The sequence below is a fragment of the Rhizocola hellebori genome, from assembly GCF_016862955.1.
Classification (GTDB): Bacteria; Actinomycetota; Actinomycetes; order Mycobacteriales; family Micromonosporaceae; genus Rhizocola; species Rhizocola hellebori.
In genome coordinates this window covers 49,863-95,243 of record NZ_BONY01000036.1, presented here as the reverse complement: position 1 = coordinate 95,243, position 45,381 = coordinate 49,863, and the positions used below count along the sequence as shown (strand labels likewise).

Annotated in this window: 58 protein-coding genes and 1 pseudogene (1 of these 59 cut by a window edge); 18 read left to right on the top strand and 41 right to left on the bottom strand. The window is 65.7% G+C overall.

All coding sequences use genetic code 11. The features are described 5' to 3' along the window. Positions 1-39 precede the first annotated feature (39 nt). A complete protein-coding gene (locus Rhe02_RS27380; RefSeq protein ID WP_203911249.1) occupies positions 40-714 on the bottom strand; it encodes a hypothetical protein in 675 nt (224 codons plus the stop codon). A gap of 250 nt (positions 715-964) precedes the next feature. Between Rhe02_RS27380 and tatA the strand changes: the two genes are divergently transcribed. The 4 genes from tatA to Rhe02_RS27360 are packed head-to-tail and all read left to right on the top strand — an operon-like array spanning position 965 to position 3,699. Then, entirely contained in the window at positions 965-1,231 is a 267-nt protein-coding gene (tatA, locus tag Rhe02_RS27375) for a Sec-independent protein translocase subunit TatA (RefSeq protein ID WP_203911248.1), read from the top strand. 21 nt (positions 1,232-1,252) lie between these two features. Beyond that, positions 1,253-2,176: a twin-arginine translocase subunit TatC gene (tatC, locus tag Rhe02_RS27370; protein ID WP_239124075.1), complete on the top strand. Its 924-nt coding sequence runs from the start codon at positions 1,253-1,255 to the stop codon at positions 2,174-2,176. Between the two features lie 11 nt (positions 2,177-2,187). Continuing rightward, positions 2,188-2,799, top strand: a complete 612-nt coding sequence (locus Rhe02_RS27365; RefSeq protein ID WP_203911247.1) for a class I SAM-dependent methyltransferase — start codon at positions 2,188-2,190, stop codon at positions 2,797-2,799. Positions 2,800-2,811: 12 nt separating this feature from the next. Next, positions 2,812-3,699 carry a diacylglycerol kinase gene (locus Rhe02_RS27360; protein WP_203911246.1) on the top strand — a complete coding sequence of 296 codons (888 nt, stop codon included), beginning with the start codon at positions 2,812-2,814 and terminating at the stop codon, positions 3,697-3,699. A gap of 14 nt (positions 3,700-3,713) precedes the next feature. Here the strand turns inward: Rhe02_RS27360 and Rhe02_RS27355 are convergent, their stop codons facing one another. Beyond that, positions 3,714-4,448, bottom strand: coding sequence for an HAD family hydrolase (locus Rhe02_RS27355; RefSeq protein ID WP_203911245.1), 735 nt, complete (start codon positions 4,446-4,448; stop codon positions 3,714-3,716). Between the two features lie 54 nt (positions 4,449-4,502). Between Rhe02_RS27355 and Rhe02_RS27350 the strand changes: the two genes are divergently transcribed. Then, on the top strand, positions 4,503-7,181 hold the full coding sequence (locus Rhe02_RS27350; RefSeq protein WP_203911244.1) for a DEAD/DEAH box helicase: 2,679 nt from the start codon (positions 4,503-4,505) through the stop codon (positions 7,179-7,181). Positions 7,182-7,230: 49 nt separating this feature from the next. After that, positions 7,231-7,917 (top strand): annotated as a pseudogene (locus tag Rhe02_RS50040) (MHYT domain-containing protein); the annotation flags it as partial. Between the two features lie 92 nt (positions 7,918-8,009). On the opposite strand, the gene Rhe02_RS50035 reads toward Rhe02_RS50040, so the two are convergent. Continuing rightward, a complete protein-coding gene (locus Rhe02_RS50035; protein ID WP_239124076.1) occupies positions 8,010-8,906 on the bottom strand; it encodes a 5'-3' exonuclease in 897 nt (298 codons plus the stop codon). A gap of 196 nt (positions 8,907-9,102) precedes the next feature. Here Rhe02_RS50035 and Rhe02_RS27340 point away from each other — a divergent pair, with 196 nt between their 5' ends. After that, positions 9,103-9,915, top strand: a complete 813-nt coding sequence (locus Rhe02_RS27340) for a tyrosine-type recombinase/integrase (RefSeq protein ID WP_203911242.1) — start codon at positions 9,103-9,105, stop codon at positions 9,913-9,915. Positions 9,916-10,607: 692 nt separating this feature from the next. Here the strand turns inward: Rhe02_RS27340 and Rhe02_RS27335 are convergent. Both Rhe02_RS27335 and Rhe02_RS27330 read right to left on the bottom strand, forming a co-directional pair. Next, positions 10,608-10,823, bottom strand: a complete 216-nt coding sequence (locus Rhe02_RS27335) for a winged helix-turn-helix domain-containing protein (protein ID WP_203911241.1) — start codon at positions 10,821-10,823, stop codon at positions 10,608-10,610. A 142-nt stretch (positions 10,824-10,965) separates the two neighbouring features. Continuing rightward, the gene (locus Rhe02_RS27330) at positions 10,966-11,199 is read right to left on the bottom strand and encodes a winged helix-turn-helix domain-containing protein (RefSeq protein ID WP_203911240.1); all 234 of its coding nucleotides are present in this window, start codon (positions 11,197-11,199) and stop codon (positions 10,966-10,968) included. A 224-nt stretch (positions 11,200-11,423) separates the two neighbouring features. On the opposite strand from Rhe02_RS27330, the gene Rhe02_RS27325 reads away from it, so the two are divergent. After that, complete coding sequence (locus Rhe02_RS27325; RefSeq protein ID WP_203911239.1) at positions 11,424-11,609, top strand: hypothetical protein; 186 nt, start codon at positions 11,424-11,426, stop codon at positions 11,607-11,609. Between the two features lie 733 nt (positions 11,610-12,342). On the opposite strand, the gene Rhe02_RS27320 is transcribed toward Rhe02_RS27325, so the two are convergent. Beyond that, on the bottom strand, positions 12,343-12,543 hold the full coding sequence (locus tag Rhe02_RS27320) for a hypothetical protein (RefSeq protein ID WP_203911238.1): 201 nt from the start codon (positions 12,541-12,543) through the stop codon (positions 12,343-12,345). Positions 12,544-12,638: 95 nt separating this feature from the next. Between Rhe02_RS27320 and Rhe02_RS27315 the strand changes: the two genes are divergently transcribed. From Rhe02_RS27315 to Rhe02_RS27280, 8 genes are all read left to right on the top strand, one after another. Next, on the top strand, positions 12,639-12,806 hold the full coding sequence (locus Rhe02_RS27315) for a hypothetical protein (RefSeq protein WP_203911237.1): 168 nt from the start codon (positions 12,639-12,641) through the stop codon (positions 12,804-12,806). Between the two features lie 69 nt (positions 12,807-12,875). Then, positions 12,876-13,151 carry a hypothetical protein gene (locus tag Rhe02_RS27310; protein ID WP_203911236.1) on the top strand — a complete coding sequence of 92 codons (276 nt, stop codon included), beginning with the start codon at positions 12,876-12,878 and terminating at the stop codon, positions 13,149-13,151. Between the two features lie 116 nt (positions 13,152-13,267). Continuing rightward, the gene (locus Rhe02_RS27305; RefSeq protein ID WP_203911235.1) at positions 13,268-13,408 is read left to right on the top strand and encodes a hypothetical protein; all 141 of its coding nucleotides are present in this window, start codon (positions 13,268-13,270) and stop codon (positions 13,406-13,408) included. Then, positions 13,405-13,677 (top strand): hypothetical protein, encoded by a 273-nt coding sequence (locus Rhe02_RS27300; RefSeq protein ID WP_203911234.1) that lies wholly within the window; start codon positions 13,405-13,407, stop codon positions 13,675-13,677. Before Rhe02_RS27305 ends, Rhe02_RS27300 begins: the two co-directional genes overlap by 4 nt. Before the next feature lie 84 nt (positions 13,678-13,761). Then, positions 13,762-13,983, top strand: coding sequence for a hypothetical protein (locus Rhe02_RS27295; RefSeq protein WP_203911233.1), 222 nt, complete (start codon positions 13,762-13,764; stop codon positions 13,981-13,983). After that, entirely contained in the window at positions 13,976-14,212 is a 237-nt protein-coding gene (locus tag Rhe02_RS27290) for a hypothetical protein (RefSeq protein ID WP_203911232.1), read from the top strand. Before Rhe02_RS27295 ends, Rhe02_RS27290 begins: the two co-directional genes overlap by 8 nt. Then, complete coding sequence (locus tag Rhe02_RS27285; protein WP_203911231.1) at positions 14,205-14,672, top strand: DUF6221 family protein; 468 nt, start codon at positions 14,205-14,207, stop codon at positions 14,670-14,672. The genes Rhe02_RS27290 and Rhe02_RS27285 overlap by 8 nt, the downstream gene beginning before the upstream one ends. Continuing rightward, positions 14,662-15,048, top strand: a complete 387-nt coding sequence (locus Rhe02_RS27280; protein WP_203911230.1) for a hypothetical protein — start codon at positions 14,662-14,664, stop codon at positions 15,046-15,048. Before Rhe02_RS27285 ends, Rhe02_RS27280 begins: the two co-directional genes overlap by 11 nt. 121 nt (positions 15,049-15,169) lie before the next feature. Here Rhe02_RS27280 and Rhe02_RS27275 read toward each other — a convergent pair whose 3' ends face one another. Together Rhe02_RS27275 and Rhe02_RS27270 are read right to left on the bottom strand one after the other, a co-directional pair. Continuing rightward, the gene (locus tag Rhe02_RS27275) at positions 15,170-15,388 is read right to left on the bottom strand and encodes a hypothetical protein (RefSeq protein WP_203911229.1); all 219 of its coding nucleotides are present in this window, start codon (positions 15,386-15,388) and stop codon (positions 15,170-15,172) included. A 98-nt stretch (positions 15,389-15,486) separates the two neighbouring features. Further along, entirely contained in the window at positions 15,487-15,681 is a 195-nt protein-coding gene (locus tag Rhe02_RS27270) for a hypothetical protein (RefSeq protein ID WP_203911228.1), read from the bottom strand. Positions 15,682-15,727: 46 nt separating this feature from the next. On the opposite strand from Rhe02_RS27270, the gene Rhe02_RS27265 reads away from it, so the two are divergent. Beyond that, positions 15,728-16,051, top strand: coding sequence for a hypothetical protein (locus tag Rhe02_RS27265; RefSeq protein WP_203911227.1), 324 nt, complete (start codon positions 15,728-15,730; stop codon positions 16,049-16,051). Here the strand turns inward: Rhe02_RS27265 and Rhe02_RS27260 are convergent. Genes Rhe02_RS27260 through Rhe02_RS27230 form a run of 7 tightly spaced genes read right to left on the bottom strand, consistent with a single transcriptional unit; the run spans position 16,042 to position 22,868 of the window. Continuing rightward, positions 16,042-16,338: a putative phage holin gene (locus Rhe02_RS27260; protein ID WP_203911226.1), complete on the bottom strand. Its 297-nt coding sequence runs from the start codon at positions 16,336-16,338 to the stop codon at positions 16,042-16,044. The genes Rhe02_RS27265 and Rhe02_RS27260 overlap by 10 nt on opposite strands. Then, positions 16,335-16,523 (bottom strand): DUF7620 family protein, encoded by a 189-nt coding sequence (locus Rhe02_RS27255; RefSeq protein WP_203911225.1) that lies wholly within the window; start codon positions 16,521-16,523, stop codon positions 16,335-16,337. Before Rhe02_RS27255 ends, Rhe02_RS27260 begins: the two co-directional genes overlap by 4 nt. Further along, positions 16,520-16,780: a hypothetical protein gene (locus Rhe02_RS27250; RefSeq protein WP_203911224.1), complete on the bottom strand. Its 261-nt coding sequence runs from the start codon at positions 16,778-16,780 to the stop codon at positions 16,520-16,522. The genes Rhe02_RS27255 and Rhe02_RS27250 overlap by 4 nt, the downstream gene beginning before the upstream one ends. Before the next feature lie 3 nt (positions 16,781-16,783). Beyond that, positions 16,784-17,623, bottom strand: coding sequence for a hypothetical protein (locus Rhe02_RS27245; protein ID WP_203911223.1), 840 nt, complete (start codon positions 17,621-17,623; stop codon positions 16,784-16,786). Positions 17,624-17,634: 11 nt separating this feature from the next. After that, a complete protein-coding gene (locus Rhe02_RS27240; protein WP_203911222.1) occupies positions 17,635-18,075 on the bottom strand; it encodes a hypothetical protein in 441 nt (146 codons plus the stop codon). Positions 18,076-18,084: 9 nt separating this feature from the next. Further along, positions 18,085-20,904, bottom strand: coding sequence for a hypothetical protein (locus tag Rhe02_RS27235; protein ID WP_203911221.1), 2,820 nt, complete (start codon positions 20,902-20,904; stop codon positions 18,085-18,087). Next, complete coding sequence (locus Rhe02_RS27230; protein WP_203911220.1) at positions 20,904-22,868, bottom strand: hypothetical protein; 1,965 nt, start codon at positions 22,866-22,868, stop codon at positions 20,904-20,906. Before Rhe02_RS27230 ends, Rhe02_RS27235 begins: the two co-directional genes overlap by 1 nt. A 64-nt stretch (positions 22,869-22,932) precedes the next feature. On the opposite strand from Rhe02_RS27230, the gene Rhe02_RS27225 reads away from it, so the two are divergent. Continuing rightward, a complete protein-coding gene (locus tag Rhe02_RS27225; RefSeq protein WP_203911219.1) occupies positions 22,933-23,640 on the top strand; it encodes a hypothetical protein in 708 nt (235 codons plus the stop codon). 55 nt (positions 23,641-23,695) lie between these two features. Here Rhe02_RS27225 and Rhe02_RS27220 read toward each other — a convergent pair whose 3' ends face one another. The 26 genes from Rhe02_RS27220 to Rhe02_RS27095 form a co-directional block, all read right to left on the bottom strand. Further along, entirely contained in the window at positions 23,696-24,148 is a 453-nt protein-coding gene (locus Rhe02_RS27220) for a hypothetical protein (protein WP_203911218.1), read from the bottom strand. Positions 24,149-24,219: 71 nt separating this feature from the next. Then, positions 24,220-24,747 (bottom strand): hypothetical protein, encoded by a 528-nt coding sequence (locus tag Rhe02_RS27215; protein WP_203911217.1) that lies wholly within the window; start codon positions 24,745-24,747, stop codon positions 24,220-24,222. A gap of 2 nt (positions 24,748-24,749) precedes the next feature. Further along, positions 24,750-25,163 (bottom strand): radical SAM protein, encoded by a 414-nt coding sequence (locus Rhe02_RS27210; RefSeq protein ID WP_203911216.1) that lies wholly within the window; start codon positions 25,161-25,163, stop codon positions 24,750-24,752. 1 nt (position 25,164) lies between these two features. Continuing rightward, positions 25,165-25,524, bottom strand: coding sequence for a hypothetical protein (locus Rhe02_RS27205; protein WP_203911215.1), 360 nt, complete (start codon positions 25,522-25,524; stop codon positions 25,165-25,167). Continuing rightward, on the bottom strand, positions 25,521-26,276 hold the full coding sequence (locus Rhe02_RS27200) for a hypothetical protein (RefSeq protein ID WP_203911214.1): 756 nt from the start codon (positions 26,274-26,276) through the stop codon (positions 25,521-25,523). Before Rhe02_RS27200 ends, Rhe02_RS27205 begins: the two co-directional genes overlap by 4 nt. Position 26,277: 1 nt before the next feature. Next, on the bottom strand, positions 26,278-26,538 hold the full coding sequence (locus tag Rhe02_RS27195; RefSeq protein ID WP_203911213.1) for a hypothetical protein: 261 nt from the start codon (positions 26,536-26,538) through the stop codon (positions 26,278-26,280). 37 nt (positions 26,539-26,575) lie between these two features. Then, positions 26,576-26,995 (bottom strand): hypothetical protein, encoded by a 420-nt coding sequence (locus tag Rhe02_RS27190; RefSeq protein WP_203911212.1) that lies wholly within the window; start codon positions 26,993-26,995, stop codon positions 26,576-26,578. Between the two features lies 1 nt (position 26,996). Continuing rightward, the gene (locus Rhe02_RS27185; protein WP_203911211.1) at positions 26,997-27,614 is read right to left on the bottom strand and encodes a hypothetical protein; all 618 of its coding nucleotides are present in this window, start codon (positions 27,612-27,614) and stop codon (positions 26,997-26,999) included. A gap of 3 nt (positions 27,615-27,617) precedes the next feature. After that, positions 27,618-27,935: a hypothetical protein gene (locus Rhe02_RS27180; protein ID WP_203911210.1), complete on the bottom strand. Its 318-nt coding sequence runs from the start codon at positions 27,933-27,935 to the stop codon at positions 27,618-27,620. Beyond that, positions 27,936-28,829 (bottom strand): DUF4082 domain-containing protein, encoded by an 894-nt coding sequence (locus Rhe02_RS27175; RefSeq protein WP_203911209.1) that lies wholly within the window; start codon positions 28,827-28,829, stop codon positions 27,936-27,938. A gap of 63 nt (positions 28,830-28,892) precedes the next feature. Continuing rightward, a complete protein-coding gene (locus Rhe02_RS27170) occupies positions 28,893-29,618 on the bottom strand; it encodes a hypothetical protein (RefSeq protein ID WP_203911208.1) in 726 nt (241 codons plus the stop codon). A gap of 24 nt (positions 29,619-29,642) precedes the next feature. Next, positions 29,643-30,035 (bottom strand): hypothetical protein, encoded by a 393-nt coding sequence (locus tag Rhe02_RS27165; RefSeq protein ID WP_203911207.1) that lies wholly within the window; start codon positions 30,033-30,035, stop codon positions 29,643-29,645. A gap of 2 nt (positions 30,036-30,037) precedes the next feature. Continuing rightward, complete coding sequence (locus Rhe02_RS27160; RefSeq protein ID WP_203911206.1) at positions 30,038-30,349, bottom strand: hypothetical protein; 312 nt, start codon at positions 30,347-30,349, stop codon at positions 30,038-30,040. 38 nt (positions 30,350-30,387) lie between these two features. Then, the gene (locus tag Rhe02_RS27155; RefSeq protein ID WP_203911205.1) at positions 30,388-31,326 is read right to left on the bottom strand and encodes a hypothetical protein; all 939 of its coding nucleotides are present in this window, start codon (positions 31,324-31,326) and stop codon (positions 30,388-30,390) included. Between the two features lie 99 nt (positions 31,327-31,425). Continuing rightward, complete coding sequence (locus Rhe02_RS27150) at positions 31,426-31,836, bottom strand: hypothetical protein (RefSeq protein ID WP_203911204.1); 411 nt, start codon at positions 31,834-31,836, stop codon at positions 31,426-31,428. Positions 31,837-31,929: 93 nt separating this feature from the next. Next, positions 31,930-33,168 (bottom strand): phage major capsid protein, encoded by a 1,239-nt coding sequence (locus tag Rhe02_RS27145; protein WP_203911203.1) that lies wholly within the window; start codon positions 33,166-33,168, stop codon positions 31,930-31,932. 17 nt (positions 33,169-33,185) lie between these two features. After that, entirely contained in the window at positions 33,186-36,605 is a 3,420-nt protein-coding gene (locus tag Rhe02_RS27140; RefSeq protein WP_203911202.1) for a hypothetical protein, read from the bottom strand. Next, positions 36,602-38,947 carry a hypothetical protein gene (locus tag Rhe02_RS27135; RefSeq protein WP_203911201.1) on the bottom strand — a complete coding sequence of 782 codons (2,346 nt, stop codon included), beginning with the start codon at positions 38,945-38,947 and terminating at the stop codon, positions 36,602-36,604. Before Rhe02_RS27135 ends, Rhe02_RS27140 begins: the two co-directional genes overlap by 4 nt. A gap of 150 nt (positions 38,948-39,097) precedes the next feature. Further along, positions 39,098-40,552 (bottom strand): phage portal protein, encoded by a 1,455-nt coding sequence (locus Rhe02_RS27130; protein ID WP_203911200.1) that lies wholly within the window; start codon positions 40,550-40,552, stop codon positions 39,098-39,100. 2 nt (positions 40,553-40,554) lie between these two features. After that, positions 40,555-40,821, bottom strand: a complete 267-nt coding sequence (locus Rhe02_RS27125; RefSeq protein WP_203911199.1) for a hypothetical protein — start codon at positions 40,819-40,821, stop codon at positions 40,555-40,557. Between the two features lie 18 nt (positions 40,822-40,839). Beyond that, positions 40,840-42,258: a terminase large subunit domain-containing protein gene (locus Rhe02_RS27120; protein ID WP_203911198.1), complete on the bottom strand. Its 1,419-nt coding sequence runs from the start codon at positions 42,256-42,258 to the stop codon at positions 40,840-40,842. Positions 42,259-42,382: 124 nt separating this feature from the next. Further along, positions 42,383-42,814, bottom strand: a complete 432-nt coding sequence (locus Rhe02_RS27115) for a P27 family phage terminase small subunit (RefSeq protein WP_203911197.1) — start codon at positions 42,812-42,814, stop codon at positions 42,383-42,385. Positions 42,815-43,714: 900 nt separating this feature from the next. Continuing rightward, positions 43,715-43,933 carry a helix-turn-helix domain-containing protein gene (locus Rhe02_RS27110; protein WP_203911196.1) on the bottom strand — a complete coding sequence of 73 codons (219 nt, stop codon included), beginning with the start codon at positions 43,931-43,933 and terminating at the stop codon, positions 43,715-43,717. Positions 43,934-44,079: 146 nt separating this feature from the next. Further along, positions 44,080-45,057 (bottom strand): hypothetical protein, encoded by a 978-nt coding sequence (locus Rhe02_RS27105; protein WP_203911195.1) that lies wholly within the window; start codon positions 45,055-45,057, stop codon positions 44,080-44,082. Further along, positions 45,054-45,296 (bottom strand): hypothetical protein, encoded by a 243-nt coding sequence (locus Rhe02_RS27100; RefSeq protein ID WP_203911194.1) that lies wholly within the window; start codon positions 45,294-45,296, stop codon positions 45,054-45,056. Before Rhe02_RS27100 ends, Rhe02_RS27105 begins: the two co-directional genes overlap by 4 nt. After that, on the bottom strand, positions 45,293-45,381 hold the 3' end of the coding sequence (locus Rhe02_RS27095; protein WP_203911193.1) for a hypothetical protein. 115 nt of this gene lie beyond the right edge of the window; 89 of the gene's 204 nt are visible here — the last part of the coding sequence; its start codon lies beyond the right edge, outside the window — the gene reads right to left on this strand; it ends in the stop codon at positions 45,293-45,295. Before Rhe02_RS27095 ends, Rhe02_RS27100 begins: the two co-directional genes overlap by 4 nt.

Here is a 45,381-nt window from a genome sequence, read left to right as displayed (position 1 = left end):
GACGCCGGCGCGGCGCTGCGATTTCGGGGGAACGCGTGACTAGACCGAGGCGGTCACCTTCTGCGAGTCGATCCACTTCTGCAGGTCGTCGCCGCTTTCGAAGCTGACGATCAGCGCGTAACGCGGCTGGTCGCCCTTGTGGTAGACCGCGTGCCACAGGCGCTGGGTGTCCACGACGAACTGGGCGCCCTTGCGCAGCGGGATGTGCTTCTCCGAGGCGGCGTCTTCCTTGCCTTCGCGGACAATCATGAAGCTTTCGGTGTCATCGGTGAGGTTGAGCCACGCGCGCACGACCCAGGGCTCTTCTTCCGGGTTGAGCCGGTTGTTGTCGTCCTGGTGCATGCAGCTGACCGCGTACTCGTAGGACTTGCTCGGCTCCAGCTTGATGACCCGGACCCGTCCGTAGCGGCCGCCGATGGCCTCGGTCCACTGGACGAGGGTGGGGCAGATCTCCGCATTCTGCGTCCAGATCCCGTCCTTGTCGGACTTGCCGTGGTCCCAGAAACCGGCACACTCCATGTCGCCGAGCGCCGAGGCGATCGGGGCGAAGTTGGTGTCGCCACCGCTCTTCCAGTCGACGTACTCCATCGACTCCCACTCCGCAGGGTTCAGCTCGCCCTCGTAGTCGCGCAGCTGAATGAAGCCGGTCTCATCAAGATCCGACAGCCGGCGGTGGTTGGTTTTGTTGCTGTTGGGCGCTGCCTGCTCCATCATGCGAGGCGTGTTCCTTTCCGGTAGGGGCAGGCCGCCGGCAGAAGGTCACGTCAAGGCATACCGCGGGGTGCGCGCCAGGCGGCCTGGGAAAGCATTGCCCTCACTCTGCGTGTTTGTCAAGGGAAGGGTGCCCTAACTTACAGGGGCCCGTGCAGGAAACTGCACGCTCAGCCCGGTAACGTTGACCGAGGTGGGGTGAGCGGTAACACTCGATGTCAGAGCACCCCCTGCGAAGCATCTGGGAGAAATCATGTTTTCCGGCGCCCTTAAGCCATGGCACCTCTTCATCGTGGTGGGAATTCTCGTCCTGCTGTTCGGCGCGAAGAAGCTGCCCGACGCGGCGCGTTCCCTCGGCCGCTCGATGCGCATCCTCAAGGCCGAGACCAAGGGCCTGACCGAGGATGGCAAGGACACCAACCTCGACGGCAAGGCCGAGGCTCAGGTCACCTCGCAGCAGCCGATCGCTGACAACCAGCCCTCGCCTGCGCCCAAGGTCGACCCGATCAAGCACTCCTGATCCGGCCGCGCGGACGTTGCCATGAAGAACCCCCTGGCACGTCGACGCGGGCCCACCGAATTCCAGCGGGCAGCGGATGGCTCGATGACCCTCATCGAGCACATCCGCGAGCTGCGTGACCGCCTGTTCAAGGCCTCGCTGGCAGTCGCGGCTGGGCTCGTGCTCGGCTGGATCATGTCGAGGTGGGCTTTCGAACAGCTGGAAGTCCCCTACTGCGAGTTGATGACCAAAGAACATCTGCTGATCAACGACAGGTGTCAGTTCCTGCAGATGGGCGCGGCCGACGGTCTGATGCTGCGGATGAAGCTGGCGCTTTGGCTCGCTTTGATCGTGGCTGCACCGGTCTGGCTGTACCAGCTGTGGGCATTCATCGCACCCGGCCTGCACCGGCACGAGCGCAAGTGGGCCTACACCTTCACCGCGATCGCGGCGCCGCTTTTCGGCCTGGGCGTGACGCTCGGGTTCATCATGGCCAGCAACGGCCTGGAAGTCCTGATGGACCTCGGCGTGCTCGGCGCGACGATGCTGGAGGTGACGAAATACGTCTCCTTCATGACCGGCATGATGCTGCTGTTCGGCGTCTCGTTCGAATTCCCGCTGCTGCTGCTGATGCTCAACTTCGCGGGCGTGGTCAGCGGCAAGAAGATGCTCGGCTGGTGGCGCGTCGCGGTGTTCATCTCGTTCGCGTTCGCCGCGGTGACCACGCCCGACCCGGGCCCGTTCGGCATGACGGTTTTCGCCCTGTGCCTGAGCCTGCTCTACTTCATCGCCGTCGGTGTCGCGCTGCTCAACGACAAGCGCAAGGGCCGCGGCAAGGAGATCTACGCGGGTCTTGACGACGATGAGACCTCGTCGATCGATGACTACCAGCCGGAGCCGGTCGAGGCCGGTGCTCGGGTGGAGCCCATCGCACCTCTCGAACGCCGCTACGACGACATGACATAGGGTATGTGACCATGGCAGATCAGGCTGACGCGCCCACCAAGAAAGCCGAATACGCTGAGCGTTTGCAGCGCATCGGTGATGTGTGGTGGAAGAGGGCGCTCAATGTTCAGGCGCCCTACCGCGCGCACCTCCGCCGTTTGAACCTGGGCTACGTGCTCGACGTCGGCTGCGGCATCGGCCGCAACCTGCTGCACCTTGACGGAAACGGCGTCGGCGTTGACCACAACGCCGACGCCGTGCAGCGGGTTCGCGCGCTGGGCTTCACCGCCTACACGTCGGAGGAGTTCCACCGCAGCGAGCACGGCAAGCCCGCCGCGTTCGACTCCCTGCTCATCGCTCACGTGCTGGAGCACGTGCCGGCCGATGTCGCGGTGGAGCTGGTCAACGAATATCTGCCCTATGTGAAGCCGGGCGGCAAGGTCGTGTTCATCACGCCGCAGGAGCGCGGCTACGCCAGCGATGCCACCCACGTGTGGTTCGTCGGGCACCCGCAGACCACCGAGCTCGCCGGCAAGGTGGGGTTGCAGGTGGAAAAGCAGTACTCTTTCCCGCTGCCACGCGTGGCCGGAAAGGTATTCACCTACAACGAGTTCGTGATGGTGGGGCGCGTCCCGAGTCGGTAGCCTCTACTGGCTATGGAGATCGCGGTTCTGCTCAACCCCTCGGCCGGACGCGGGCGGCATGCGGGCGCGGCCAAGGCGGCGCTGGCCCGTCTTGAGGCGGCGGCTTCGATCCGGGTGCTTTCTGCCGGTACCCGCGAAGAAGCAGAAAAAGCGGGCAAAGCCGCAGTCGCCGACGGTGTCGGGGCACTGGTGGCCCTGGGCGGAGACGGCACGGTTCACCTGGCGTTGCAGGCGGTGGCCGGCACCAGCACCCCGCTGGGCATAGTGCCGGTCGGCACGGGCAATGACATGGCGACCTGTTTCGGGCTGCCCACCGATCCGGTGGCGGCCGCGGGCGTGCTCGCCGAAGCGCTGAAAGCCAACCGGCACAAGACTTTCGACCTCGCCCGGCTGACCACCGCGCAGGGCGAGACCCGGTGGTTCGGCGCTGTGCTCGCCGCAGGCTTCGACGCCATCGTCAACGAGCGCGGCAACAGCATGCGCTGGCCGAAAGGGCCGCGCCGCTACGACATCGCCATCGTGGTGGAGCTGGCCCGGCTGCGCCCGCGCGCTTACACGGCCGTGGTCGACGGCAAGCGGCTCGGCTTCGAGGCGGTGCTGCTAGCCATCGGCAACTGCACTTCCTACGGCGGAGGCATGAAGATCTGCCCCGACGCCGACCCCCACGACGGCCTGCTCGACGTGGTCTGGGCCGAGCCCATCTCCCGCGCCACATTGATGCGCATCAAGCCGCGGGTCTACGCCGGCACCCACATCGACCATCCCAAGGTGCGCCAGCTCCGCGTCGAATCGATCGAGCTCGACGCCGAAGGCATCGTCTGCTACGCCGACGGCGAGCGCATCGCCCCCTTACCCATCACCGTCACCGCAGCCAGAGACGCCCTGCGCCTCTTGGCTTAACATTCGCAGCGGCTTCAAGGCGGCGCTGCCTGCGCGTTGCCTGCACGCGCCAGCAATAGAGCCCGGTGGAGGCCGTTGGCTTTGCCGCAGGGGGCTGAGGGCACGATGAGGGCGGCGCAGCCGACGGCGGCGGCTCCGGCGTCGGCGGGGGTGTCGCCCACCATCAGCGTGCGCTCGGGCTCCACGCCCAGCTGGGCGCAGGCTCGCAGAAAGATTTTCTGGTCGGGTTTGACGCAGCCCACCTCGTAGGACAGGACGATGGCGTCGCAAAGGCCGATCAGGCCCCAGGCGGCCAGCAACGGCCGGATATCGAAGCCGATGTTGCTGACCACGGCGATCTTGACCCCGGCGGCGTAGAGGGCGCTCATGGTGGGCAGCGCGTCCGGGTAGGGCTGCCAGCCCTGCGGGGTTTCCACCCGGGCGTAGATCGCTTCGGCCAGACCGGAGATTTCGCAGGGTACGGTCGCGGCGAGGCCGATGAAGGCCTCCCGATGGCTTTGCTCGTAGAGGTCCCGGTTGGCCCACGCCTCGGCCAGCTGAGGCGGGATCCGGCTCGGTTTGGCCACACCGGGCAGCCCGCCCGCGGTGGCTATCCGGTCGGCGAGGACGGTGGCCCGGCCACGGTCGAGCGATACCCCGCAATCGGCTGCTGCGGCGGTCACCCACGCGATCGGGTCGACCGTCATGGCCAGCGTGCCATGAAAGTCGAACAAAACAGCGTCTAGCGCCCGTGGCTTTGGGTCTTGCACCCGAGCAGGATACCGACCTGCGGTCGCTGGCCAAGGTCGCCTAGCCTAGGTGTCATGACGAGCCCGCTTCTGACTGAGTTCGCCGGAGGGCTCGGCTTCGAGCTTGACCCGTTCCAGCGGACTGCCTGCCGCGCCCTTGAGGAGGGCCGTGGCGTGCTGGTCTGCGCGCCGACCGGGGCGGGCAAGACGGTGGTGGGCGAGTTCGCGGTGCACCTCGCGCTGCAGCGGGGGCTCAAGTGTTTCTACACCACGCCGATCAAAGCCTTGTCCAACCAGAAATTTCACGACCTGATCCAGCGCTACGGCGCGGACAGGGTCGGCTTGCTGACCGGCGACAATTCGATCAATGGCGATGCCCCCGTGGTGGTGATGACCACCGAGGTGCTGCGCAACATGCTTTACGCGGGTTCATCGACGCTGACCGGTCTGTCGTACGTGGTGATGGATGAGGTTCACTACCTGGCCGACCGGTTCCGCGGCGCGGTGTGGGAAGAGGTGATCATCCATCTGCCCGAGTCGGTGACGCTGGTGTCGTTGTCGGCCACGGTTTCCAACGCGGAGGAGTTCGCCGACTGGCTTGTCACCGTGCGCGGCGAGACCGAGGTGGTGGTCAGCGAGCACCGGCCCGTGCCGCTGTGGCAGCACATGCTGGTGGGCAAGCGGATGTTCGACCTGTTCCACTCGGCCGACGCGGCGCGGGCCCACGACGTACACCCGGAGCTGCTGCGCTATACCCGTGAGATCGCCCGGCGGGCCGAAATGGGCGCCGTCAAACGCGGTGCGGGGCGGCGGCGCAACACCGGTCCGGCGCGTCCGGACATTGTGGATCGGCTCGACTCCGAAGGGCTGCTTCCCGCGATCCTGTTCATTTTCAGCCGGGCCGCCTGTGACGCGGCGGTGCAGCAGTGCATGCAGGCTGGGCTGCGGCTCACCTCGCCCGACGAGCGGGTCGAGATCCGTCAGGTGGTGGAGCGGCGCATCGGCAACATCCCCAGCGAGGATTTGCATGCTTTGGGGTACTGGGAGTGGCTGGACGGGCTGGAGCGTGGCCTGGCTGCCCACCATGCGGGAATGTTGCCCGCCTTCAAAGAGGTCGTCGAGGATCTGTTTGTACGCGGCTTGGTCAAGGCCGTCTTCGCCACCGAAACCCTTGCCCTGGGCATCAACATGCCCGCACGGTGCGTGGTGCTGGAGAAGCTGGTCAAGTTCAACGGTGAGGCGCACGTCGACCTGACCCCCGGCGAGTACACCCAGCTGACTGGCCGCGCCGGGCGGCGCGGCATCGACGTCGAGGGCCATGCCGTGGTGGTCTTCACCCCCGAGGTCGACCCGCGGCATGTGGCCGGCCTCGCTTCGACGCGCACCTATCCGTTGCGGTCCAGCTTCCGTCCCTCGTACAACATGGCGGTCAATCTGGTCGGCTCGGTCGGCGCGGCCGCTTCCCGGGAGCTGCTGGAGTCGTCGTTCGCGCAGTTCCAGGCGGACCGCTCGGTGGTCGGCCTGGCCCGTCAGGTGCAGCGAAACAACGAGACTCTGTCCATCTACGACACTGAGATGGGTTGCGAGCACGGGGATTTCGCCGAATACTTCGCGATCCGGGTCAAGATTGCCGAGCGGGAGAAGGAGCTGTCGCGGATCAGCCAGCAGGCGCGCCGGGCCGAGGTCAACAACTCGCTGGAGCAGCTGAAGGTCGGCGACGTGATCCGGATCCCGGGTGGGCGCCGCGCCGGGCTGGCCGTCATCCTCGACCCGGGGGTGGGCCCGTTCGGTGAGCCGCGCCCGGTGGTGCTCACCGAGGACAGGTGGGCCGGGCGGATTTCGGCGGGGGAGTTCTCCTCGCCGGTCACCGCGCTCGGCCGGGTCCGGGTGCCGCGCCACTTCAACCACCGCGCGCCCGCTGAGCGTCGCGATCTGGCGTCGTCGCTGCGCAACCTGGACCTGACCCAGGAGCGCGGCAGCCGCCGCCGAGGCTCGGGTGCGGGTGAGGACAAGCAGCTTGCCGCGCTGCGCAAGGCATTGCGAGCGCATCCGTGCCACGCCTGCCCCGAGCGGGAGGACCATGCCCGGTGGGCCGAGCGTGGGCATCGGCTGGGCAAGGACACCGAGGCGTTGCGGGCCAAGGTGGCCAACCGGACGAACTCGCTGTCGCGTACCTTCGACAAAATCTGCGATTTGCTGACCGAGCGCGCTTATCTGGGGCCGGACGGTGAGGTCACCGATTCGGGAAGGATGCTTGGCCGGTTGTGGACAGAGGCCGACCTCCTGGTGGCCGAGTGCCTGCGCAGCGGGATCTGGGAGGAGCTGCAGCCGCATGAGCTGGCCGCAGCCGCATCGGTGGTGCTCTATGAGGCCCGGCGTGAGGTCGATGAGCAGGCGTCCATTCCGCGCGGCGCGGTGGCGTCGGCGGTCGACTCGACGTGGCGCATCTACCAGGAGCTGGCGGCCGATGAGCGTCGCCACGGGCTGGCCCAGACCCGGGAGCCCGATGTGGGGTTCGTGTGGCCGATCTACCGGTGGGCCAAGGGCGAGCCGCTGGCGAAGGTGCTGGCCAGCGGGCACCAGCTGGACGGGGACATGCCCGCCGGCGACTTCGTTCGGTGGGCGCGGCAGGTGATCGATTTGCTGAGCCAGATCGCGGACGCTCCTGGCGCCTCAGCGACATTGCGGCAAAATGCTCGTTCGGCGATGGACGCCATCAATAGGGGTGTTCTTGCGTACAGTTCTGTGGCCTAAACGTTCATCCAACTTGCCGCTTGGTTGTTGAATCCGCCATCATGCCTCTGTGGCCGATGTGCATCACTTCTCATATGGACTCCTGACGCCTGCCGTGGCGTACGTCCTGTCCATCCTCGGATCGTTGCTGAGCTTGATCATCACCGCGCGTGCGCGGGATGCTCGCACGAATTCGCAACGATCTTGGTGGCTGGTTGCGGCGGCGATCGCCCTCGGCGGCACCGGAATCTGGTCGATGCACTTCATGGCGATGCTCGGCTTTACCGTCTCCGGAGCGCGGATCCGCTACGACGTGCTCATCACGATCGCCAGCGCCGTGCTTGCCGTCGTCGTGGTCGGCATCGGCCTGTTCATCGCCGGGTTCGGCCGCCGGGGCGCCCCCCGGATCATCACCGGTGGCATCCTGGCCGGGGTCGGCGTCGCCATCATGCACTACACCGGCATGGGTGCCATGCGCCTGGACGGAAAAATCAACTACGACCCGAGCCTGGTCGCCGCCTCGGTGGTGATCGCCGTGGTCGCGGCCACGGTCGCGCTCTGGTTCACGGTGATCCTGCGCCGCAAGCTCCTGATCTTCGGGGCAGCCCTGATCATGGGTGTCGCCGTGTGCGGCATGCACTACACGGGCATGGCCGCGATGTCGGTCGAGCTGACCAAGCCCACCATCGCGATCGACGGCGCCACCGCGGGCAGCCTTCTGGTCCCGATCGGCATGCTCGTCCTGGTGGTCATCGGCGCCCTCATCTTCATCATCGGCGCGGCCCCCTCCGACGAGGACTTCGACGGCCGGGCCTACCTGGAGGCCCGGCAGAAGCAGCGGGAAGCCGCTCAGGCCGCCTCGACCAACGCGTCGACCAGGCGCCGGCAGGGCCCCGCCACGTTCCAGCGCTCGGCCAGCTCGAGCAACACGCCGGGGTCGTTCGGCTCGCCCGGCAACACCGGGTCGAACTCGGGCAACGGCACGTCTAGCGCCACCCGGACCACCTCCGGGGCGACCTTCAAGTAGTCGGCCGCGTCGGCGAGCTTGCCGCGCAGACCCGGGGCGAAGTCGGCCTTCGGGTCGGCGACGGCCGCGACGATGGCGTCCAGCGAGCCGTAGCGGGCGATCAGGCGGGCTGCCGTCTTCTCGCCGACCCCGGGCACGCCGGGAAGGCCGTCGCTGGGATCGCCGCGCAGCGCGGCGAAGTCGGCGTAGGAAGACGCGGGCACCCCGTACTTGGCGAGGACCGCCGGTTCGTCGCAGGCCTCCAGTTTGGCCACGCCACGTCCGCAGTAGAGCAGCGTGGTGGTCTTGTTGACGAGCTGGAAAAGGTCACGGTCGCCGGAGGCGATCTCGACCGGGGCCGGTCCCTGGAAGGCCAGGGTGCCCAGCACGTCGTCGGCCTCGTAGTCGTCGACGCCGAAGGCGGGTATCCCGATGGCGTGCAGGAAATCCAGGATGATGAGCACCTGGGGGACCAGCGCGTCGGGGACCTCTTCGCCGCCACCGGGGGCCAGCCGGTGACGCTTGTAGGACGGGATCAGCTTGACCCGCCAAGCCGGCCTCCAGTCGTAGTCGAGGGCGCAAACAACGCGGCCAGGCCGCCGGGTGCGGATCAGGGTGGCCATCATGTCCAGGAAACCGCGCACGGCATTGACCGGCTCACCGGCGTCTGTGCGGGCGGCTTTCTCGGGAATGCCATGGAAGGCACGGAAATACAGGCTCGGCGCGTCGACTAGGAGCATTGGTTTCACTCAAACAGGCTAGTTGCCCTAACGTTCGTAAGGCGACCGTGACCGGCCGTACCCGGCCAACCGGTGGACCCCTGAACCAAATTCCCAGGCAGGCAACCCGCCGACCGGCTCGCCTTCCGCTGGCCCTGACCGGATCGTGACCACAACAACCGATGCAGCATCGCGGACTGTGGTGCGAGCGTGACTTATGGCTATCGACGACCTGCTGGCACCCTTCGCCGCGCACCTGCGCCAGGAAAGCCGCTCACCCCGCACCATCCGCGACTACCAGCGATGCGTAGTTGCCCTCGACCGAGATCTGCCGTTCGGCGCCGATATCGCGTGCGAGGAAGAACTCCGCGACTGGTTGTGGAGAGACGGCCTGGCCGCGTCGAGCCGGGCCGTCTACCACGCCGCCATCCGCTGCTTCTACGGCTGGGCCCACGGTCGCGGCATCATCGACTTCGACCCAAGCGCCGGCATCCCGCGTCCCGTGGTGAAGGTCGGCCTGCCGCGCGTGGCCACCGACGCGCAGGTGCGGACCATCCTCACCGAGGCGCGGGAGCCGTACCTGCTGTGGGCCAAGCTGGCCTGCTACGGGGGGCTGCGGTGCATCGAGATCTGGCGGCTGCACCGCGAGCACGTCACCGAGAAGGCCACCAGCGTCCACCGAGGCAAGGGGGAGAAGGCGCGCATACTGCCGACCCATCCGGTCGTCTGGGACGCCGTGAAGGACCTTCCGTCCGGCCCGTTGGCCCGAGTCGCCGACGAGCATCAGTTGTCGACGAACTTCTTGCTTCACTGTCAGGAAGTCCTCGGTCTGTACGGCGTCTCGATGCACCGGCTGCGCGGGTGGATGGCCACGACTAGCTATGCGAAGACGAAGGATGTCCGAGCGCTGCAAAGGGCGCTCGGACATGCCAACCTGGCAACGACTGCCCGCTACATTGCGGTGGCGGACGAACAGTTGCAGGCAATCATCGATTCACTACCGACGTTCGGCGAGGGCGATGCCGCATAGGCAAATTGGTCGGGGTGTCGCCCTCTTCGACGACAATCTCCAGCCTGGGAAGGCGGTCTGCAGGCAGGTGCTCCCGGCGACCCGCGACGACGACAGCTGAATGCAGGCGGGCTAGGCGGATGGCGTCGGCCCACGCCGAGACGACGGCAATGACCTGGTAGCCGTGCCTGGCGGTGTATTGGGCGCATGTGTCCATCCATGCGCAGTTGCCGCTCGGGACGAAGAGGATCGCGAGGATGGTCACCACGACCTCCACTCCGGCTGGCGCGGCCCGAGTATCTCTTCTTCGACCGAGCGAAGCCACGCGCGCAGCCTTGCCTTGCAAAGTGCAATTTGCCTGAGGTAGTTCTCCCAGATTTTGAGCATGATTGACTCGCCTCCGAGCGGCATGAGTTGATCCGGCTGGTGGGCTGCCCCGTAAGTGATGGCAGGTCAGGAAGTCCGCACCCTAAGTCCTGAGAGGTCTCAGGCTTCTCCCAGCTCAGAGCTTCGCCAATAGTCTTTCGGTCTAGTTGGAGTTTGATTTCCACATGTGAATTGGCCGCCAAGATTGTCGACCATGGCCCTAAAAGCCCATACGCGCCAGCTCACACCAGGTGTCAAGGTCGTCACGCACGGTACCTACTGTGCGCATGGTTGACTCACCCGTTAGTGACTTACCTGGATAAGTTGAATAAGTTCCAGGTCAGAGGCTAGTCGGCGACGAAAACTCCCAGCGGCGCTATCCCGTACACCAGGCCACGATCGCGCAGGATCGCGATTGCTTTCGCCACCGTTGTGTAGCCCACCTGGTATTCGGCGCACAGCTCGTAGTGGGTGGGCAGCTTGTCGCCTGCCTTGAACTCCCCTTTGTGGATGCGTGCTTCAAGACTTTCGGCGATGTCGGTGTACCGGCTTGGCCTGGGCAACGTGGTCTCTTCTCTTTGCGGCCAGAGAAGTCGATCACGGTCCGTATGATGCGGACAATGCGTATAATGCACATAGTTGCCATGGCGTGAACGTCTGCAAGCGTCTACCTGGGTGTTGTCGCTAGAGGACGGCTGGAGCCAGCTAGGAAGGCAGCTCGTCGGCCACGAAGATGCCTTTCGGCGGGCGGCTCGTAACCAGGCCGCGTTCCCGCAGGATCATCACGGCCTTGGAGATGGTGGTCAGCCCGAGTCCGAACTCGTCGGCCATCTCTTCCTGGGTGGGCAGTTTGTCGCCGAGTGGGTAGACGCCGGCGCGGATACGCGCCTCGATGATCTCGGCGAGGTCCCGGAAGGTGTGGGCTTTCGGCTCGGGCATGTGCTCTGAACTCTCCGTTCGTGGTCCCGAAGAGTTGATCACACCGCGCATGCTTCACACCATGCGCATGATGCGCGTAGTGTCGGGTGCGGCAGTCCCGTGCCATCGAAGTCAGTTCGCTGAGCTCTCGCTTGGCGCAGCGGCGGGACTGCCACCTGTTCGGCCCACCCCGCGGGAGCGCAGTGCTAGCGCGGGGTGGCGCTCTCCAGCTGCGGGAGGCGACGATGACACAGGCAATCCGGCACTACGCCGACGAGGACAACTACTACAACGGGTCCACTGGCCGGTGGACGATCTGCGGCCTGAAATGGTTCAGACAGCCGGCCGGGGTGGTCGCTGACTGCCCCGACTGTGTGAAGCTGCGCCAGGAGCGCATCGACCGGGCCAAAGCTGAGTGGTGTGGGCGATGACTCCAACGTTGTTGCGTCACGATCTGGCGTGGTCGCGGACGGTGATGCGCCTGCATCGGCGCGACTGGTGCGGGTTGTGCCGCCGGTTGTGTGGGCCGTGGCCGTGTGAAACGTATCGGCGGGCGAGGCGTGCGCATCGCAGGACGTTGGCGAAGGCGTCGCGGCTGTGAGCCTGCGTTAAGCGCGGGGTTGGGAGAGCGGGCGGTGCCCAGACAGGAGTTGGTCCCTGGGCACCGCTCACGCCCACCCGCTTGAGGCTCCCATCCCGGGATGGGTAGGGGCGGTGTCCACGACTCCTTCGCACCGACTCCTGGACACCGCTCACCCGGGGGATCATGCGTGAAACCTCGGTTAGCTGACCAGCCGCGCAGTAACCGGAACGCGTTTCACGGGAGCAAATCGGGCGCGTCAGGTACCCGCGATGGTTTCACGGACAAGGTATGAATCGGACAGCGCCGTGACAGGTTGAAGCTGTTATCCCCTCATGCACGAAGCCCTCGCGCTAGGCGAGGGCCGGTGTCAAAGTCTTGAGCACTAAGTCTTACGCGTGGTGGCGTGGCAGCTCCGGGTGGCAGCAGCACATGTCGAGCTTGTCCCACATCGGATCGCGCGGCTGATGACCTATGGCTTCAGCGTCGAAGTTGAGCTGGACCACGTTGGCGGTACGGTCCAGTCGATGTCGGGGTGTTCGGCTTGGTAGGCGCGGACAGCGGCGATCTGGCGCTGGGCGAGGTCACTCATCGTTGCCGCCTTTCAAGCAGACGCGTCGGACCTGCTCGCGTGTCCAGACGTGGTCGGTGGCTTTGAGGATGTCGACCTGGCGCATGCCTGCGGCGTCGGCGGCGCGTATGGCGTCGCCGAGCTTTTGGCGGGCGTCCAGGAAGCGGCGGTAGTCGGCCGCAGCCTGCGCCAATGCCTCCTCGTGGTCGGTCACGCCTACAAGTATGGCATACACCGTTGGCCTACGCTATTGCCATGCCTACGCATGTGGCCTACACTGTAGGCATACCAAATCCTAGGGAGGCCCAGATGCCCACCACCCGCGACGAAGAGATCGCATCCCGCTACGTCACCCAGCACGCACTAACCCTCGGCCGGCAGAAAGCAGTCGCCCTGGGCAGGGCAGCTGCCCGGCTGCACCGTGAGACCGACGGGCAGCGTTTGCAGCTGCTCACCCGCATCTACCCCGCACGCTGACAGGACCGCTCGCCCACAGACTTCCCCGCTGTGGGCGAGACGGATCGGCCAGACGAAGGAGGAAAGCAAGTGGACCTGCAAGAACGCATCGACGCAGCGCTGCACATCGCCGACATGTACGGCCAGGCAGACGGCGAGCACCACAAGACGTGGGCGATCGACCAGATGGTGCGCGCGCTCACCGACTGTCCAGAGGTGGAGAAGGAAGACTTCGACTACCTGGGCGAGGCCTACACCTACACGGCGTACGGCGAGTCGGGCGAGTACCAGCGCTTCGTAGCCGCCCACAACGACGGCCAGGACGGTCCCGACACCTACTCGTGGGACGTCGGTATCGCCCCGTAGCACCCAGCCTGCAGTCACCTCGGAGCGGAGCTGCAGGCACGAGACCCACCGGCCGATTGCCGTCTGAAGGAAGCGTCGGCCGGTGGCAGTCAACCTACCCAACCCAAGGAGGAGCTATGAGGATTACCCGTGCCGGTTTCGGCCGGCTCAACTACCAGCCCAGCCGCATCTGCTGGCTGTGCACCACCGCACTGGGCAGTGCGATCGTGGGCGCCGTTTTGGCCAGCATCCACGACAGCTACAGGTGGGTGTCGTGACCGCCGAGGTGGGCACCGATACAGCCCACACCATGCCGACGTTGGTCGACGCGATGGTCGGAGTCCGCTGCGAAGACATGGCAGACGACGCCAAACTCCATGCGGCGATCATCGCCCGGCGCAACTATCTGCGTGAGGAAGCCCGCCTGTTGACTGGGTGGGCACGTGTGGTGCGCCAGCGCCGGGCTGCGGACACGTCGCAGCGTCAGGCGGCAGACGAGCTGGGTGTGTCACGTACCGCGGTACGCGCAGGTAAGGCGAAGCAGTGATCGGAAAGGTAAGCGAAGATGGGCGAGACGGAACCAGGACTAGTGGCTCCGTCTCGCCCCGCCATATTAAGGAGAGAGGAACCTATGCCCACACCCGACCAGACGGCAGCAGCGGACCAGTTCGCGGCGATCGTCGACAGCGAAATTGACCAGCAGGTGGAGGCGCTGAAAGGCGACCTCGCGCTGAACGACCGCGCGCACACAATGGTCGCGCTGAAGCAGATGCTTGAGAGCCAGCCGCGCGGAGTCGTCGAGATGTGGCTTGCCGCCGCACTGATCCGTCTCGCGGAGGCCGACCGTGGATGAGGACGAGGCCCTGGCGATGGTCGACGAATGGACGAGCGACCCGCTCAACCGGGTCCTCGACGGCCTGTTCAACCACGGCATGGGCAGCCAGGCTGAAGACTTCGTCCACCCGGAAACGGGCGAGGTTGGCCGGATCGACGAGGACACGTACATCAGGTACAAGACGCGGGTGATTCGGCAGGCGCGCGAGGAGATTGAACAGCTGATGGGCGGTGCTGACTGTGGCTGACACGCTGATAGACAAGCTCAAGGCGGCGCTGGACGAGGACGAGCGGATCGCGCTCCGGGCGGCAGGCTTCAGCCCGACCTGGAGTTACGACCGCGAGACCTTCACCATCGACAGCGCCGAAGGCTCGGTTGCCGCGCGGAAGGCTGGCGGGTCGCCTATCAATGACGTGGACGGGGAGCACATCGCGCGCCACGATCCGGCGCGCGCGTTGCGGCAGGTAGCAGCACACCGGAAGCTCCTGGAATTGCACCCGATCTACAGCAAGCCGAAGCTTGGCTTCATTGCAGCGCCGGACCGCAAAGACCCAGCGGTGATGTACGAGCAGGTCGGAGTCGAGTACATGTGCGGCAAGTGTGACCAGTGGCGACACGAGGAGTTCTATCACCCAGAGCCTTGGTGCGACACCCTGCTCGCGCTCGCCGAGGTCTACGGCATCGAGGTGCCCGCCGATGTGCGTTGACTGCTGGAACGAGGCGGGCCAACCTGCCAACTGGACGCCCGAGATTGCCGAAGCGCTCGCACTGGTCCGCGAGCTGTACGCCATCCACCCAACAGGCGGACCGCTGCACACCACTCTCGACGACTGGAACATCGACGGCGACCGGATCACACCCTGGTACGCGTCGTGGGACGACACCGAACTCGACGCGCTTTACTACGACGGATGGCTGATCGCCGACCTGGACCCGCAAGCGCCAGCTGTGACTGAGGGGCTTGGGCGTAGTACCCGGCAGATCTGTGACGAGATCGCAGCGAAGATGGGACCGATGACCGAGGCGGACCGAATGTCGGTGCTGGCCTACCACGGCAAGCTCGCGACACCACCCGAGGCCTAATTATTAGGACATCCAGACAACAAAAAGCGCGCTGCCTCCCGAAGGAAGCAGCGCGCTCTGTCGTTTCGCTCGGGGCGGAGGATGCCCGCGATTAGCATACGCGGGAGCCGTCCCGTGTTGGTTACTCCTCGACGGGAGGCGGCACGTCCGAACCGTCAGCGTCGCCCACGGTCGCGTCGAGCGCCGACACCGCGTCGGTGATCTCGGCCAGGGTCGCGGCGGCATCCTCGGGCATCTCGCCCAGCTGCTCGGTCAGCTGCGCCAGCTTGGCCAGCACGTCGGAGGTGGTGTCGGCGAGCTGAGCCTTGAGGGCCACCAGTGCGTCGTTCGCTGCGGTCATGAGCTGCTCCATTCGGTCAAGCTGGGCGGTGTGGTCCACCAGCCCAGGGATATCCAGGTGAACGTGGAAATGGGTTTCGGATGGGCGGGCGGCGGTCATCAGTTCAGGTGCCGCGCCGACTCGGGCAGCGGCTTGCTGTTGGGAACCGCGTAGGTGATGCCCAGCGCGGACAGACCGGCAATGAGGACGCTGATCCATTCCATGCGGGTGACGACGTCGTCGTCGAGGCCGGTCAGGAGCACGCTGGCTCCGGCGATGAGCGCCGCGACGATGGCCTTTGCATACTTGCCCATGATCTTCTCCTTGACGGGTTGGACGTGGACGTAGGAAGTTGTGGTCATGGAAACCGCGCGGCATGACTCCCGTGACCGACTGAAAATCGCCGCGCTCACCGGCACCGCATCCAGGCATGCGGCCCGAAAGACCAGCGGCCAATATGACCGGGACGCCGCCATTGCCGAACTGCACACGGTCAGCACCGACCCGCATCTGCTTGCCCACGCCATCTGCAGCCCGAGGCATTGGCAATATCGGACCCTGCGCGCGATGCTGCTAGAAGCTGGTGCCGACGAGCAGGATTTGGACGAGGTGGCCGCCTATATCGACGAGCGGCTGCGTAAGGCCGGATTCCCGGTCGGCGAGTTGGCCGACGATCAGGAGTGAGGCTCGCCCTTGGGCAGCTGCGCCTTGAGCAGCACCAGCCACCGCCACCACGACACCGTCGTGAAGCCCAGGAACGCCAGCAGCCCGAGCGCCTCACGGCCCCAGAAGTCGCCGAACGCCATCACTAGCACCGACAAGCCCAGCACGGCCGTCTCGCACATGGCGAACGCCATCATGGTGCGGCCCACCTCAGAGCGCCACCACTTCGCCAGCACCTGGTAGGTGATGACAAAGTTGAGCCCGCCCACAAAGGCGGCGACGAGCAGGACGCCGGCCAAAGCCTTCACCGATGGTCCCTGAAAGCCGAGGTGAGCAGGGCGGCGAAGTTGTTTTCGATCTGGATGCGCCGCAGTTCACGGACCACCCGCGACACTTCAGGCTCAGCCGCATGGGCCGCGTCGAGGCGTTTCTGGGCCTGTTTGACGGCCTCCGTGTTTTCCGGCTTGGGCCGCTTCGACCACGGCCACCTCACGGTGCCGATTCCTTCGCTGCGGGCAGGGCGCGCACGATGCCTACCGTAACCTGCGCCAGTTCCAGCAGCCCGTCGCGCTGCTTTACCAGCACGTCGTTCTCCGCGATCAGCCGTTCGATCTGCCTGTCGCGGTTGGCCAGTTCCCGTTCGTGGGTTGAGGCCGGTATCAGCCGTCCGGTGAGCACCATCCACACCGCCCCGGTCAGGACCGCTACCGCCCCGCCAGGTGCCGCGAAGGGCAGCAGTTCCGACCACATCGATCAGTCCGTCAGCTCACGTGCGGTCTCGGCGACGACAGCCTTAGCGATCGTTTCGGCGGTAGGCGGTACGGCTGGTGCTGGTAGCCGCGCGGCCAGCTTGTCGGCGAGCAGGTCGAGCTGGGCGTCGGGCAAGGCGACCGGCATACCGGCGGCCAGCTTGGCCAGCGCCGCCTCAGCAGCCCGCCGGGCCGCGTACGAGTTGCGCAGGGCGTAGGCCAGGGCCACGTCTGCGGAGCGGGACTCCGCGGGGAGCACGTCACCGGTGGCCAGCGTCTCCGCGGGAAGGGTCGGCAGGGTTTCGTCTTTGAGCATGTCGTCTCCAATCAGTACGGCCGCCAGCCTGGCCATGAACGCGGCGTTGTTGGCGTGACGGCGCAGAACGGTTCCGTGAAGGTGCGTCAGATGCGACGAATCCGAGGTCGAGACGCGGTTGAGAATGTTGTTGTAGCCGTCCACCCGCTGGTCGCCGTCGAGGTTGCCGTACCAGGCGGCCAGCTCCTCCAGACGGCCCGCGCGCACCGCGGCGTCGAGGCGCTGGCACATGGGCAGCAGGATGTGCGGCGGCGCGGAGATGTCGAACCCGGCGATCCAGTCCTGGTCGCCCAGCTTGTCGTCGGCATAGGACACGGTGTAGGTGCGGTCGGTGCACCAGTCCGAGGTGAGGATCCAGCGCCGCGAACGGTGGGCGCCGTTGAGGTGAAGGTTGTTGCCCTTGAACCCGACCGCATCGGGGCTCAGGCCCAAGGCGGTGCGCACGGTGCGGCCCATCCGGGCCAGTTCGGCCGGCACGATCTCATCCCGCCACGCGGCTTCGTTTTCGAGCTGGGCATAGCTGGGCATTCGGTACCTCCTTACGCGTGCTCGTAGAGGATGGTGATCCGGATCCTGTCGCTCGTCGCCCACGTGAATGGGCTCGTCGACGTGATGACCCCGCTGGAGCTGACCGGCGTAATCGACGTCGTCGTCTCCATCTGGCAGGCGGCGGCAAAAGAGTTGGCACTCGCGTCGAACAGGGTGCACGCGCCCACGTAGTCGACCGACAGCGCCGGAATGGGCACCGACAGCGAGATGAACCCGGTGCCGTAGTCGGTGGTGGAGCCACGAGTCAGCTGGATCTGGACGTAGGCCAGCCCGTTGGACTGCAGGTAACGTCCCGTCAGCGTCCCGTTGCCGATGGTCGGGGAACCCGAGCTCGAGGTCAGCTCAGGCGTGTAGGTGGCCATCGTGGCCACCATCCGCAAGACGGCGGTGAGGTCTGCGGGATCGGTGATTGCGCCGGCGAGAACGGCCACAGCAGCCTCCTAGAGGGCCCAGACCGACGGGTCGGCCAGAGTTACCGCGTCAGCGGCTGAATGGGTTGCGGTGACGCCGTTGACGGAGCGGGTGATGGTGGCGGTCTGGTAGTCGCAGCGCAGCGCCAGCACGGCCCCACGGCTGATGGCCGCCGCTCCGCCCGTGACCACGAAACTGCCAGGCGTGATAGCCGCCGCCGTGGTCTGGATCGAGTAGGCCCAGACGATTCCCTGGTCATCGCCAGTGGTGGTGTCGGGTTCGCCGATCTCGGTGCCCGGTGATGCGACCGAGGTCCAGTCGTCGGCCTTCCAGCCGAGGTACAGGATGATGCAGTTGTCAGCCAGCGGCACTCTAAGCGCCGGGTAGGCGATGTTCTGCGACGACGGGTTCAACCAGCTGGCCGAGTCCAGCAGCACATTGGACGCGCTGTGCCACTTGCCGGACAGCCGGATCATCTGGGCGCTGGTGTCCGCGTTAGCGACGCCACCTGTGAACGTGATGGTGGGCGCAGCTTCCGCGCCCGAGGTGGCGATTTTGGCGAACAACTGGACGTTGATGGAGCTACCGAAAACAGCCAGGCGGGTGTATCCAGCTGGCGTATTCGGCACGCCTGTGCCGGAGTTGCGGATCGCGGCCAGGCACAGCAGCAGGTCGCCAGTGGCCACCGACGCAGGGATGCCTGGCGTGACGCTGGCATTGGACGCGTGGGTGACTGTGCCGGTCGTCCCGAACGTGACGGTGGACGCGGCGACTGCGGTGACCTGGATTTCCTCGGTGCCGATTTTGCCGGTGTAGCCGCCCGCACCGAGCGAGGCAGTCAAAGCGAGCAGCGGGCCGGACGTGGTGGCAATGTCGGCCGAGGTTGCCGAACTATTGATGGCGGCGTGAAGTTCCTTGCCCACCAGACCCCACAATCCGATGCTGTTGTAGATGGTCGCGGGCGAAAGCGTCACCGTCGGCTCGAACGTGTACGAGCCGAGGACCTCGGCGTAGCCCTCAATCAGCTGCACAATGTCGTCCGGTGCCAGCGGCGACGGGTGGTCGGTGACGGCCAGGTTCTTGCCGATGTCCGCGGCCAGCCAGTCGTCGATCAGTTCCGGCGCACGCCGCAGGTTCGGCCTTACCGCTGGCCATTGCAGCTCGTCGTTGCTGCCGACCGTCGCCAGCCAGCCTGCGATCTGGTACGCCTGGTCGTCGGTTTCGACGTTCGGCGACACCGGAAGCGGGTAGGAGCCGACCTCGGCGACCGATGCCGCGTTGGCGTAGTGCATCGGAGCGCCGCTGTTGGGCCGCTGCGCGGTCACGTCGTTGTAGAAATCCCGGTCGTCGTCCTCGGGCCGGAACGGCGGCGCTACATGGCCCTGGTCGTACTGCAGCGTGACGACCGGGGTCTGGTTGTACAGGCTGCGGCCAGTGAGGAAGGCCAGGCCGAAGTCGAGCGGCTCATACAAAATGGCCTGGTCGGCGAGAGCGCAGTCGCGCAGCAGGTCCAGCGGCTTGGCGATGCGCTGCGGCCCCATGGTGACGCTGGTGCTGCCGGTGACCACAAAGGGAATGCCGGCCTCGTCAGCCAGGCGGGCCGCCCGGACGTGGGCCATTTCGCCGAGGTGGCCGCCGGCCGCGATCGCGTTGGCGACATCGTGGGTGCCGATGGTGAAGGCCGGGTCGGTGTAGATGGCGGCGTGACCCCATGCGGCTCCACCAAGGGAAAGCACGGTGACCGGGTAGACGCCAGTCGGGCTGAGCACCTCGGCGAAGTTGATTGCGCCGTGGAAGTTCGCGTCGACAACCTGATCGCCTGTTGTCCCCAGCGAGTCGCCGTTGGTGTCCAGGATGGTCAGGCTGACGGTGTCGTTGCTGCCGCTGCTGTTCAGTTTCGAGCAGACGACGATCGACACCCACTGGTCGAAGATGTCGGCGTCGCTGATGGTGACTGTGAAGGTGTCGGTCAGCGAAATCGCGGCGTCGTAGACCTGAACCCGTATGTCGACGGCCGATGCGGAACCTGAGGTGAGAAGGCCGACGAACACGTACGGCAGGGCGGTGTTGGTGGTGCGCAGGTCCAGTAGGCCGAGGATCTGCGAGTCCAGCTCGGACGGCAGCCGCAGCATGATCTGGTACACCCACTGGCCGGTGTCCGTGTAGGCCGGTATCGGCCCGCGCATGCTGCAGGCGGGCCCGAAAACCGGCAGCGGGAGGGAGCCCGGCAACGTCGCTTCGTCGGCGAACGACACTGTTCCCGGACCGGCCGCGCCGGAGTAGAGGTGAGTGCCGCGCACCATCGGGTCGCCGCCGACTGCACTGGCGAACGAGGTCGCGCCGCGGGCGTCCTCCATCGGCCAGTAGGCGAGCGGCGTGAAGCCGCTGCCGGTCAGGCCCGAAAACCTCCCGTATGCAGGCGAGTGGGTTGTGGCGTCGCGGCCCAGGCGGCGCATGATGCCGTCGGCGGACAGCGACACCGTCTGGTCGGCCTCGCTGGGATCCCACTCCGGCGGCCAGCCGGTCACGTAGCCGCAGAAGCGGTTGACGTAGCCGGAGCCGTTGTTGACCCGCACCCGCAACGGCGTGTTCTTCTTGATCTGCCCGTAGTAGGCGCCGGCCGGGTTGTGGCGGGAGAACCGCCCATCGGAGTTGTCGACCGTCAAGGAGCAGCGGGAGGCCGTGACCTGTGCGAACTTGCCCGTCTTGCCACGGCGGATGGAAATCTTGCGGTCCTCACGCACGTAGTCGGTGATGTCGGTGAACACCCACGTGTCAGGGTCCGCGGTCAGGTCCGCGCTCAGGGCGATGGACACCTCGATGTCCAGCGGGGTTGCCGGGAACGCCATCAGCGGCCCGCGAAGTAGAGCTGGGCGTCGCCTTCGCCGGTTGTCTGCACCTCGAACTGCAGGTAGCTGGCTACTGCGGCGCCCATGGCACCTTCGAAGCCGGGTTTGACCGACACGATGAGGTTCATCGCCCCGCCCGCCGCCCCGCCCGAAGCGCCGGACATCATCGCCGCGGTCTGGGATGCGTTGTAGACCGTTCCGCCCGACGCGCCCATCTGCAGGATTTCGGGGCCGTTCTCGCCGACGACATAGGTGGCACCGGCCATGACCGACCCGCCGGAAGCACGGCCGGACACGTACGTTCCGGAGCTGACGCCGCCGAGGACATCCACGTAGCCCGGCTGGTTGAACCCTGCGGCACGCGAACCCATGAGCCGCGACAGCTCGCGGGCTGCGGTCAGGGCTTCGAGCAGGCCCGGGAAGCGGATTTCCATCGTGGTGTCGCGCGGGAGTCCCTTGAAGGCGTCGACAAGGGCGTTGACCTCGTCCTTGTTGAGGCCCAGCTTGATCGCGTTCTTGCGGAGCGTCTCGATCTGCTGCTCGTAAAGCGCGTTTGCGTCCTCGACGGACATTTTGTTGTCAATGTTGGCGTCGCGTAGATCCTTGATGGCCTGGATCTCGTCGAGGATCGCGCCTCGGTTGGCGCGGCCTTTCTCCTCGCGGGCGTCGAGCGACTTGCCGTTTTCTTCCACCGACTCGGTCAGGTCGTCGATGGCCCGCTCGTAGGCGATCGTGGCCTGGTTGATGTCCATGACCTTGCCGAAGGCGTTGTCCATCGCCTTCTTCATGGCGTCGATCTCGTCGGCCGCGTCCTTGGCTGCGTCGCCTATGCCTTCGAGGTCGCCTGCGAAGTCGTTGGAGGCGTCGCCCGACTTATTCAGGTCGCCCACGAGACTGTCGAGCCAGGGCCCGTTCTCCTTGAAGATGTTCCCGATGACGGGAATCCATCCGAACAGTTTGACCAGCACTTCGTTGGCCACCCTGGCCGCTCCGATGGACCATTCGTAGGTCTTTTCCAGCGCCGCGATCATGTTGCCGGTCCATCGCAGAGCCAACTGGATGCCGTCCGACAGCGCTGCGAAGGCCATGATGGCTCCGTCGGTGTCCTCGGCGATCGTGCCTATGAAGTCGCCGAACGCCTCACCGATCTCCGGCAATTCTTTGGCGATTGCCCGGATGACCGGCTTGGCCGCCTCCATGCCTTTGATCAGGCCGGGCATCATTTCCTCGACCAGCCCGACCAGGCCCTGCGTGAGTGGCATCAAGACCGGCGCAAGCGCGGCGAACGCGGGCTTCATAGAGCTCGCCACGTCAACGGCTGCCCGGCCGAGGAGGTCGAGCGCCTCGATGGCCGGCGCGACGAAGGGATCGGCCGCCTGCTCGAACGCGTTCAGCGCGACTTCGCCGAGCCTTTCGGCCGCGCCTTTGACGCGCGAATCTTGAGAGGCGGCCGCAAGGCCACCGGCGATGCCGCCGATACCGACCCCGCCAATGACGGCAGATGCGATGACGCCGCCGATAAAGGGCGACGCCACAGCTGCGAGGGCGGCCAGGCCTGCGATGAGTTGCGGCCTGGAAGCTTTGAAGGCGAAGCTCATGCCCTCGACGACAGTTTCGGCGATCTCTCCGCCAGCGTCGGCGGCGTCTGGAGTGGCTTCCTCGACTGCCTCTTCAAGCTCGGCCTTGAGTTCCTTCCCCAGGTTCTCAAAGAGGCGGAGCTGGCGCTTCTCCTTCCTCAGCGCCTTGAGCAGTTCCAGGTCGCCAGTTTCGTTGATTGCGTGAATTAGGCGCTTGACCTCGGCCTCGGCCTTGGCGGCCTCTTTGGCTAGGTGCCCGGTGTTGTCGGCGAGGTCGTCGATCTGGTCGCCAGCCCGGTCGGCCGAGTCGCCGACACCCTGCATCTGCTGCTTGAACTGGGCGTCGCCGGTCAGTTTGACGTGCGCGCGGAGTTCCTCGTCAGCCACCAGGCCACCACCTTCACCGGATCGAAGGAAGTGATCTCGTGACAGACCTGGTTACCGTGTGATCGTGAGCATCGAGGTTGACTTAGATCAACCGCCAACGCCCGTGGATCAGGGCGGATGGCTGGACAATCCAAAGCGAGTCGTCGCCACCGTCGCTGTGGTCGGCGTAATCGTGATCGCCGTCATTGCGGTGACGCTGCCGTCTTGGCGAGGTGCGCCCCGGCCAGCCGCAGCACTGTCAATAGCACCCGCAGCGGCACCGTGTCAGGTGGGGATTGCCGTGCCGCCGCTGCCCGCATTCACCATCACCGCGCAGGTGACAGGTGACCTCTACGAGTACGAGGACACCGGCCGCTGGACCTGGCAGCAAATGATCTGGATTCCGGCCAACCTCAACGGTCGGCCTGACCTGCGCCTAATCGAGCTGCAGACCGGCAACGGGCCGATCAATGTCACGACGGGCGGACCGCACCAGCTCGGCGTGGCCAGCAAGGCTGCGAGAGTCCGGCTGGACTTCGCCCCGGACGCCGTCTACGACCGGTGGGTGTCGCTTTCGGTGGCATCCGCAGACTTGCCAGGCGGCGACGTCTTGGCGGTGTCGCTCGCCGACGCCGAAGGTGGCATCACCTCGCAGGTGGTTCCCCTTGGCGAGCAGTTCCACAGCACCTTGACCGGCTTCGGCTTGCAGATACCAGCAGGGCAGGTCACCACAGCTGACAACCCTGGGCCGGAAGTCAAATACGGTCCGCCAGCCTTCTCTGCCAACTGTTAGCCCTTCTTTGCAGCCTTCGCCCACGCGTCGATGTAGGCGTGGGCATCGGATGCGGTCAGTTTCCAGACTTCACGCGCCGGGAGTTGGTAGCCCGAGTCTTTCCAGAACCAGGGGATGAGGGGCTTGAGCCCGTCGCGGACGCTCTTTCCTCCGAGGACGTAGCGGAGGAGGCTTTCGCTGGGGGGCCTCCGTCGCCTGCCGGCTTCACCCCCGCACGGACCGCGACCCGTCGTGCATGGATCTTGAACTCGGCTAGGTCCGGTGTTTCCACTCCCGCCAGCTTGCGAGCCAACCAGATCAGGCCAAGCTTGGCCCGCATCGTGTCCTCGGGCATCTCCTCGGCAATCAACCTGGGCAGGCCGATGCCCCACAGCCGGATCATCTGGTGTTCGAGCGGATCCAGGACGTCGAACGGAATGAAGTCGAGGCCGGCAAGGTCGAGCGGAACCCACTCCGGTCCGCCATAGGTCGCCTGGTCCTTCGGGTCCAGGGCAAGCTCAATTGCCACAGCTGCTCCTTGGGAAATGGGGTTGAACCAGCGCCCGCCACCCCATTCCCATAGGGACGGGCGCTGGAGCTCTAGATGGACTTGCTGATGCCGTCGAAGAGACGGTCGATTGCCTGCTCGCCGCGGCGCTTGAGCGCTTTGCGCCCTTCGAGCTTCACCGGGACAGTGAAGAACCCGCGCCGGATTTTGGTCACCGACCACGGGTTCTTGTACCGGCCGTTGACCAGATTGGCTCGCTTCTTCGCGTACCGGCCCTGCGCCTTGAGCACGCGTTCGCGGCCGAACACCGGATGGCGCAGCTGCCCGTCGTTGAGCCGCTCCACATCGCGACGACCCGATCGGCCTTTGGCGTAGACGATGACGGTGACGCCCTTGAACTTCGCCGCCTTCTCCACCTTCGTCAGCAGCCGAGCGGCGAGCAGCTGCTCGTAACCCGACGGCATGTAGTGGTCGGTTTGGCGGCGGACTGCGTCGGCGATGTCCTCGCCTGCCTGCATCAGACCGCGATGCAGTTCGCGGTCGAAGTCGACCCGGGCAGCCTTGGCCATCGCGGCGCCGAAGCGCTCGAAGTCCTTGCTGCCCGAGACGGTGATCAGCATTGCTACGGGGTCGTGTCCCGGACCATCGCGCCCGTGGTCGGGTAGCTGAGCTGCTTCTGAGCCAGCGTGCCGACCTGCCCGCCCATCTGCCACTGGTTGGGCAGCACGTTGACCTGATACTCCGGGTTCGTCGCTGCGATGGTCGTGTTCACTGGCCTCACCGCCACGGCCACAGCCACATTCGCGTCGAACGCCGCCCAGATCGTCGCGTCGACTGAGCCGCCGGCGAAGTCGTCGTGCAGGGTCGCCGCGAGCGTGCCCGCCTTCAACCCGCCAGTGTTCTCCCGCCACGAGTCACCCATCGCGGTCGAGTCGAGAGCGTCCGCGTTGGCGGTGAGCACACACGAGGTCGTGTGGTCGGACAGGTTGACACTGTTGAAAAGGAAATACTCGTTTAGTAGGGCCAAAATCGCCACTTCATGCCTCCTTGGGCTGGTCCTGAATGTGCGATGCCTGGACCAGCCAGGCGGGAAAGTCTTTGATAGCCACGACCAACGGCGTGGTGTGCACGACGTTCTCGGCGTGGGCGACGTACTTGTCGCCGTTGGCATCGACGGCGAAGCGGGCCAAGTGCAGCAGATACCGGGCGTCTTCGCTGTTCTGTGTGATGACCACGTTCGGCCGGCATTCGCGGTAGGGGACGCCCAGCGATTGCAGCCAGGCGTACAGTTCCTCGCGCTGGTCGGAGGTGACGCCTTCGCCCATGACGTCCACGCGGGCGACCTTCCACAGATCGCCGTAGGGCGGGGCGACGGTGGTGAGCTCGGCAACGGTCATCGGATGCCCAGCGCTCCGCCGATGACCCAGCTGCCCGAGATCGCACTGACGTTGAGCCGCCAGTAGTCGTCGGTAATCGCGCCGGCAACCGGAGTCAGCCAGTACCCGCCCGCGGCCGTGATCGAGCCGCCGTTAAAGGTTCCGCGGGTCGTCGGCGTGGTGAAGCCGGAGTTATCATCCGACTGGACGATGACCGTGATGCTTGTGCCCGCCGTCCCGAACAGATGCAGCGCCCCGTAAAGGAACTGGGCACCGCCGACAGCGCCAAGCTGGATGCCCGTACCGATCGCGCCGGTCGAGCTGGTCGCCGTGCCGGAGCCGTACTCCTTGAACAGCTTGCCGCGGATCTGGCCGATCTGGCCGTCCGATCCCGACGAGTTCAGCGCGAACTTGGCCAGGTCGCCCACGTTGCCTTGCGGGAAGGTGTACTCGGTGGTCATGTGGCGCATGAAATGCGCGAGCTCGCCCTCGGTTTCGATCATGCCGCAGGTGATGACCTGATTGGACACGCCGAGGTTGGTGAAGAAGTCCGGGTCCAGGTCTGCCGCCGAGTCGGACGACCAGAAGCCGCTGTTGGACACGGTGGACGCCTTGAGAGTGTTCTTGAAGCTGCGCCAGCCGGTCTGCGCGCTGCGCAGCGTCGTCGACTCGCGGGTCTCCGCCTCGGCGCGGCACGTGAGTTCGTCTGCGGCGCCCGTGATGTCCACCGCACCGCAGTAGATGAACGCCGAGGTGATCGCCAGCACGCCCATGTCAGGCCTCCGGTGCGCCCTCGGCGGCGACGAGCTCGATACAGCCCGCCTCGATCAGCGGCTGTATCAGCGTCCTGCCGGGCTGCGGGTTGGCCATGTCCTGCGGGTCCAGCCGCACCGTCTGCCCCTTCACCCGGTCCTCGCGGTCCACGGCGTCACGGATCGGCACATCGCCGACCACGGTCGCCTCGATGCAGCGGGCCAGGATCTCGGCCTTGCGCCGCTCGACGTCAGCCTTGGTGGTGTGCACGATTTTGCCCACGGTGCTCCCTCGGTTTGGTGCGGAAAGTTGGATGCGGTCAGTTGCCGCGGGCGACGACGAGTAAGGTGAACTGGCCGCCGAAGTAGCCGAGAACGCCCATCTCCTCGGAGCCGAGTGGGCGGAACGATTCGACGACGCACTCTTCGCATGCCCCGCCAAGAGTTCGGTCGCCCTCGATCGCGGCCTGAATGGAGTATTCGCCGGCCGGGTTGGCGTACCGGGCCAGCTGGAACTGACCGGACCGGTTGGTGCCCTTGCCGACGAGCAGGGTGATGGTGGGCCTCAGCTCGACGCGGGCCTTGTTCATCGTCAAGTGGTAGTTCGGGATGAGTGGCACGCCGACGAAGGCGAACGGCGGCGTGCCCTGCGTGGGAACCTCTGGGGTCGAGTTCAGCCCGGTCACGGTCTGCAGCCGCGCGTCGAGGTTGGTCATGATGAGCTCGAGGTCGAGAGCCATGTCAGGCCACCAGCACCGGATCGCGGCGATACCGAGCGATCATCGCCATCACCATCGGGTTCTCCCGGACGCGGATCGTGCCCCACTCGCCTGCTCCGGCCACACCCCACGGCGCGTCCTTGAGCTTGAACACCTCTTCGGCGACAGCACGGTTGGCCTCTTTGATCGGCTCCGGCACGGCAGTCCAGCCCGGTTGCGCGGTCACCTGGGCGGGCGCGCGCAGCGAGCGGCGCGGGATCGGTGTCGCCGAGCGCATCAGCCGGATCCGCCAGTACGGCCAGCCCTCTTCGCCATCAACGATGCCGTTGAGTGGCTCCACCTGATAGTCGGCGGTGGTGAGAGTCGTCTCGTAGGTGGCGTCGTCGCCGGTGTCGATGGCGACGATCAGGCCGGTGGTGGTGTGGAAGTCGTCGACTACCAGCAGGCCGCTGCGCTGCGGGTAGTAGAGGCGGGCTGTGGCCACAGTGGACCGGTTGAACTGGCGACGGCACACCTTCTCGATACCCCGGGCGGCCACGAGGAGGGCGGCCTCCATCTTGTCGTCATCAGCGCCGGACTGCACCCCGCCGAGGCGGTCCTGCAGCTCCTCAAGGGTTGCGTAGGCATCACCGATCCCCATCGCTCACACCACCTTCAGGAAGCCGGCGCGGTCGACCACGGTTTCTGGTGAGGCCAGGATCTTCACCCACACGTCGTAGGTGCCCACTGCGAGCGTGACCGCCGATCCGACAAGGCATCTGGCCAGATAGGTGTCCGGAGTAGTAGTGGCGTCGGTCTCCCAGCTCGCCGTCTTCCAGTCGCCCGACACCGGGTCGACGTCGGAGGCGGTGAAGGCCATCTGCACCGTTGCGCCCGTCGGGTCCACCGATGCGCCGCTCTCGGTGACCCGCACCGGGACTTTGACGTATGTGACGGCCAGGACCGAAAGCTCAGCGGACACCTAGTCTCCTACTCTCGGCCGGCCGAGCGTCCACGAAGTGCGGGCACGGCCGATGTGCCAGCTGGTTTTGGGTCTGCCGATGTGCCAGGTGCCGGTCAGGATGACGTTGATTTCGCTGTCCACCGCACCGGTCGGTGTGACCGATCCGCCGAGGAGGCGGGAGACGGCCTTGAGAATGGCGCCGGTCGGCGTGACCGAACCCGACAGGAGCCGCGAGATCTGCCTCGTGATCGCACCCGTCGCCGTGGCCGTCCCTGACAGTGTGCGAGCGATGCTGCGGGCAATGGTGGCCGTGGGTGTCGACGATCCGGCCAGCGCGCGGCTGGTCGCTTTGGCGATCGCCCCGGTCGGTGTGGACGACCCGCCAACGGATTGCGTGTACTCGGTGCTGAACGTGACGACCGGATCGACGAAGTAGCAGCCCTTGTTGATGGTCTGCTGCGGATAGATCATCGTGTTGACGGCGTTGTGCAGGTCGTCATATTTGCCGTTGTGGACACCGCCGCTGTCGGCTGGCGCGGTCAGGTGGCCGTTGGTAACCGCACCGGTGAAGAAGTTGGACGTCGCGACGTATCTGTTGACAGTCCTGACGACCGCGACGTATTTGGTGGTTGCCGTGATGGCGGCGGGTGTGTCCAGTGTTGCGGTGTTCCATGTGCCCGCGGTGGGTGAGACGAACGTTCCTGACCCCAGCAAGGTTCCGGTGGTCTCCGAATCCCAGCTGTACAGCGCCACCGTGGGCGTGGAGGTGGGCAAGGTGGCCGGGAAGTACCAGCGGATACCCGTGACGGTCCCGTCTGCGTCTGAGGTCCACACGGTGCCGAGGCAGTAAGGGACGCCGTCGTTTTCGTTGGTGAGCGACGGGGTTTGGTTGGTGAAGATGGACTCGGCCATGGCATCCTCCTCGGTTCGAAGGAATGCCAGTGAGTTGGGATTATTACCGTCGCGCCAAGATCATTAGGATCCGGCGGGCAGGGTCAGATCGAATGTCACCACGAGACTGTCGCCCGAAACCACGTTGATCGCACTGAATACCGACCGGTCGAGCAACGTTCCGCCGCCAGTCGCAGCCTGGGAAAACAGCCCGTGCTCGACGATGGCCCCTGACCCGTCGAACGAAATCGTGCCAACCGACCGAAAGATGTTGGCCGATGCGCCCTCGGTCAGCGAACCGGTCGCCCGCGTCGAATCGACCGTCAGGATCGTCGTGGACTCCGTCTGCAGCGCGGTGTCGCCCGACGCCTCGGCATTGCTGCCCGTTCCGACGCCGTGATAGCGAAGGATCTCCGGCTCCACCGAACCCTGCAAAGCGTCGACGAGGAAGTTGACGCCTGCCGTGGTGACCACTCGCATCGACGCCAGGCCGAGGTCGAGTACCTCGCCGTCGGCCTTGATGTGGCTGATGTACAGCGACCCATACATGTTGGACAGACGCAGCGCCCTGGCCGTCAGCGCCTTGCGTGCGCCGCGGAACAGGTTGCGCCAGTTTGCCGTACGCCAGGCGTTGACCCGCTCGTCCAAGCCCTTGCGGGGCAGGCCGTAGTGGGCGATCTCCGCGACCGTCAGCTCCTTGGCGGGCCACAGCGACCGGCCGACGATGCCGTCGAACTGGTCACGCACAGGGTCGCCGCCGCGGATGTGCTGGATCGACAGAGAGCCTGACGGCGTGCTGACACCTTGCATGTCCACCTCCAAGTTGGAGCGCCGTCAGGCGCAGAACGCCGCGCCGACCGAGTAAGTCAGGCTGTCAGCATCTCCATGGACGGCGGAGATGCGGATGATCGGCGGCAAGATGTCGTTGGCCACCAGGTTGGCTGCGGCGGTCAGCGCCGGACCGACCCGCAGCACCGTCGTGCCGGTACCAGTGACGGCAGCCGACGCCAGGATCACGTAGGTCTTACCGCTGGTGCGGTCCACACCCAGAATCGAGAACACCACCGACGGTGTGGCAGTGGCCGCGGTGGCGTCGATGGTCAGGTGCATGCCGATGTGACCGGCCACCTCGAGCTCCACCGTGTCCGGTGATGCCGTGCGGGCCGCCGACGCATACACGTCGACGATGCTGCCCTTGTTGGTGACCCGGGTGATGGTGTTGGCCACGGCTACTCGCCCTCACCTGTCGAAGCGGCCTTGTTGGCGGCAGGCTTGCGCGCCTTGTTCGGAGCCTGCTTGGCCGCCTTAGGCTCGGCCGGCTCCTCGTCGGCAGGCGGCTCGGTGTCGAGCGGGTCTGCCTCGGAAGCCTGCTCCTCGGCCGGTTCCGGCTTAACTGCGCCGAGCCGGATCGCCTCGCGCAAGGAAACCTCCGTGCCCGGCGCCGCCCACAGCCACCGGCTGGCCGGGTCGCCCTCCTTGACGACCCGGGTCCGGTCTTCGGTCAGATACAGGTGCTCGCGGATGATGACGTTGCCGTCCATCGGCTGCTCCGTTCTAGGGCGTGGAAGTTCCAGCGCCATCAGCGGTAAGCCCAGGTGGCGAAACGCTTGACGTCCACGCTCTTCACGGCAGCCGACGTGGACTCGATGCAGAACACCGGCGAGCACTCCTCGTCAGCGTCCAAAGCGGCGGCCAGCGAGAACACCTGCGCCTTGTTGATGAATGCGGTCATGCCGCCAGTGGCGTTGATTTCCACCCGCAGCCGCTGGAAGGTACCTGCCGCCGGGACGTCGACGCTGGTGTCCCGGGAGCCGGTGTTGACCGTCTGGGACGCGGCAGCGTCGGACTTGTTGTGCACGGCGTACCAGCGGGCCGCGGCGGTGTAGCCGACGTCGAAGTGCAGACCCGCCAGGTCATCCTGCACGAGGGTTGCGGTGACGGTGGAGCCGGTGACCGGAGGGTCGAAAGCATCCGCGGCCAGGCCGACGAAGCCGCAGAACGCCGCCCGCAAGGTGATGGCGGAGACGTGGGAAACCTCGGTGTCCACCACCAGCAGCTGATGCTGGTCGGGTTGCATCACACCGGCTTCCATGCCGATGGCCATGGTGTGGCCGTCTTCGTCGGTGGTGGTCATCCGGCCGAAACAGCCGCCTTCACCGGCGGCCTGAACAACCAGGCCGGAGTCGGTTTCGGCGATGCCCTGCCCGAAGATGCGCAGCCCGGAACCGGCGACGATGACCTCGTCGGTGGTGGCCGCGAGAGCCACCCCCACCTGGTCGCGGAAGTCGCTCCACACGCCGAACAGGGCGCGCTGATCGAAGCTGGTCGGCGTCCAATACGGACTGGTGCGGGTGCCCTCGTTGACGAACGAGACGCCGTTGGTGGTGTCCCACAGCACCGCGCCCGCCTCGGCATACCCGGCGAGAGTGCCCGAGGTGCCCGATGAGGGCGCACCGGCGTACTGCCAGGGGCGCAGGCGCGACCCGGCGATGCGGGTGGCGTTCTGGGTTTCAGCCATTGGTTCCTGCTTTCCGGCGTGCGTTGATGACCGCGGTCTGCTGCCACGCCAAGGTTTGGGTGCGCGGCGGCCGGAGGACCGCCGCGCAGATCAGGTAGGTCAGTCGCCGAGAACGACGTAGAACAGCACCACGTCGACCACACCCGCAGTGAGTGCGCCGGTGGCGATGGTGGCGGTGATGGTGCGCGCCGCCGTGGTCTTCTTCGCCGTCGCGCCGGTGGCTACCGGGACGATCGACTTGAGGCCGGTTGTGGACCAGGGCGCGCCGGACACTGCGGCGGCGGCCACAATGTCATCGGCCGCCTCGACGTGGATCGCGAGAGTGCCGGAGGCGCTGCTGGTGACCGCTGTGTCGACCTCGACGAAGCCGTGGGTGATGTAGGCACCGGCCGGGATTTGGCCGGTGGAGCCGATGGATATCGCGCCGACGGCACCGCCGTCGACTGAGAAGTCCCAGCGGGCGCGAGCGCTCTTGACCGCCGGGTTGGGGAATCCGCCTGTGTAAGGCATGAGGTCTCCTTGGGCATGAAAAAAGACAACCCGCGGGTTGTCTAGTCACGTCTTGTATTGAGGTTTGTGGCGCTGGGTCTGCGTTTCCGCAGATCAGAGGCCGGTCACGACGGCGAATGCGGTCGGCCGGTAGTGGATTGCCGCGCACCGAACATCGGCGCGGATCGCCAGCTTGCCCTCAATGAAGAAGGAGCCGTGACTGTTGGAGATCTGGATGTCGATTCCGCGGCGCACCGAAACCTCGGAGAAGTTGGTGTAGTCGCCCAGAACCGCCTTGGTGGAGGTGACCGCCGTGGTCTCGACGACCGGCACGCCCCAGATCGTCATCGGGCCGGGCATCGACGGGTGGCCCCAGATGTAGATGCCGTCAGCGGTACGCGCGAGGCGGACCTGCTCCCACTTGGACGGGCGGATAAACACGTGGCTCGGCTCGGCGAAGCCGGTCTCCCGGACCGCCCGCATCGCCTTGTACAGCGCGTCCGCCAGCGGGTCGACGCCCAGTGCCTGGGTGTTGATGCCCGACACGTTCTCAGTGCCGCGCAGGTTCGGCGAGGTGCCGTTACCGGTGAGCAGTTGCAGGTCGAGGCGCTGCTTGAGCATGAACGGAAGGCGGTTCTCCACATAGGAGCGGGCGCGCGGCTCGTCCTCGAACTGCTCGTCAGTGACAGGCAGGAACACCGCGACCTTGCGGACCTCGGAGCTGCGCTCGGTCAGCGCCAGCTGCGCCTCACCGTAGGCCGCGCCCTCGGAGGTCTCGGCCGCGTTGTTGGTGAACGTCGTCTCCTCCATGTAGAGGACAGTCGACATCGTGGTGGTCGTCTGCGGGAACGCGTCGATCACCCGAGGCGCGGGACGGGTCGGGTACATCTCCACCCGGCCAGTGCGCAGATCCTCCGGGTCCCAGCCTGCGCCAGTCTCGAAGAGGGTCTTCAAACCCACGTCGATGCGGGCGACAGGACCACTACCGGAACCGGCCTTGTAGCCCTTGATGGCCTCAGAGCCCATCACGAGCTGGCCGAAGCCCTTGCGGCCGCGGGTGTCCATGTCGGAATCCGCGCCGCCCTCACGCGAGCCGCTGTCGTCGCGGCTGTTCTGGGCCGCCTTGTGCAGCGTCACCAGGTTCGTGACCGCCGCCTTCGCCTCGTCGATCTCGGCGTTCATCTTCGCGATCTCGGCGACCTTGGCGTGGGTGTCGCCCTGGATGGACTTCACCTTCGTCATGTCGTAGTCGGGGCCTGCCTCGGCGAGCAGGTCGGCCAGGCTCTTGCGCTTGGCGTCGAGTTTGCCCTGCGCTTCCTTCAGGGCCGGGAATTCGAGCGTGTCGGTGGTCATGGCTTTCGTGTGCCCTCTCAGTTGTCGTTGAGCCTGGCGACGGCAGCCAGCACCACGGACGCGATCTCTTCATCGGTCACGTGGGTGCTTGGTTCGTCGTCGGCCTCGATGGGTTGCGAGAGCAGAGAGTCCAGCCGCTTGCATTCATCGCGGACCCAGCTAAGGAGGTCGGCGGTGTTGGCGGTCAGGCCTTTGCCCTTACGCTGCCGGAGCGCCATGACGTCCGATGCGCGGTCGATCAGCCCTGCGACGCCGGCGAGGACGTTGGCCGCCTCATCGCCGAAACGCAGGTTCTTGCCACTTGCTACGCCGAGGTCTGTACGCAGGTTCGGCGGCTCCCGGTCCGCGTCACGCAGGTGACCGGCCAGGTGGTCGTAGACGGATTTGCGGTCGGCGTCAGTGAGGTCGACGCCGCCGGTGGCTCCGTTGAGGACGGCTATTCCGGCGAGGCAGGCGCGGATGTTCGCAGGCCCGGAGACGCCGTGGTGGTGCGGGAACTTGTAGGAGGCCTTCAGCTCGGGGTCGCCTGCCGGGTCGACCCACGCGTAGACGGTGCGCAGGTGCGAGGGCAGGGCGTCGTCGGGTAGGCCTGCCACCGTTTTGACGCCGTCCCAGGAGCGGGCGACGGTGGCGGTTTCGTGCGGTGCGACCGCTCCGGCGTACAGGCCGAGCGCGCCCGTCCGGGCTTTGCGTGCGGCGATGCGCTCGCGGGCGAGGGATTTCACATCCACGGTTCCGGTTCCTTCCCCTGCGCCGAGCAGGACGGGCGAGACTTCGAAGACTTTGCCGCCCGGCTGACCGTCGGGGCGTGGCGTGAGGTAGCGGACCTGTCGGCCCTTGAAGTTGCCTTGCTTGGAACCGCCGTCGTGGACGTGATAGCCGTAGGAAAATTCCTGCAGCGACGGCGGGTTCTCTTTGTCGAACTTGATGGCCTCGTACCAGTCCTTGGCGGCCGGGATCTTCAGGTTGAACGTCACGTCGAAAAGGGCCTGGTTGCCCTTCTCGTAGACGCGGCCTTTGCCGATGGGAACGTGGTTCCAGTCGTGTGCGGGCACCATCTGGGCATGCTGTTCGCCAAAGAAGCCTGGTTGGGTAACGTCACCGTCTTTGTCCACGACACCGAGGGTGGCGATGGCGATGGTGGCGGTACCCGTGTCGCCGTTTCGGCCGACGGCCTTCACCTCGGGCTGGAAGCTTTTGAGTTGCATGGTTTCCCCAGTCGAGGATCGCTTGATGGAGTGGCGGCCCGCAGCTGCCTTGACGTCCCCGCCATCGAAGGCGGCAATCAGTTTGCTCAGACCCTTGAGGCCACGCAGGTACGCATACTCGTCGCTGTTGTCCGCGTCGTGAGTCGTCTCGCCTGGGCCCAGCACGTATAGCCGCGCGGTTACCCAGTCCGAGTCCTCGTCGTCGGAGCCCCACACTTCAGTGAGAACGCGCCCTCCGTTTGACGTGGGCACTTCGGCCGACGTGATGATGTCGTCGATGTCGGCATCGTTGAGGGTGTTGTACTGACGATCCAGATCCTCCAGCCGTGCCAGCGCTTCTGGCGGCACGATTTCCGCCCGACGGGCCAGTAGGGGCACCAGCTCAGCTTCTAGCTCTGCCGCGTCGGCTCTGTGTTCGACGAGAAGTTCGGCGATCACCTCGTCGCTCCAGCCATGCGCGTTCGGCTTGGCGCTCAGGCGCTTGATGATGCCTTGCTTCTGGCGCAGCCTGTACGACAGGCTAGAGATCTGGCGCTCCAAACCGGGGTTGCTGACCTGGGCAATGATGTCGTCACGTTGCCTGTCGAGAGCTTCAAGCTCTTTGACGGTTGCGTTCTGCTTCGCCTTGTTGGCCTTAGCAAGTTCTGCTGCGTCGCCGAGCTGGCGGCGCAGGTCCGCCATTGCTTCTGGCGTCAGAATCGCGGTGCGGTCGGCATCGAGATCTTCCAGCTCGCTTTCCAGCTCGCCAAGCTTTTCCTCTAGCTCGTCAGGCTGCTCGTCATCCGAGTCGAGCAGCGCCTGCAGCTGTGCGATCTGCTGACGCAGCTCGTCCTTGCGCTTCTCGCCAGTGAACCCTGCGTCCCACCGGCCCGAGTCGGTGGTGATGAGCCCTACACGGAACTGCCGACCGTCTGGGCTGCCCACTTCAGCGACACCAAGGTCCGCATAGTCGGTCGTGATCTTCTTCGAAGACCGCACCGTGAATCCGTCGGGTGCGAGCTTGCCCAGCTTCAGCTTGTCCAAAGCGGACAAGCCACCGCCAGGCGTCTCCGCGAACTGACCTTCATCGTCGCGTACGTAGGTTCGCTTGATGGACAGACGGCCGCCCGTCGCGGCTTTGGTTTGGTCTCCGGCAAGCTCGGCAAGCCCGGCCAGCAATGCCTTGACGTCCTTCGGCTCGAAGATCGCTGCGTCGTCACTGAAGCCCGGATACCAGTTCTCATCGGCATCGCGTGGTCGGACGCCGATGCGCAGAATCCAGCCCTCATCGTCATTGAAGTCGCCGCCCTCAATGCTGTAGACAAGGTCACCGTCACCACTCGCAGGAATCGCGCCCTCTGCGTGCGTCGCTTCCCAGTCGGGTGCGGCTTCGAGCAGCTCGTCGAGTTCAAGCAGCCTGTCCTTGTCGGCGTCAGTCAGCTGGCCCCACGTCATCTGATTGAGCCTGTCGCGCTCGGCCGCCCATGCATCGCCGTGTTCGCTCCAGAAGGCGTCGGCTTCCCTCGAATGCTTGCTCGCCGCCTTCTGGCCCACCGCGATGGCGTCTCTTAGCTGAGCAACAGCAGCCGGGCCAAGGAGCGCGGTGCGGTTGAGGCCAGCCTCGTCCGCATCGCCGATTAGGCTGGCGCGCTCTTCAAGCAGCTCGTCCCGTCGCGCGTCGTCTTCGTCGGTGAAGTCCGCGTCGTCCTTACCTTCAAGACGTTCGATCTCGGCGTCGATCTCCCGCACCCTGGTATCGCGCTTGGGATCAGCTCCGCCTGCCCATCGCTTCGAGTCATTCGGGTTGACGACGCCAAGCCGCACTTCACGGCCGTTAGGTGTGTCGACCTCGGCCGCAAGCAGGTCCCAGCTGCCAGCTCCGCCCGCCTTGAACTTGCGCGACGACAGCAGGCGCTCACCCTCGCCGAGCTGGATCCGGGAGGCCAGCTTCAGCTTGTCCAATGCGATCGCGTCGTTGCCTACACCTGGGACGTCGGCGAACTGTCCCTCGCCGTCACGGACGTAGGTGCGCTTGAGGGACTTGGCGTCCGTGGCTGGACCCAAGTAGAGGTAACCGTTCGACCAACCGCGGTCGATGAGTCCACTGGCGAGCTTGTCGTCTCCGACGATCTTTCGAAGCGCGGCGAAGACTTGGGCTGTTGCCCCTGCATAGGTTCCAACGCCGTCAACAAACTCCACGTAGCCGCCATGGCCGCGATCGGCCTGGATGCCCAGAAGTTCGCGCCTCATGCGACCCGCCGCCTCGTACCGGAGGCGCGCTCGGCGATGGTGTCCAGGTTCTCAATCATCTGGTCCCACCAGTCAGTTCGCCCCAGGCGTTCGAAGTCGCCTTTAATCCCGTCCAAACGCTCCCGGATCAGGTCCATGTCCTCGGGGGATATGTCGATCTTTTCCGGCCAGTCGTTTCTGGCGTCGTTCATGAACGGGCCGCTGAAACCGCCGCCCAGGCCTGCACTGCCGTGCTTACCAAAGGAAAGGGCGTGATCCAATGGAATGATCGCTCCGTCGTCGCCGACGAGATAGTTCCCGGCATGCCGGTCGGGGTTGCCGATGACAATGTCCAGCAGGCCGAGCAAGACCCCCTGGTCGGATTCGGCCAACTCTTGTGGCGGGCGCTGCCACGGCGACATCGACGAATGCTCGATGTGCTTGCCGTCCATCAACTCCATGTGCAGGTCTGTCGGGCCGACTCGATGAACGGCTGGCGCGCGAAGCCCAACCGCGTTGGCCACCAGCGACCCCAGCTCCTCGGCATCGGCCTGCCTCACCCCAGTCAGAGCGTCGGAGTCCCTGTCGTCCTCCAGCTGCTTGTGAATGGTCGTGGTGCCATCGGCATGAACCTCCCGCGCAGTGCCGCCCATGAAGCCACCGTTACGGCGCGACTCCCTCACCGGAGAGCTAGACGATGCCTCGACGCGCTGCTGGCGGTCGCGAAGCGATGCCCATGCATCCGAAGCCGCATCGCCACCAGGAGTCTCGGCGAACTGCCCTTGGGAGTCGCGGACGTAGGTGCGTTTGACCGCTTTGCTGCCGTTCGGTTTCAGCACCCGCCAGGCAATTCCTGCATCGTCAAGCGCAGCCGCGGTCAACGGTTGCGGATCGGCCGGAAACACGACTTCCGCAATGTCCTCTGTCCGGACACCACCGTGGACTTGCGCCTCGACATAGCCAGTGCGGGTCCAACCTGGATCGTCCATCCACTCCAGGTCATGGGCGACGACGGACTCAGCGCTTGGGCTGTCCAGCGGCGACGGCCTGATCCAGCCGATCTCGTCGAGACTGTCACCCACCGTCGCCGTAGACCGGCCACGCACCTCGGGCTTTAGAACCACCTGGACCTTGCCGTAGACGCTGAGGACATCTTCCTGGCCCTCCCGCTGGGCGATGCCAGAGATCTTCTTGCCCTCACTGAGAGCTGGCTCGATGCCGTGGATGGCGACGTATCCATACACGGGCCGCAGCTCCGGCGGCGTCTCCGGGCTGATGCCGAGTATCTGTTCGCCCAGCCGCCGAGCGTCAGCATCGGTGCTCAGATGCGGGGCACGCTTTGCACCTTCCAGCGACGTCTTGAACCTGCCGCCTGACAGGATGCCGCGCAGGGCGGTTTCGTCGCGCACCCGCACCGCAACGGGCTTGCCGTCAAGCAACTCACCGAGCCTGGCCGCAACGTCCTTTTTGTACACGGCAGGCGTTTGCCCGGCCTTCTTAGCCGCATCCCCGATCCGCCGATTGATCCGTGCAGTCTGGGCGAGCCGGTTCACGAACGCGGGCTCCCGGTCATGCACCGACTGAAGCCATGCCGCGTCGTCGTCGCTGAGCATGCCGGACCAGGAAATTCGCCCATGCCGTTCATGGACGGTGGCAGTAATGTTCGGATCCGCCTCAATCAGCTTGGTTGCCCGCGCCCGTTCGGCAGCAGTAAGCGACTTCGGCGGAACATACACGGGCAGGCGTGCGGCAGATGCGGGTTTCGGCGGTTTGGGCTTGGGTGGTTTCGGCCGCGCTGGTGGCTTGCGGGTGGGAGCTTGCTCCGGCTCAGGCTGCGGCAACGAAACCGCTGGGATGTCGATGCTTGGCGGCTTGCGTCGCCTGCCGTGCACCGACTGATCCGGGTGCCCAGGATGTTTGACGGCCTTCGCGTCTTCGCTGCCGTCAACGATCTCGTCGAAGTGCTCCTCATAGCTGTCCGCGATGTTCAGCAGCGCCTCGGAAAACTCCAGCGCCTGCTCCGCCGACATCTCCAGATAGTCGTCCTCGGCCGCATCCGGTGGCCGGATCCGGATGTCACCGACACCGTTCTTGGCCACATAGAAGCCGTGCTTGTCCGAGTCGGCGTCGGCCACCACATCGTCGTACGGGTCGTCAGGCTCGAACTCGTCCTCGTCGACAGCCAGGACATCCTCGAGGTTGTACGCCAACTGGCGCATACCTTCCGGATCCATGTCCTCGAAAACCTGGCGCTTGCCGTCCTCCAGGTCCAGGACCACATGCAGGTCGCCGCGTTCGAAGAAACGGGCGGTCAGTCCCATCTCGTCGCCGTCGTTGCCAAGGTCTACGCCCGCGTCGTTCAACACGTCGCCGTAAACGTCGGCGTACTTTTCGGCGTCCATGACGTCGATGCCTGCGATGGCGTTGAGGGCGGAGACGCCGGCGCTACCACCAGGGGTCTCAGCGAACTGTCCTTGACTGTCCCGTACGTAGTCGCGCTTGACCGGCATGGCTCACTCCTCGTCCGGGCCGGACGGCAAGGCGAGGGTGGTGCTTGGATCTGCGGCAGGCAAAGTGGGCTGACCTGCGGCCTCTTCGCCCTCACCGGGCGCGCGTAGCTGGACCGAGAACCTGCCCGAATGCTTGAGAAGCCGCCAGTCCTTGTTAATTACCGCCGCGACGACGGAGTCAGGTTCGTAGCCCGTCTCGTTCAGCGACTTGATCGTCGTCGCTTCCATCTGCTGGATCGACGCCGCATCTTTTGCGTCATCCCGCAGGAACGGAATCTGGCGGGCGTCATACCAAAGCTCAGCACCAGGCGACGGAGGAGTCAGCAACGTTTGCAGCGACGGGCAGGCTTTCGCCCACAGGTCCGCGATCGTGGTTTCGGCGAACAACCTCTTCGCGGCGGTGAAGTTGCCCGCGTTCAGCGTCGAGCCCTGCAAGCCCTCCGAGATGCCCAGGATCGCGGCGGGAACACCAGCGGCCACGGCGATACGGTTCTCGGTCTTCGCCTGCACATTGGCCAGGTCAAGCTCCTGGAAGTTCATCGTGATCGGGGTGACGTCCGCTCCGCCCGCGAGGAACAGGGTGCCGAAGTGGTTCTGCCAGCCCTGATGGTTGGCCTTGAATATCTCCACGAATTCCTTGAAGGCCTCGGTGGAGGTGTCCTTGTCCATCTTGATCGCCAGGCCGGGCCGGGCCGAGTTCTTGAGGAAGGCGTCCTTGTGGGACGTGGCGGCGTTGTCAGCCTGGATCTCACGCAGGACCGGTGTCAGCCACGACATGCCCCGGAAACGGGCTTCCGGATCGGGAATGGGCTGATAGGCGCAGACCTGGTTCGGGAGCAAGAACAGCGGCTGGCCCGATCGCACGCCCGTGACGGTTCGCGGCTGAAACTCGTAGCCGATGACCTTCGCCCGTGCGTCGTAGGGATTGTCGTTCGGCGAGCCGATGATGATGGTGACCCAATCGGGCCGCAGGTAGGCGATCCGCCTGCCCTCACCTGTAGCAGCTTTGCCGAAACGCCCGTCGTCGTCGACCACCGTGGCGTAGAAGTTGCCCGCCAGCGACGCGACAACCTCCATACGTGCCAGCAGCTCGCCAGTCGTCCCCGATGGCCACGGCCGCTCAAGGATCGACAGCTCCTCGTTGCCGAACAGGTCGCCAGGCCTGCCCTTGGTAAACTCGCGCCACTGAAAGCGGGCCTGGCTAAAGACCTGCTGGCGGGTCGTGATGCAGGCGAAGATGATGCCGTTGGCCTTGTAGGCACGGCGGATGTAGGCCTCGAAGTCGTTCTCGATGCCCTCTTTGCGCCCGTCCAGCGGCGTCGACCCCAGCCACGGCAGCCGCATCTCGTCCAAAGCCCACGACAGCGGCTCCGTAAACGACTTACGGGCAGCACCACGCGGACGCTGACCACCAGTCAGCTGGTTGCGCTTCGCTGCGATCCTGCCGAGCAGGTCCAACGTCAGTCGCCCTCAGGCATGCGGGCCGAGGATGGGCCGCTTTCCCAGCCGACCACGACCGCAGAGCAAGCCCACGTGACTGCGAACCAAGCGGCGCGCTTGGTCGTCACCAATGCGGAAACGACAGCCCTAGCAGTCCAGCCGAGCCACGTGAGCGGCAAGGCGAGCAGGGCGACGAATGCGCGGCGGACACGCGCCCAGTCCACCTTGCGCACACTGTGAGCCTTCGCGGTGATGGCCTCCACGGGCACACGGTCCAGCACGGTCATGGTGGGCCTCCTTTGATGTCAGGCCCAGGCGGCGAGCGGGACGCGGGATGGTGCCGGCGCTTGATGCAGGATCCAGACGCCCATGCACAAGGTGATCGCGAAGTCGATGTGCTTCTTCGACTTGCCCTTCGAGAGGGTGAAGCCGCGCTCCTGCTCACGCTTCACCGCGGCCTGGATGTGCGCCGTCTGCTGGCTGTCGCCGTTGTGGACGACCTTGCCGTCCAAAATCATCTGGAAAGCCAGCCCACAGGCCGGGCTCATTCGCTGCGGTGACTGATCGAATTGGATCGTCAAGATGCCCTCGTCCTCCAAGGTGCGCGACGGCACCTCGAAGAACCTCGGGTCGTACACGACACCCCGGAAGCCGGAACCCACCGCCACCTTGCGGACGTGGTTGAAGACGTCCAGATGGTCGATCCGGCCGCCCATCGCCTCCCAGATGCGGGAGGTGACCGCGACCCGGCCGTCAGGCAGCTTCTCCAGCCGCGCCACCGCAACCGAGTCGTGCTTGAGCGCCATGTCGATGACGACCACGAACGGATTCGCCGGGCTCGACACCCACGCGCCTTCGCACGCGCCCCAAGCCTCCGGATGGTCCTTGAGCCAGGACTCCTCGGCTACATCCACCCACTTGTTGGCGTAGTAGCGGATCCACTCGTGCCGCGGCATCGACGGCTTGCCCCAGTCGTTGACCCGGTCACCCGTCGACCACAGCACATCCGCCGCGCCCGAAGCCGCCCTCACGGCAATCTCGCGATGCTCGCGCTTGTTGTAGTCCAGGCCATCGGGAGCCTCGCGCCAGTCCATCAGCATCCGCGGCGCCCGCGACGGATCGCGCCGTGCCTGAATGCCCAGCTTGTAGATCGCGCCCAGCAGGCTGTGATCCACATCGAAACCTGCCGTCGACAGGTTCAGAATCCGGCCCGGCCCGCGCGGTGTGCGGCGCTTCTTCGTCGACTTGCCGATGACCGTATGCACGCGGGCCTTGTTCGACCCGACATCGCCCCACTCGTGCAGCTCGTCGCAAATGAACAGCGACGGAAGACCGCCCTCGTTCGTGCCGGCCGCGGCGGCCACCCGGAAAATCTTGCCCGGGCGCCCGTCAGCGAATTTGATTTCCGTGTCATAGACCTCAAAGAAGCCGTTGAGCGGCGATTCCTTGACCGCGTTATCGCGGCCGCCGCACATCACCGCCGCCACCGAGAACAGCAGGTTCGCCTGCTCGAAGCTCGCCGCAGCGATCGGGATGTTCGGTGAGGGAATCGCAATCTGCGGCGGGCCGGCGAACTCCAACACGGCGATCGCCGCGATCAGGCCCGTCTTCCCGTCGCCGGTCGCGGCGCCGCGCAGGCCTTCGTCGAAATGCCAGCGGCCGCACCGCGGGCAGTACTCATACCAGCGGTAGAGGAATTCCTGCTGGTCAAGGCGCAGCCGCATCGGGCGGCCATACCAGTCACCCTCTGCGCAGATACAGCAATCTTCTATCCATTGGCAGGCTATGCCGCCGTGCGACGGCCACAGCTCGCCAAGGACAGGAGCCCAGCCGCAGTCGCAGCCGAGGTCAGGCTTCGATGATGCGCGGGTCGAAGCGGGCTTGCGCCGGGATGGCTTCGGGGGCGCTTTCGCCGGGGGCATCAGCACCTCCGTAACGCGAATTCATGTCGGCCAGCGAACGCTGCTCGGCGATGACCGCGATGCCGAGGTTCGACCGGTGCAGTGCGCCCACGCCCAGCTGCTTCTCGCATCGCTCGGCCGCGGCAAGCGCCCGGTCGGCGAGCCCGTAAAGCGGGTTCGCGACGTCCTGGCCCTTCGACCCGGTCGTCAGCGGCGACTTGTCCGCCTCAGCGATCAGGCGCAGATAGCGGTCGTATTCGGTGATCCAGCGCAGCAGCACGCCGCGGTCCGCCGGCGTCTGCACGCCCGAAGCGGCATCGCGCCAGTAGGCGTCCCACAGCTCCACGACTTCCGGCAGCAGGCCTTCCGGAGCTTCCATCCGGCCACCTGGCACCACCGCAAGGTCTGCACGCCTGCCGTTGCGCCGATCAACCGTTGTGCCTGCTGGCTTCTTGGTTCGTGGCACAGGGTCACCGCCTCGAAGACGTATCACTGTGCGTGACGGAATCGGGGGGTCTGGGGAAATCCGCAGGTCAGAGGTACCACGTGGAAATGGGAGGAAAGGCGAGGGGTCTGACCACTTAATCGATCATGTGCGCACCCGTGCCCCCGGGTATGCCATCACTCTGCGTTGCATTGGTGCGAATCGTCACGCTCTGTGTTGCTTGCTGCTGTTGCATGACCTACAGAGCACGCCTAGGGGCCCGTCTTCTCTGCCGCCTGCGCCTACAGCCACGACATGGTCAGCAGTCAGGTCTGCGCTCACATGTGCCGGCCGTTGCCAGCCTGGACACCAGTCGCCATACCTTGCCCTGTGTGCAGCTACGACCTGAGCCCTGCGCGTTATCTCGGCACTGGTGTAGCCAGGCCGGCGCTCGGCGTGGGGTCGGAGGCGGGCGTTGGACTTGAGCCTTCGTGATTCAGCGCAGGGCGGGCAGGTCGCTGTGGCGCTGAGCCGTCCGCACCTGCCGCAGATGCGCATCGGCATGAGCTAGCCGCAGTGCTTGTGGTGGCGAAGGGTGGGCATCGCTCACCTCGCCACTAGGTTGGTCTCCGGACGGTGGATGAAGCTCACTCAGCGGGCCTGTTTATGCAGCTCTCGACCGTAATACGCTTTGCGTCGTGGGAAGGAAGATGCTGAGTGTCCGCGTTGCCGAAGCGGGCATCGAAGCTATCGAGAAGCGCGCCGAAGCCGAAGGAGTCGACCGCTCCCGAGTTGTTGAGGCGGATGCTCGCCTATGCGGCTAGGAACATGCCGAAGGGCTGGAAGCCGTGAGTGTTAGGCGGCGATGGGCCGAGCGGATGCGCGTCGGCTGTTCGGGCTGTTGCGCGTCTTGCACTCCGCGTCGACCAGGTCTTCGAACAGGTATAGCCGGACCCGGCCTTGCTTGATGGTGTGCGGCAGGTGACCCAAGGTGTACCAGCGGCTAATGGTGCCCTTGGGCAGGTCGAAGTAGTCGGCTGCTTCGGCGATGGTGAGGCGGCGCTGGAGGTCCATTGCGGCACCTCCCGGATACACGAAAACCCCAAGCTCTCAGGCCTGGGGTTTGCTTGTTTTCGGGCACGACAAAAGTGCGTAAGCCGAGTGTACGCGATCTTCACGCGTGCGCAAGCCACGTGTTTGTGCGCGTCGCGTCGGCCTTGTCACTTCATCGCTACCCAGTCTGGAAAGTCGACAACCACTTCGATCGGCGTAGCTTCCGGTCTGTCAGCATCCTCGTCTTCTGCCGGCCGCAGCCCGCGTCGTTTCGCGTCGGCGTCGAGCAGCGCCACCCAGTCGGTGTATTCGCGTTCGCTGTAGTACTGGTGACACCAGGCGCATTGGACGTTCTCGCCGTCGCGGTAAAGGGTTTTGCGGTCGCAGGAGCGGCAGGTGACGCCTTTGCACAGTTCTTTGCGGGCAGGGTTGAGCCCTAGCGTCGCGGTGGCTGCTTTGCGCATTGCGGTGATGTCGGCGGCGAACTCGTCTATGCCTTCGTGACGGGTGCATGCGTCGTCCAGCCGGTTCTTGAGCCAGGCGACAAGCGCTGGGACGGTGGGGACGGGCAGGTGGTGCTCTGGGCACAACGTGTCTCGCCAATCGCGCGCCCAAGTGTCCAGTTCGGTGGCGATGGCGAGGTGGCCGATCTGGTCGGGGTCCAGTCCGAGAACGCCGCGGGCATGCGGCGCGCGTGAGCCTTGGCGGGCGGGTGCGGCCAGGTCGAGCTGGGTGAGGTTGGCGGGTATGGGTGCGTGGCGGGAGCCGGAGACGCGCCGTTGGTGGCTGCGGGCTACCGGCGCCGCAGATGTGGAGTGCAGCGTCGCATCCGAGCCGGGTTCCGCGGTCCACGATCCTGGGGCCCATGGCGCGAGCCGCACCGGGTTGGTGGTGGGGATCGGCCAGCGCTGAAGCTGGCGGACCGTCCATTGGGTGGTGTCGGTGTGGTCGTCGCGTGTGCACAGCTGCCGCCACAGTGTTTCGAGGTGATCCAGGTTGCCTGGCAGCTGGCGGCGGTCGACCTCGCAGACGGCCGGCCGTTCGGCGATACGTGGCCGGCAGCCTCGGCAGCGCGGGTTGTCGCAGTCGTCGTGGTGCTGTCCGAAGTCGACGCAGCCACCGATGACGCACAGGTGCTCGGTCACAACTCCTCCTTGCCGGAGTTCACCGTCTCGGCCTGGACGATGACGGTCTGCGCCTGGACAAGTGCCGTAAGGGCGTCCAATAGGATGTAGCGGCCGTCCGTTGTGCGGCATCTGAGCACGTCGTAGGGCATCTCAGGTGTCCAGTAGTCGTTCTCCAGCTCCGCTCGTGCCTGGTCGTAGGCGTGCTGGAGCATCTCGACAGTGGAGCGGAGCTGTTCCAGGTTGGCGGCGTAGGTCATAGCTTCCAGATTCCTTCCGTGAGGGCAGCCCAGATGGTCATCGCCGTCAGGCCCAGGGAAACGATGCCGAGCAGCGCGGCAATCG

Coding starts and splice junctions, on each gene's coding strand:
- Rhe02_RS27380 (WP_203911249.1), bottom strand. CDS start 714: ATGATGGAGCAGGCAGCGCCCAACAGCAACAAAACCAACCACCGCCGG.
- tatA (WP_203911248.1), top strand. CDS start 965: ATGTTTTCCGGCGCCCTTAAGCCATGGCACCTCTTCATCGTGGTGGGA.
- tatC (WP_239124075.1), top strand. CDS start 1,253: ATGAAGAACCCCCTGGCACGTCGACGCGGGCCCACCGAATTCCAGCGG.
- Rhe02_RS27365 (WP_203911247.1), top strand. CDS start 2,188: ATGGCAGATCAGGCTGACGCGCCCACCAAGAAAGCCGAATACGCTGAG.
- Rhe02_RS27360 (WP_203911246.1), top strand. CDS start 2,812: ATGGAGATCGCGGTTCTGCTCAACCCCTCGGCCGGACGCGGGCGGCAT.
- Rhe02_RS27350 (WP_203911244.1), top strand. CDS start 4,503: ATGACGAGCCCGCTTCTGACTGAGTTCGCCGGAGGGCTCGGCTTCGAG.
- Rhe02_RS50035 (WP_239124076.1), bottom strand. CDS start 8,906: ATGCTCCTAGTCGACGCGCCGAGCCTGTATTTCCGTGCCTTCCATGGC.
- Rhe02_RS27340 (WP_203911242.1), top strand. CDS start 9,103: ATGGCTATCGACGACCTGCTGGCACCCTTCGCCGCGCACCTGCGCCAG.
- Rhe02_RS27330 (WP_203911240.1), bottom strand. CDS start 11,199: ATGCCCGAGCCGAAAGCCCACACCTTCCGGGACCTCGCCGAGATCATC.
- Rhe02_RS27325 (WP_203911239.1), top strand. CDS start 11,424: ATGACACAGGCAATCCGGCACTACGCCGACGAGGACAACTACTACAAC.
- Rhe02_RS27315 (WP_203911237.1), top strand. CDS start 12,639: ATGCCCACCACCCGCGACGAAGAGATCGCATCCCGCTACGTCACCCAG.
- Rhe02_RS27305 (WP_203911235.1), top strand. CDS start 13,268: ATGAGGATTACCCGTGCCGGTTTCGGCCGGCTCAACTACCAGCCCAGC.
- Rhe02_RS27295 (WP_203911233.1), top strand. CDS start 13,762: ATGCCCACACCCGACCAGACGGCAGCAGCGGACCAGTTCGCGGCGATC.
- Rhe02_RS27280 (WP_203911230.1), top strand. CDS start 14,662: ATGTGCGTTGACTGCTGGAACGAGGCGGGCCAACCTGCCAACTGGACG.
- Rhe02_RS27275 (WP_203911229.1), bottom strand. CDS start 15,388: ATGACCGCAGCGAACGACGCACTGGTGGCCCTCAAGGCTCAGCTCGCC.
- Rhe02_RS27270 (WP_203911228.1), bottom strand. CDS start 15,681: ATGGGCAAGTATGCAAAGGCCATCGTCGCGGCGCTCATCGCCGGAGCC.
- Rhe02_RS27265 (WP_203911227.1), top strand. CDS start 15,728: ATGGAAACCGCGCGGCATGACTCCCGTGACCGACTGAAAATCGCCGCG.
- Rhe02_RS27250 (WP_203911224.1), bottom strand. CDS start 16,780: ATGTGGTCGGAACTGCTGCCCTTCGCGGCACCTGGCGGGGCGGTAGCG.
- Rhe02_RS27245 (WP_203911223.1), bottom strand. CDS start 17,623: ATGCCCAGCTATGCCCAGCTCGAAAACGAAGCCGCGTGGCGGGATGAG.
- Rhe02_RS27235 (WP_203911221.1), bottom strand. CDS start 20,904: ATGGCGTTCCCGGCAACCCCGCTGGACATCGAGGTGTCCATCGCCCTG.
- Rhe02_RS27215 (WP_203911217.1), bottom strand. CDS start 24,747: ATGCTGATCACCGTCTCGGGCAGCAAGGACTTCGAGCGCTTCGGCGCC.
- Rhe02_RS27205 (WP_203911215.1), bottom strand. CDS start 25,524: ATGACCGTTGCCGAGCTCACCACCGTCGCCCCGCCCTACGGCGATCTG.
- Rhe02_RS27200 (WP_203911214.1), bottom strand. CDS start 26,276: ATGGGCGTGCTGGCGATCACCTCGGCGTTCATCTACTGCGGTGCGGTG.
- Rhe02_RS27190 (WP_203911212.1), bottom strand. CDS start 26,995: ATGGCTCTCGACCTCGAGCTCATCATGACCAACCTCGACGCGCGGCTG.
- Rhe02_RS27185 (WP_203911211.1), bottom strand. CDS start 27,614: ATGGGGATCGGTGATGCCTACGCAACCCTTGAGGAGCTGCAGGACCGC.
- Rhe02_RS27175 (WP_203911209.1), bottom strand. CDS start 28,829: ATGGCCGAGTCCATCTTCACCAACCAAACCCCGTCGCTCACCAACGAA.
- Rhe02_RS27170 (WP_203911208.1), bottom strand. CDS start 29,618: ATGCAAGGTGTCAGCACGCCGTCAGGCTCTCTGTCGATCCAGCACATC.
- Rhe02_RS27160 (WP_203911206.1), bottom strand. CDS start 30,349: ATGGACGGCAACGTCATCATCCGCGAGCACCTGTATCTGACCGAAGAC.
- Rhe02_RS27155 (WP_203911205.1), bottom strand. CDS start 31,326: ATGGCTGAAACCCAGAACGCCACCCGCATCGCCGGGTCGCGCCTGCGC.
- Rhe02_RS27150 (WP_203911204.1), bottom strand. CDS start 31,836: ATGCCTTACACAGGCGGATTCCCCAACCCGGCGGTCAAGAGCGCTCGC.
- Rhe02_RS27145 (WP_203911203.1), bottom strand. CDS start 33,168: ATGACCACCGACACGCTCGAATTCCCGGCCCTGAAGGAAGCGCAGGGC.
- Rhe02_RS27140 (WP_203911202.1), bottom strand. CDS start 36,605: ATGAGGCGCGAACTTCTGGGCATCCAGGCCGATCGCGGCCATGGCGGC.
- Rhe02_RS27125 (WP_203911199.1), bottom strand. CDS start 40,821: ATGACCGTGCTGGACCGTGTGCCCGTGGAGGCCATCACCGCGAAGGCT.
- Rhe02_RS27120 (WP_203911198.1), bottom strand. CDS start 42,258: ATGCGGCTGCGCCTTGACCAGCAGGAATTCCTCTACCGCTGGTATGAG.
- Rhe02_RS27115 (WP_203911197.1), bottom strand. CDS start 42,814: ATGGAAGCTCCGGAAGGCCTGCTGCCGGAAGTCGTGGAGCTGTGGGAC.
- Rhe02_RS27110 (WP_203911196.1), bottom strand. CDS start 43,933: ATGGACCTCCAGCGCCGCCTCACCATCGCCGAAGCAGCCGACTACTTC.
- Rhe02_RS27100 (WP_203911194.1), bottom strand. CDS start 45,296: ATGACCTACGCCGCCAACCTGGAACAGCTCCGCTCCACTGTCGAGATG.